The 55,980-nt window shown below is 61.7% G+C and carries 58 protein-coding genes (2 of these 58 cut by a window edge); 11 read left to right on the top strand and 47 right to left on the bottom strand.

The annotated features are described in order from the left end of the window. A protein-coding gene (mmsB, locus tag ACX3P1_RS11010; protein ID WP_459079613.1) for a 3-hydroxyisobutyrate dehydrogenase crosses the window boundary here: on the top strand, positions 1-269 show its final stretch. The gene continues 616 nt to the left of window position 1, outside the view; only the last 269 of its 885 coding nucleotides appear in the window; its start codon lies off the left edge, out of view; the stop codon is at positions 267-269. Positions 270-580: 311 nt separating this feature from the next. Here the strand turns inward: mmsB and ACX3P1_RS11005 are convergent, their stop codons facing one another. From ACX3P1_RS11005 to ACX3P1_RS10985, 5 genes are all read right to left on the bottom strand, one after another. Next, a complete protein-coding gene (locus ACX3P1_RS11005) occupies positions 581-946 on the bottom strand; it encodes a hypothetical protein (RefSeq protein WP_459079612.1) in 366 nt (121 codons plus the stop codon). 130 nt (positions 947-1,076) lie between these two features. Continuing rightward, the gene (locus tag ACX3P1_RS11000) at positions 1,077-2,456 is read right to left on the bottom strand and encodes an aspartate aminotransferase family protein (protein ID WP_459079611.1); all 1,380 of its coding nucleotides are present in this window, start codon (positions 2,454-2,456) and stop codon (positions 1,077-1,079) included. 55 nt (positions 2,457-2,511) lie between these two features. Continuing rightward, positions 2,512-2,640 (bottom strand): hypothetical protein, encoded by a 129-nt coding sequence (locus ACX3P1_RS10995; RefSeq protein WP_459079610.1) that lies wholly within the window; start codon positions 2,638-2,640, stop codon positions 2,512-2,514. A 156-nt stretch (positions 2,641-2,796) separates the two neighbouring features. After that, a complete protein-coding gene (locus tag ACX3P1_RS10990) occupies positions 2,797-3,963 on the bottom strand; it encodes an MFS transporter (protein ID WP_459079609.1) in 1,167 nt (388 codons plus the stop codon). Beyond that, positions 3,960-5,129 carry an MFS transporter gene (locus tag ACX3P1_RS10985; protein WP_459079608.1) on the bottom strand — a complete coding sequence of 390 codons (1,170 nt, stop codon included), beginning with the start codon at positions 5,127-5,129 and terminating at the stop codon, positions 3,960-3,962. The genes ACX3P1_RS10990 and ACX3P1_RS10985 overlap by 4 nt, the downstream gene beginning before the upstream one ends. Before the next feature lie 378 nt (positions 5,130-5,507). Between ACX3P1_RS10985 and ACX3P1_RS10980 the strand changes: the two genes are divergently transcribed. The 5 genes from ACX3P1_RS10980 to ACX3P1_RS10960 all read left to right on the top strand — a co-directional run bounded on the left by ACX3P1_RS10980 (position 5,508) and on the right by ACX3P1_RS10960 (position 12,993). Next, positions 5,508-6,509: an ABC transporter substrate-binding protein gene (locus ACX3P1_RS10980; RefSeq protein ID WP_459079607.1), complete on the top strand. Its 1,002-nt coding sequence runs from the start codon at positions 5,508-5,510 to the stop codon at positions 6,507-6,509. Positions 6,510-6,702: 193 nt separating this feature from the next. Beyond that, on the top strand, positions 6,703-7,590 hold the full coding sequence (locus ACX3P1_RS10975; RefSeq protein ID WP_459079606.1) for an ABC transporter permease: 888 nt from the start codon (positions 6,703-6,705) through the stop codon (positions 7,588-7,590). After that, on the top strand, positions 7,583-8,650 hold the full coding sequence (locus ACX3P1_RS10970; protein WP_459079605.1) for a quaternary amine ABC transporter ATP-binding protein: 1,068 nt from the start codon (positions 7,583-7,585) through the stop codon (positions 8,648-8,650). Before ACX3P1_RS10975 ends, ACX3P1_RS10970 begins: the two co-directional genes overlap by 8 nt. 122 nt (positions 8,651-8,772) lie before the next feature. Further along, positions 8,773-10,347, top strand: a complete 1,575-nt coding sequence (locus ACX3P1_RS10965; protein ID WP_459079604.1) for a trimethylamine methyltransferase family protein — start codon at positions 8,773-8,775, stop codon at positions 10,345-10,347. 75 nt (positions 10,348-10,422) lie between these two features. After that, positions 10,423-12,993, top strand: coding sequence for a GcvT family protein (locus ACX3P1_RS10960; RefSeq protein WP_459079603.1), 2,571 nt, complete (start codon positions 10,423-10,425; stop codon positions 12,991-12,993). 151 nt (positions 12,994-13,144) lie between these two features. Here the strand turns inward: ACX3P1_RS10960 and ACX3P1_RS10955 are convergent, their stop codons facing one another. Next, positions 13,145-13,963, bottom strand: coding sequence for a phosphate/phosphite/phosphonate ABC transporter substrate-binding protein (locus tag ACX3P1_RS10955; protein WP_459079602.1), 819 nt, complete (start codon positions 13,961-13,963; stop codon positions 13,145-13,147). Positions 13,964-14,035: 72 nt separating this feature from the next. Continuing rightward, entirely contained in the window at positions 14,036-15,049 is a 1,014-nt protein-coding gene (locus ACX3P1_RS10950; protein ID WP_459079601.1) for a fatty acid desaturase, read from the bottom strand. Between the two features lie 221 nt (positions 15,050-15,270). Between ACX3P1_RS10950 and ACX3P1_RS10945 the strand changes: the two genes are divergently transcribed. Continuing rightward, a complete protein-coding gene (locus ACX3P1_RS10945) occupies positions 15,271-16,119 on the top strand; it encodes a helix-turn-helix domain-containing protein (protein ID WP_459079600.1) in 849 nt (282 codons plus the stop codon). Positions 16,120-16,213: 94 nt separating this feature from the next. Continuing rightward, the gene (bmt, locus tag ACX3P1_RS10940) at positions 16,214-17,227 is read left to right on the top strand and encodes a betaine--homocysteine S-methyltransferase (protein ID WP_459079599.1); all 1,014 of its coding nucleotides are present in this window, start codon (positions 16,214-16,216) and stop codon (positions 17,225-17,227) included. 3 nt (positions 17,228-17,230) lie between these two features. Here bmt and ACX3P1_RS10935 read toward each other — a convergent pair whose 3' ends face one another. From ACX3P1_RS10935 to rpsL, 38 genes are all read right to left on the bottom strand, one after another. Further along, complete coding sequence (locus ACX3P1_RS10935; RefSeq protein ID WP_459079598.1) at positions 17,231-17,524, bottom strand: hypothetical protein; 294 nt, start codon at positions 17,522-17,524, stop codon at positions 17,231-17,233. Between the two features lie 135 nt (positions 17,525-17,659). Then, positions 17,660-19,693 carry a vWA domain-containing protein gene (locus ACX3P1_RS10930; RefSeq protein WP_459079597.1) on the bottom strand — a complete coding sequence of 678 codons (2,034 nt, stop codon included), beginning with the start codon at positions 19,691-19,693 and terminating at the stop codon, positions 17,660-17,662. 2 nt (positions 19,694-19,695) lie between these two features. Then, complete coding sequence (locus ACX3P1_RS10925) at positions 19,696-20,256, bottom strand: RNA polymerase sigma factor (RefSeq protein WP_459079649.1); 561 nt, start codon at positions 20,254-20,256, stop codon at positions 19,696-19,698. A gap of 81 nt (positions 20,257-20,337) precedes the next feature. Then, complete coding sequence (locus ACX3P1_RS10920) at positions 20,338-21,648, bottom strand: replication-associated recombination protein A (RefSeq protein WP_459079596.1); 1,311 nt, start codon at positions 21,646-21,648, stop codon at positions 20,338-20,340. 9 nt (positions 21,649-21,657) lie between these two features. Then, positions 21,658-23,139 carry a DegQ family serine endoprotease gene (locus ACX3P1_RS10915; RefSeq protein WP_459079595.1) on the bottom strand — a complete coding sequence of 494 codons (1,482 nt, stop codon included), beginning with the start codon at positions 23,137-23,139 and terminating at the stop codon, positions 21,658-21,660. Positions 23,140-23,313: 174 nt separating this feature from the next. Then, positions 23,314-24,750, bottom strand: a complete 1,437-nt coding sequence (gene phoA, locus ACX3P1_RS10910) for an alkaline phosphatase (RefSeq protein ID WP_459079594.1) — start codon at positions 24,748-24,750, stop codon at positions 23,314-23,316. Positions 24,751-24,888: 138 nt separating this feature from the next. Next, the gene (locus tag ACX3P1_RS10905; RefSeq protein WP_459079593.1) at positions 24,889-25,563 is read right to left on the bottom strand and encodes an ankyrin repeat domain-containing protein; all 675 of its coding nucleotides are present in this window, start codon (positions 25,561-25,563) and stop codon (positions 24,889-24,891) included. Between the two features lie 95 nt (positions 25,564-25,658). Further along, complete coding sequence (rplQ, locus tag ACX3P1_RS10900; RefSeq protein ID WP_459079592.1) at positions 25,659-26,084, bottom strand: 50S ribosomal protein L17; 426 nt, start codon at positions 26,082-26,084, stop codon at positions 25,659-25,661. 104 nt (positions 26,085-26,188) lie between these two features. Beyond that, on the bottom strand, positions 26,189-27,199 hold the full coding sequence (locus ACX3P1_RS10895) for a DNA-directed RNA polymerase subunit alpha (protein ID WP_459079591.1): 1,011 nt from the start codon (positions 27,197-27,199) through the stop codon (positions 26,189-26,191). A 102-nt stretch (positions 27,200-27,301) separates the two neighbouring features. Next, on the bottom strand, positions 27,302-27,691 hold the full coding sequence (rpsK, locus tag ACX3P1_RS10890) for a 30S ribosomal protein S11 (protein WP_056108931.1): 390 nt from the start codon (positions 27,689-27,691) through the stop codon (positions 27,302-27,304). Positions 27,692-27,818: 127 nt separating this feature from the next. Further along, on the bottom strand, positions 27,819-28,187 hold the full coding sequence (gene rpsM / locus ACX3P1_RS10885) for a 30S ribosomal protein S13 (protein ID WP_459079590.1): 369 nt from the start codon (positions 28,185-28,187) through the stop codon (positions 27,819-27,821). Positions 28,188-28,392: 205 nt separating this feature from the next. Continuing rightward, the gene (locus ACX3P1_RS10880; RefSeq protein WP_459079589.1) at positions 28,393-28,986 is read right to left on the bottom strand and encodes an adenylate kinase; all 594 of its coding nucleotides are present in this window, start codon (positions 28,984-28,986) and stop codon (positions 28,393-28,395) included. Continuing rightward, positions 28,983-30,323: a preprotein translocase subunit SecY gene (secY, locus tag ACX3P1_RS10875; RefSeq protein WP_459079588.1), complete on the bottom strand. Its 1,341-nt coding sequence runs from the start codon at positions 30,321-30,323 to the stop codon at positions 28,983-28,985. The genes ACX3P1_RS10880 and secY overlap by 4 nt, the downstream gene beginning before the upstream one ends. Before the next feature lie 126 nt (positions 30,324-30,449). Continuing rightward, positions 30,450-30,923, bottom strand: coding sequence for a 50S ribosomal protein L15 (rplO, locus tag ACX3P1_RS10870; RefSeq protein ID WP_459079587.1), 474 nt, complete (start codon positions 30,921-30,923; stop codon positions 30,450-30,452). 22 nt (positions 30,924-30,945) lie between these two features. After that, a complete protein-coding gene (gene rpmD, locus ACX3P1_RS10865; protein ID WP_459079586.1) occupies positions 30,946-31,143 on the bottom strand; it encodes a 50S ribosomal protein L30 in 198 nt (65 codons plus the stop codon). A 22-nt stretch (positions 31,144-31,165) separates the two neighbouring features. Next, positions 31,166-31,729 carry a 30S ribosomal protein S5 gene (gene rpsE / locus ACX3P1_RS10860; protein WP_459079585.1) on the bottom strand — a complete coding sequence of 188 codons (564 nt, stop codon included), beginning with the start codon at positions 31,727-31,729 and terminating at the stop codon, positions 31,166-31,168. A 154-nt stretch (positions 31,730-31,883) separates the two neighbouring features. After that, complete coding sequence (gene rplR, locus ACX3P1_RS10855) at positions 31,884-32,243, bottom strand: 50S ribosomal protein L18 (RefSeq protein ID WP_459079584.1); 360 nt, start codon at positions 32,241-32,243, stop codon at positions 31,884-31,886. Positions 32,244-32,398: 155 nt separating this feature from the next. Beyond that, positions 32,399-32,932 carry a 50S ribosomal protein L6 gene (gene rplF, locus ACX3P1_RS10850; RefSeq protein ID WP_459079583.1) on the bottom strand — a complete coding sequence of 178 codons (534 nt, stop codon included), beginning with the start codon at positions 32,930-32,932 and terminating at the stop codon, positions 32,399-32,401. A gap of 91 nt (positions 32,933-33,023) precedes the next feature. Continuing rightward, a complete protein-coding gene (gene rpsH / locus ACX3P1_RS10845) occupies positions 33,024-33,422 on the bottom strand; it encodes a 30S ribosomal protein S8 (RefSeq protein ID WP_459079582.1) in 399 nt (132 codons plus the stop codon). Between the two features lie 12 nt (positions 33,423-33,434). Beyond that, a complete protein-coding gene (gene rpsN / locus ACX3P1_RS10840; protein ID WP_459079581.1) occupies positions 33,435-33,740 on the bottom strand; it encodes a 30S ribosomal protein S14 in 306 nt (101 codons plus the stop codon). A 27-nt stretch (positions 33,741-33,767) separates the two neighbouring features. Further along, the gene (gene rplE / locus ACX3P1_RS10835; RefSeq protein ID WP_459079580.1) at positions 33,768-34,346 is read right to left on the bottom strand and encodes a 50S ribosomal protein L5; all 579 of its coding nucleotides are present in this window, start codon (positions 34,344-34,346) and stop codon (positions 33,768-33,770) included. Then, positions 34,339-34,653, bottom strand: coding sequence for a 50S ribosomal protein L24 (gene rplX, locus ACX3P1_RS10830; RefSeq protein ID WP_459079579.1), 315 nt, complete (start codon positions 34,651-34,653; stop codon positions 34,339-34,341). Before rplX ends, rplE begins: the two co-directional genes overlap by 8 nt. A 12-nt stretch (positions 34,654-34,665) precedes the next feature. Next, the gene (gene rplN / locus ACX3P1_RS10825; protein WP_006205457.1) at positions 34,666-35,034 is read right to left on the bottom strand and encodes a 50S ribosomal protein L14; all 369 of its coding nucleotides are present in this window, start codon (positions 35,032-35,034) and stop codon (positions 34,666-34,668) included. A gap of 75 nt (positions 35,035-35,109) precedes the next feature. Beyond that, entirely contained in the window at positions 35,110-35,349 is a 240-nt protein-coding gene (rpsQ, locus tag ACX3P1_RS10820; protein WP_378221994.1) for a 30S ribosomal protein S17, read from the bottom strand. An 11-nt stretch (positions 35,350-35,360) separates the two neighbouring features. Then, positions 35,361-35,561, bottom strand: a complete 201-nt coding sequence (rpmC, locus tag ACX3P1_RS10815; RefSeq protein WP_459079578.1) for a 50S ribosomal protein L29 — start codon at positions 35,559-35,561, stop codon at positions 35,361-35,363. Between the two features lie 11 nt (positions 35,562-35,572). Next, positions 35,573-35,986 (bottom strand): 50S ribosomal protein L16, encoded by a 414-nt coding sequence (gene rplP / locus ACX3P1_RS10810; protein ID WP_459079577.1) that lies wholly within the window; start codon positions 35,984-35,986, stop codon positions 35,573-35,575. A 29-nt stretch (positions 35,987-36,015) separates the two neighbouring features. Continuing rightward, a complete protein-coding gene (gene rpsC / locus ACX3P1_RS10805; protein WP_459079576.1) occupies positions 36,016-36,744 on the bottom strand; it encodes a 30S ribosomal protein S3 in 729 nt (242 codons plus the stop codon). Further along, on the bottom strand, positions 36,744-37,133 hold the full coding sequence (gene rplV, locus ACX3P1_RS10800; RefSeq protein WP_459079575.1) for a 50S ribosomal protein L22: 390 nt from the start codon (positions 37,131-37,133) through the stop codon (positions 36,744-36,746). The genes rpsC and rplV overlap by 1 nt, the downstream gene beginning before the upstream one ends. A gap of 2 nt (positions 37,134-37,135) precedes the next feature. Continuing rightward, positions 37,136-37,414: a 30S ribosomal protein S19 gene (gene rpsS, locus ACX3P1_RS10795; protein WP_459079574.1), complete on the bottom strand. Its 279-nt coding sequence runs from the start codon at positions 37,412-37,414 to the stop codon at positions 37,136-37,138. Between the two features lie 16 nt (positions 37,415-37,430). Then, positions 37,431-38,264 (bottom strand): 50S ribosomal protein L2, encoded by an 834-nt coding sequence (rplB, locus tag ACX3P1_RS10790; RefSeq protein WP_459079573.1) that lies wholly within the window; start codon positions 38,262-38,264, stop codon positions 37,431-37,433. Positions 38,265-38,287: 23 nt separating this feature from the next. Further along, a complete protein-coding gene (locus ACX3P1_RS10785; protein ID WP_459079572.1) occupies positions 38,288-38,581 on the bottom strand; it encodes a 50S ribosomal protein L23 in 294 nt (97 codons plus the stop codon). Then, a complete protein-coding gene (rplD, locus tag ACX3P1_RS10780; protein WP_459079571.1) occupies positions 38,578-39,198 on the bottom strand; it encodes a 50S ribosomal protein L4 in 621 nt (206 codons plus the stop codon). Before rplD ends, ACX3P1_RS10785 begins: the two co-directional genes overlap by 4 nt. Further along, positions 39,198-39,914 carry a 50S ribosomal protein L3 gene (gene rplC, locus ACX3P1_RS10775; RefSeq protein WP_459079570.1) on the bottom strand — a complete coding sequence of 239 codons (717 nt, stop codon included), beginning with the start codon at positions 39,912-39,914 and terminating at the stop codon, positions 39,198-39,200. Before rplC ends, rplD begins: the two co-directional genes overlap by 1 nt. Before the next feature lie 118 nt (positions 39,915-40,032). After that, positions 40,033-40,341 (bottom strand): 30S ribosomal protein S10, encoded by a 309-nt coding sequence (gene rpsJ / locus ACX3P1_RS10770; protein ID WP_006205468.1) that lies wholly within the window; start codon positions 40,339-40,341, stop codon positions 40,033-40,035. 73 nt (positions 40,342-40,414) lie between these two features. Then, positions 40,415-41,590 carry an elongation factor Tu gene (gene tuf / locus ACX3P1_RS10765; RefSeq protein ID WP_459079556.1) on the bottom strand — a complete coding sequence of 392 codons (1,176 nt, stop codon included), beginning with the start codon at positions 41,588-41,590 and terminating at the stop codon, positions 40,415-40,417. A 66-nt stretch (positions 41,591-41,656) separates the two neighbouring features. Further along, on the bottom strand, positions 41,657-43,747 hold the full coding sequence (gene fusA, locus ACX3P1_RS10760; RefSeq protein WP_459079569.1) for an elongation factor G: 2,091 nt from the start codon (positions 43,745-43,747) through the stop codon (positions 41,657-41,659). Between the two features lie 31 nt (positions 43,748-43,778). Next, positions 43,779-44,249, bottom strand: coding sequence for a 30S ribosomal protein S7 (rpsG, locus tag ACX3P1_RS10755; RefSeq protein ID WP_459079568.1), 471 nt, complete (start codon positions 44,247-44,249; stop codon positions 43,779-43,781). 13 nt (positions 44,250-44,262) lie between these two features. Then, positions 44,263-44,634: a 30S ribosomal protein S12 gene (gene rpsL, locus ACX3P1_RS10750; protein WP_378225821.1), complete on the bottom strand. Its 372-nt coding sequence runs from the start codon at positions 44,632-44,634 to the stop codon at positions 44,263-44,265. Between the two features lie 451 nt (positions 44,635-45,085). Here rpsL and ACX3P1_RS10745 point away from each other — a divergent pair, with 451 nt between their 5' ends. The 3 genes from ACX3P1_RS10745 to ACX3P1_RS10735 are packed head-to-tail and all read left to right on the top strand — an operon-like array spanning position 45,086 to position 47,442. Next, positions 45,086-45,382, top strand: coding sequence for a transcriptional regulator (locus ACX3P1_RS10745; protein WP_459079567.1), 297 nt, complete (start codon positions 45,086-45,088; stop codon positions 45,380-45,382). 18 nt (positions 45,383-45,400) lie between these two features. Beyond that, the gene (locus tag ACX3P1_RS10740; protein WP_459079566.1) at positions 45,401-46,513 is read left to right on the top strand and encodes a PLP-dependent cysteine synthase family protein; all 1,113 of its coding nucleotides are present in this window, start codon (positions 45,401-45,403) and stop codon (positions 46,511-46,513) included. A 5-nt stretch (positions 46,514-46,518) separates the two neighbouring features. Next, positions 46,519-47,442 carry a Gfo/Idh/MocA family protein gene (locus ACX3P1_RS10735; RefSeq protein ID WP_459079648.1) on the top strand — a complete coding sequence of 308 codons (924 nt, stop codon included), beginning with the start codon at positions 46,519-46,521 and terminating at the stop codon, positions 47,440-47,442. 99 nt (positions 47,443-47,541) lie between these two features. Here the strand turns inward: ACX3P1_RS10735 and rpoC are convergent, their stop codons facing one another. Together rpoC and rpoB are read right to left on the bottom strand one after the other, a co-directional pair. Continuing rightward, positions 47,542-51,738, bottom strand: a complete 4,197-nt coding sequence (gene rpoC / locus ACX3P1_RS10730; RefSeq protein WP_459079565.1) for a DNA-directed RNA polymerase subunit beta' — start codon at positions 51,736-51,738, stop codon at positions 47,542-47,544. Positions 51,739-51,924: 186 nt separating this feature from the next. Continuing rightward, positions 51,925-55,980 carry the 3' portion of a DNA-directed RNA polymerase subunit beta gene (gene rpoB, locus ACX3P1_RS10725; RefSeq protein WP_459079564.1) on the bottom strand. It continues 81 nt past the right edge of the window, so 4,056 of the gene's 4,137 nt are visible here — the last part of the coding sequence; its start codon lies off the right edge, out of view; the stop codon is at positions 51,925-51,927.

Raw genomic sequence — 55,980 nt, 5'->3', positions numbered from 1 at the left:
CGTCAGGTCAATGCTGGTCGCTGACGACCTATTGTCCGGTTCCCGGTCCGGTTCCCGCCTCGCCCGCCAACCACGATTACAAGCCGGGCTTCGCCGCAAGCCTGATGCTGAAGGATCTGAAGCTGAGCCAGGAGGCAGCCCAGGGCGCGGGCGCGGTGACCCCGATGGGCGCGGAAGCCGCCCAGCTTTATGCGCTGTTCAACGCACAAGGCCACGGCGGAGCGGACTTTTCCGGCATCATCAACTTCCTGCGCGGACGTGCCGGATAGCGCACGAATCTATCTTCGCTTTTTATGCCCTATCCGGCGAAAAAGATTACAAATTTAGGTTTGATTAAGCTCTCGATAACCACGCGGTAACGATGTGCCTGTAGAACGGATGGCAAGGCGGACATACAGCACCGCCCACCGCTCCGGATCAGGTTCTGCGTACCGGAGCAGTTAAGTTTCGCAATGTTCGAGTAGCGAAACGCCATGCGTATCTGGCAAAGCCGCGTACCCTTCCGGGACGCGGTTTTTGCGTTCAGGTGCTCTCTATTTCAGCATGATCTGACCCGAAAACCGGTGCCCACTTTTCGGGATCATGCCTTGGCAGATAATCTGCGAAAATTGGCCTTTACCGTGCGGCCCGCTGGCCGCAGCGCCGCTTCGATCGAGCGCTCGACCGCGACGCCGTTCAGCACAGAGGGCGTGCGACCGGACATGACTTCTGGCCAGAACGCCGCCATCGAACCGACCATCGACATCTGCGCGGCAAAAATGCCGTCCACCGTCGCCAGCGCCTTTTCCGAAACGGCGCGGCCCGTCTCGCCTTGCCATGGCGTTTGCCGGCTGGCCTCTTCGGCCATGATCGGCAGCCGCATCATGGCGACCATCGGCGCCAGCATGAACGCGCTGCCCGTCGACGCGGCGCGCTGCACCGCGATGGAACTGCGTGACTTTCTCATGAAATTCGCTCTTTCAAAATGGCGGGACTCACAGACCCGCCACCAATAAGTTATGGCTGCGTCTTTAGTTCCGCAACCTGATCGGGGGCTCCGCAACCAGATCAGGGTTCCGCAACCGGATCGGGCAAATTCAGCCCCGGCGCAAATCCGCTTCGGCAAGGTCGAGCGCCCTGGCGATGCGGTCACACGCCATGTCGATGATGGCGCGGGTCCAGATCAGCGGCGGCGAAAGGATCATCGTATCGCCGGTCGCGCGCATCATCATGCCTTGCGCGATGGCGTGGTCGCGCACGGCGACGGCAGCACTACCGACTGGCTCAAACCGCTGCTTGGTCGCCTTGTCCTTGACGATCTCGATCGCTCCCATCAGCCCGAACGAGCGCACCTGGCCGACCAGTCCATGGCCGCCGATGCGCTCCTGCAAGGTTTTGGCGAAATACGGACCCGTATCCGTCCTGACCCGCTCGACCAGCCCTTCCCGCTCGATGATTTCGAGGTTCTTCAGCGCCACCGCACACGCCACCGGATGCCCCGAATAAGTATAGCCGTGGTTGAATTCACCACCTTTTTCAACCAGCGTGGCGGCGATCCGATCGCCGACCAGCAGGGCCGACAAGGGCTGGTAGCCGGAGGTCAGCGCCTTGGCCGTCGAGATGGTGTCCGGCTCGATGCCGAACGACTGCGCCGCGAACCATTCGCCGGTGCGGCCATAACCGGTGATGACTTCGTCCAGCATCAACAGCACATCATATTGGCGGCAGATGCGCTGCACCTCGGGCCAGTAGCTCATCGGCGGGATCTTGACCCCGCCCGCCCCCATGATCGGCTCGCCGATGAAGGCCGCGACCTTGTCCGCGCCCGCTTCGAGGATGGCGTCTTCGACCGCTTTCGCCGCGCGCAGGCCAAAATCGTGATCGCTTTCGCCCGGCAACGCCAGTTCGTAGGCGTAGGGCATCATCACATGTACGATGTTCGGCACCGCCCCGCCAAGTTGCTGATGCATGCCCTCCATGCCGCCCAGCGAAGTGCCGGCCACCGTCGAGCCATGATAGGCGTTGTGGCGCGAGATGATGCGGTTTTTCTCTGGCTTGCCTTCAAGCGCCCAGAAATGGCGCACCAGCCGAAGCGCCGTGTCGTTGGCTTCCGAGCCGGAAGAGCCGAAAAATACATGGTTGATGGATTTCGGCGCCAGTTCCGCCAGCTTCTTGGCCAGAAGCACAGGCGAAGGCGTCGAGCATTTGAAGAAGGAATTGTAGTAGGGCAACTCCTTCATCTGCGCATAGGCGGCGTCCGCCAACTCCTCGCGGCCATAGCCGACATTCACGCACCACAGCCCGGCCATGCCGTCGAGAAGCTCAGCCCCTTCCGAATCGTAGATATACGGCCCCTCGGCGCGTGTGATGATACGCGACCCGGCCTCGCGCAATTCCTTGTGGTCGGTGAAGGGATGGAGATGATGCGCGGCATCGATCTGCTGCAACTGCTTCAGCGAATAATTCTGATATGTCATGGAGTTAACCTCTCCTCTTGACTCAAATTGGCAATTCCTTGCCGTGAAGGATCAGTCAGAGGAACACGGGCGGCGAATAGCCGATGCGAGCGCACAGCCGCAGGAGTTCGGCGCGAAGCGTTCGCGGCGACGGCGTCGATGCGTAGTGGCTTTTCGGCCGTGCGTTGAGCCGCATGATCAACATGTCGTACCCTACCGCATCATTTCCGAAAACCGGAAACGATTATTTAAAGCATGTCTCCCGAAAGTGGGAACCGGTTTCGAGGTAAAGACATGCAAGAAAACAAAGACCTAAAGCTCGGCAAGCGAATCTGAAAGATCGCGACGTGCTTTAGAGCGGTCATCCGCGTTGGCGGACAAACGAACGGAACGTCGAAAAGACGATTAGAATGGCGCTCAGCACGGCGATCAGGACCGGCAGCCCGACAGGCCCCACCATCTGCATGACGAAACCGGCGGTCGGCGGCCCGATCATGCCGCCGACGCCCCACATCAGGCCGAAGGCGGCGTTGCCGGCAACCAGCGCCGATCCGGAAAAGCGGTTGCCCATCTCGACCAGCGCCATTGTATAGACGCCGTAGCCCACCCCGCCCATGACCAGCAGCAACGGTCCTTGCAGCGGCGTCGTGATGATGAACGGCAACAGCAGCGCTCCCATGAGGTTGGTAAGCGCACAGGCCACGATCATTTTGCGCCCGCCGACGCGCTCGGCCATCAGGCCAAGCGGAATCTGCACCACGATATTGCCGATCGACATGACGCCGATCAGCGTCGCCAGCGTCGCCTCCGGCAGGTGGTAGCCCGCGCCGAACACCGGCAGAAGCGAGTAGATGCTCTGCTGGTTCGCGGAAGAAACCACCACGGCCAGCAGCAAGGTGGGCGCGACCATCCAGAAATGCAGGATGCCGCCATGGCGGACACCGTCGTCAAAGCTGTTCAACCTGCTTGTGGTGAGAAACAAGATGAACGCACAGCCTAGAAAGCCGAAAATGCCGACAAGCAGCGGCGGCCACCCGTCCGTGCCAAGCAGCGCCAGCGACAGCGGCCCGGTGGCATAACCGGCCCCGGTGATGGCGTTGAACACGCCCAGTATGCGACCCCGTCGCGCCGCCGGCGCCAGCGCGATCAGCCATACTTCACCCAGGATATAGAGCGGGTTGACGGCAAGCCCGATGAGAAAGCGTGCCGGATACCAGGCCAGCCAGTTCTGGGTCAGCCCGACGAACAGGAACAGCAAGGCCGCCGAAGCAGCACTTCCAACCGCCAGCCCGCGCGCCCCCAGGAGCCGCACCAGCGCCGGTACGAACAGCGACGAGCACATCAGGCCCAGCGGCGTCATCGCGGCCGAAAGGCCGATGGCGCTGGCCGAAATACCCTGCTTCTGCATCAGGAAGGTGAACAGCGGATTGCTCAGCCCCTGCGCCACGCCGAACACGGTAACGCTGGCGATAACGCCGAAAAGCGCGCCGACAGGCATTCTCGCTTCCGGGGCTGCCTCGGCGGTCATCTGCCAGCCTTGTGGCGCCAGAGCGCGACGCCGGTAGCGCCGGCCAGCACAAAACAGACGATGCCAAGCGTCAGCGGCAGGCCCTGTGCGCCGAACGACCCCATGGCGGTCCCGCCAAGCGGCGGCATGATAATGCCGCCCACCCCCCAGACCATCGCGAAAGCTGCGTTTCCAGCCATCATCGTCTTGCCGGTGAAACGCTCGCCCAACTCGACGATCGACATCGTGTAGACGCCGTAGGAAACCGAACCCCAGACGAACAAGAGAGGCCAGATCAATGGCGTCTGGATCAGCAGGGGCAGCGCGACGCAGCCAAGCACGGTCAGGCAAATACAGACGAACCGCACCGGGCGTGCGGAAAAACGTTCCGCCAGAAGACCGAGCGGCACCTGCATGGCGATGTTGCCTGCGATCAGCACGGTCAGCAGCGCCGACATATCGAACGCCGGGATGTCGTAATAGGCTCCGTATACGGGCAGCAGCGCCAGCACCGCCTGCTCGAACCCGGCGGCGATGACGACCGTGAACACCAGCAGTTTGGCAAGCGGTATGAACTGCCAGACCGAGACATTGTCGCCGCTCATATCCGCCCTGGGGAGCCGCCCAAGCACGGACGCCAAGCATGCGCCGCAGGCAATGAAGGCGCAAATGCCGACGAGGAAAGGCGGCCAGCCTTGCGTGCCCACGGCAAGCAGGCACAGCGGGCCGGCCGCAAACCCCATGGAAATGACCGTGGCATAGATGCCCATCACCCTTCCGCGCCGGGCCGGCGGGGCGAGCGCGATCACCCACGTCTCGCTGAGCACATAGAGCGGGTTGGTCACCACCCCGATCATGAAGCGCAGCAGGAACCATGGGTAGACATTGTAGGTCCAGCCGATCAGCAGCAGCGTCAGCCCAGACAGGGCCGCGCAGGTCAGTGCGGTGCGGCCCGCGCCGAAGCGGCGCGCAAGCATCGGTACCATGGGCGCGGAAACGATGAAGCCGATCGGCGTCATCGCCGCCGACAGGCCGATCATCCCCGGCGAAACGCCCTGGCGCTGCAGGATGAAGGAAAGCAGCGGATAGGTCAGGCCCTGTGCGATCGCAAACACCGAAACGGTCGCGATGACGCCCGCGATCGCCGCCCAATCCGTCAGGTGCTCGCTGGAACTGGCCTGCGCCATACGCCTACCGTCGTCAATCGCTGGAGAAATCTCGAGAAACGCCCTGCTATCGGCTCGCGGGCATGAAAGGAAGTGCCGCCCAGCCGAATCCGCTTGCGCCACGCGCGATTGGATCGTTTCGTGGATATGCGCCCCAAAACGAAGCCCGCACGGCGGCGTAAAGGACCTCACGCGTGCCGGTGCGGCAAGATTGATGCTGCAAGAATTGACATAGTCGCAAAAAAACAAGCTTGTGTCGCTGTCAGGCACCATCTCGACTGCCCGGCCCTATTGGCTGGTAATGTTCTTGCATTTCAATTGGAAGCACACGTTTGGCGCCCTGGACGGCTCGTCCGGGCCAAACGAAAACGATCAACGAACTCCGGGAGGAAAATCTCTATGAAGAAGCTATTGGCTTCAACCGCACTGGCTGCCGCTCTTATCGGCTTTGCAGGCGCTGCGACGGCCGCCGAATGCGGCGACGTGACGATTTCCAACATGAACTGGCAGTCGGCCGAAGTCCTGGCCAGCATCGACAAGATCGTGCTCAACGCCGGCTATGGCTGCAATGCCGAGTTGGTCGTTGGCGACACCGTGCCGACGCTGACCTCGATGATCGAGAAGGGCCAGCCCGACGTGGCGCCCGAAGGCTGGGTCGACCTGGTACCGGACGTCGTGCAGAAGGGCATCGCCGACAAGAAGCTGGTATCGACCGTCGAAGCGCTTTCCGACGGCGCGGTTCAGGGCTGGTGGATTCCCAAATATCTGGCCGACGCGCATCCCGACATCAAGACGATTGCCGACGCGCTAAAACATCCCGAACTGTTCCCCGCCCCGGAAGACGCCTCCAAGGGCGCCGTCTATAACGGCCCGCAGGGTTGGGGCGGCACGGTCGTGACCGGCCAGCTTTTCAAGGCCTATGAAGGCGAGAAGGCCGGCTTCACGCTGGTCGACACCGGCTCGGCGGCAGGGCTCGACGGCTCGATCGCCAAGGCTTACGAGCGCAAGGAGGGCTGGATGGGCTATTACTGGGCGCCAACCGCCATCCTCGGCAAATACGAGATGGTCAAGCTCGAATACGGCGTGCCGTATGACGCAGCCGAATGGAAGCGCTGCAACACGGTCGCCGATTGCGCCGATCCCAAGCAGAACGAATGGCCCAAGGACCACGTGCAGACACTGGTGACGACCGCCTTTGCCGACCGTGCCGGTCCGGCGATGGATTATTTCGCCAAGCGCTCCTGGTCGAATGAGACGGTGAACAAGCTGCTTTCCTGGATGACCGACAACCAGGCGACCGGCGAGGAAGGCGCAAAGTACTTCCTGAAGAACAACCCGGATATCTGGGCTTCGTGGGTCCCGGCCGACGTCGCCGAAAAGGTCAAGAAGGCCGTCGAATAAGGCTTTCCAATTTGGAATTCGCGAAGCGGCGGGCCACCCGCCGCTTCCCTTGTTTGGCTCATAAGACGAGCCGAAATGTGCACTATCACCAAACCCTGCGCGTTTGCATGCGGTTGCCGGATAGCTCTAAAGTGCTGTTCGACGAGCATGCATTCGCGTGCGGATGGCTGGGCAGATAGATAGGCGGCAGGCAATGGACTGGCTCATAACCTTCCCACATTTGAACGACGATCTTCTGCGAACGCTGAAGAAGAGCATCGACGAAGGTTTTCGCATGTTCACGCGCGCCTATGGCGACGCCATCGAATCGTTCTTCGATCCGCTCCAGTATTTTCTCATCCACTCCGAACGGTTCATGACCAATACGCCCTGGCCCATCATCCTGGCGCTGGTGGCGGTGCTGGCCTGGCTCGGCAGCCGCAGCATCAAGATCGTCATCGGCTCGCTTCTGGCGCTGTTCGTGATCGGCCTGTTCGACATGTGGGACGACACCATGAAGACCATTTCCATGATCTTCGTCTGTACCGTCATCGCCATCGTCGTCGGCATCCCCATCGGCATCCTGATGGCGCGCTCCGACCGCGTGCAAAGCCTGATCAACCCCATTCTCGACGTCATGCAGACCATGCCGAGCTTCGTCTATCTGATCCCTGTCGTCATGCTGCTCGGCATCGGCAAGGTGCCGGGGCTGATCGCCGTCGTCATCTACGCCATCCCGCCGATGATCCGCCTGACCAATCTCGGCATAAGACTGGTCGACAAGGACGTGCTGGAAGCCGCCGACGCCTTCGGCGCGTCCAGTTGGCAGAAGCTGAAGGGCGTGCAGATGCCGCTGGCGCTGCCCACCATCATGGCCGGCATCAACCAGACCATCATGATGGCGCTGGCCATGGTCGTCATCGCCTCGATGATCGGCGTCCAGGGCCTCGGCCAGCCGGTGCTGAAGGCCATCAACAACCAGTACTTCACGCTCGGCATGTTCAACGGGCTGGCCATCGTCGGCATCGCCATCATTTTCGACCGCGTCAGCCAGGCCTATGGCAAGCGTCTCCAACGGCATCTCGAGGTGGTTCATGGTTGATAGCGCAGCACCCGCCTCCGGCATCGAGATCCGCTCGCTCTACAAGGTGTTCGGCACGAACGCGGCGCATGCCGTGGACCTGGTCAAGCAGGGCATGAGCAAGGCCGAACTGAACCAGAAGCATGGCAATGTGCTCGGCCTCAAGGACATCAACCTGCAGATGCCGGGTGGCTGCATCCAGGTCATCATGGGCTTGTCCGGCTCCGGCAAGTCGACGCTGATCCGCCACATCAACCGCCTGATCGATCCGACCGCCGGCGAAGTGCTGGTCGGCGGCACCGATGTGGTCAAGATGAACGAGCACGATTTGCGCGAATTCCGCCGCAAGAACACGGCGATGGTATTCCAGAAATTCGCGCTGCTGCCGCACCGCACCGTCCTGGACAACACCGTCTATGGCCTGCAGATTCGCGGTGCCCCGCGCAAGCAGCAGGTGGACGAGGCGATGCGCTGGATCAACCGCGTCGGCCTCGCCGGCTTCGAGAACCGCTATCCCAACCAGCTTTCCGGCGGCATGCAGCAGCGCGTCGGGCTGGCGCGCGCGCTGACCAACGACGCGCCCATCCTGTTGATGGACGAAGCGTTTTCCGCGCTTGATCCGTTGATCCGAACCGACATGCAAGGCGTGCTGCTCGACCTCCAGAAAGAGATCAAGAAGACCGTCGTCTTCATCACCCACGATCTGGACGAGGCGCTGCGGCTCGGCGACCGCATCGCCATTTTGCGCGACGGCGAAGTCATCCAGCAAGGCACCGGGCAGGAGATCGTGCTGCATCCGGCCGACCCCTATATCGAGAAATTCGTCAGGGAAGTGAACCGCGCCCGCGTCGTCCTCGCCTCCTCCGTCATGACGCCGCTGGCCGGCTCGGGAACCGTCGAAGGCCTGCAGATCGCGGCCGAAGCAACGCTCGAGGACGCGCTTCGCGAAATGGTGCAGGCCGACGTTCGTACCGCCCAGGTGCTTGGCGCCGACGGCAAGCCGGCCGGGGCGCTGACGATGCACGCGCTGGCAACGGCCATGGTGACGCCAAGCACGATCGACGAACTGGCCGAGGCATAACCCGCCTCTTCTTCGCCGCATGCCAATGTCGTTTCCCTCGCTCTAGTGGTCGCCGCCTCCGCAATGGCGGCACGATCCCCGGTCCATTATGACGGATAAAATACCGCATTCCGAGGATCATCATGACAACCGCACCGCTTGCCGCCGACACCACCGCACCTGACCATCCGCGCCGTGGTGGCCGCGCCGGAAAGCGCGCCTCCGGCTCCGCGACCTTCGAGCAACCGCCGTTTCGCCATCTGCGCAATCCGCTCAAGCCGACGAACCTGGTTTCCGAGGACGAGCTGGAATCAATCCACCTCGCCTCGCTGCGCGTCCTGAAGGAAATCGGCGTCGACGTCCTGCATGACGAGGCGCGCCGGATCATGAAAGCGCATGGCGCGGATGTGCGCGAAGGCTCGGAGCGCGTTCGCTTCGACAGCGACCTGATCCTCGAACTGATCTCGCACTGTCCATCCGAATTCACCATCCATGCCCGCAATCCGGCGCACAATGTGCGTTTCGGCGGCGACAACGTCATGTTCCTGATGATGGCGTCGGCTCCGAACAGCTCGGACACGGATCGCGGCCGGCGCTCCGGCAATCAGGCCGATTACCGCAATTTCCTGAAGCTGGCGCAGATGCACAACATCCTGCATGGCACCGGCGGCTATCCGGTCGAACCGACCGATATCCATCCCAGCGTGCGCCATCTGGAGTGCATTCGCGACCTCGCCGTGCTGACCGACAAGATGTTCCACATCTATTCGCTCGGGCGGGAACGCAATGTGGACGGCATCGAGATCGCGCGCATCGCGCGCGGCATTTCCAGCGAGCAATTACAGGAAGAGCCGTCGGTATTCACCATCATCAACACCAACTCCCCGCTCAGGCTCGATGTTCCGATGATGGAGGGCATCATCCAGATGTCGAGCATGGGCCAGGTGGTGGTCGTCACCCCCTTTACCCTGTCGGGCGCCATGGCTCCCGTGACGGTGGCCGGCGCACTGGTCCAGCAGAACGCCGAGGCACTGGCCGGCATCTCCTTCGCCCAGATGGTGAAGGCGGGCGCACCGGTCGGTTATGGCGGCTTTACCTCGAACGTCGACATGAAATCGGGCGCGCCGGCGTTCGGAACGCCCGAATACATGAAGGCGCAGCTTGTCGGCGGCCAGTTGGCGCGGCGCTACCAGATCCCCTACCGCACCTCCAACGTCTGCGCCGCCAACTCGGTAGATGCGCAGGCAGCCTATGAAAGCGTGTTTTCGCTGTGGGGCGCCATGCAGGGCGGCGGCAACATGCTCATGCACGGCGCCGGCTGGCTCGAAGGCGGACTGCGCTGCTCCTATGAAAAGACCATCCTCGACATCGACCTGTTGCAGATGGTGGCCGAATTCTTGACGCCGCTCGATCTGTCGGAAGAGGCGCTGGCCATCGACGCCATCCGCGATGTCGGCCCGGGCGGGCATTTCTTCGGCACCCAGCACACGCAGGACCGCTACAAGAACGCCTTCTATTCGCCGATCATCTCCGACTGGCGCAATTTCGAAAGCTGGGCGGAAGCCGGCTCGCCCACCGCCGTCGATCGCGCCAACCGCGTCTGGAAGGAGCGGCTTGCCATGTACGAGCAGCCAGCCATGGACCCGGCCATCCGCGAAGAACTCGACGCCTTCGTCGAAAAGCGCAAGGCCGAAGGCGGCGCTCCGACGGATTTTTGACCTCCGACCCTCTGGTCCCAAACCAGAGGGTCAATCCCAACTTGATTCACTTTCTAGATCGAAAGCCTCAACACGATGAAATCTCACGTTAAAGCGGTTGTTATCGGCGGCGGTGTCGTCGGCTGTTCGGTTCTCTACCATCTGGCCAAGGCGGGCTGGACCGACATCATGCTGATCGAGCGTTCGGAACTCACTTCCGGCTCGTCCTGGCACGCGGCCGGCGGCTTCCACACACTGAACGGCGATCCCAACGTCGCCAAGCTGCAGGCCTATACGGTGCAGCTCTACAAGGAACTGGAGGAGGTTTCCGGCCAGTCCTGCTCGCTGCACCTGACCGGCGGCGTCATGCTGGCCGACACGCCCGAGCGCATGGACTTTCTGCGGCTGGCTCACGCCAAGGGCCGCTATCTCGGCATGGATACCGAACTTATCACGCCTTCCGAAGCCAAGGCTATGTTCCCGCTGATGGACGAAAAGCACTTCGTCGGCGCCATGTGGGACCCGGTCGAAGGCCATCTCGATCCGTCCGGCACCACCATCGCCTATTCCAAGGCGGCGAAGAAGCTGGGTGCGGAAATCGTGCTGCGCAATCCGGTCAAGGAACTGACGCAGGAGCCGGACGGCACCTGGAACGTCATCACCGAACAAGGCACGGTGAAGGCCGAGCATGTCGTCAATTGCGGCGGCCTGTGGGCGCGCGAGATCGGCCGCATGGTCGGCGTCGAACTGCCGGTCCTGGCCATGGAGCACATGTACCTGCTGACCGAGCCGATGCCGGAGGTCGAAGAGTTCAACAAATCGACCGGCCGCGAAATGGTCGGCGTGCTCGATTTCAAGGGCGAGATCTACACCCGCCAGGAGCGCAACGGCATCCTGCTCGGCACCTATGAGAAGGCCTGCAAGCCGTGGTCGCCGGTCAACACGCCGTGGGATTTCGGCCATGAATTGCTGGCCCCCGACCTCGACCGCATCGCGCCGTCGCTGGAACTGGGCTTCAAGCATTTTCCGGGCATCGCCAATGCCGGCATCAAGCAGGTCATCAACGGCCCCTTCACCTTCGCGCCGGACGGCAACCCGCTGGTCGGGCCGGTGCAGGGCCTGACCAATTTTTGGGTAGCGTGCGGCGTCATGGCCGGTTTCAGCCAAGGTGGCGGCGTCGGGCTGGCGCTGTCGAACTGGATGGTCAATGGCGATCCCGGCTTCGACGTCTGGGGCATGGACGTGGCGCGCTGGGGCGAATGGGCCAGCCTTCGCTACACCAACGCCAAGGTGCGCGAAAACTATTCGCGGCGCTTCTCGATCCGCTTCCCCAACGAGGAACTGCCCGCCGCACGACCGGCGCAGACGACGCCGCTCTACGACACCATGCTCGCCAACAACGCCGTCATGGGCGATTCGTGGGGCCTGGAAACCCCGCTCTGGTTCGCGCCGAAGGGCACCGAACCGAAGGATGTCGTTTCCTTCCGCCGCTCCAACGATTTCGGCCCGATCGGTGAAGAAGTCCGCGCCACGCGTAAAAGCGTCGGCGTCACCGAGATCGCCAACTTCGCCAAATATGAAGTCACTGGAGCGGGTTCGGAGGATTTCCTGAATCGTTTGATGACCAACCGCATGCCGAAAAAAGGCCGGCTGGTGCTGACGCCGATGCTCAACGAGTTCGGCAAACTCATCGGCGACTTCACCATCGCCAAGGCAGCCGAAGACCGCTTCATGATCTGGGGCTCGTCGGCCGCCGCGAAATACCACATGCGCTGGTTCGAAAAGCAGTTGCCGAAGGACGGCTCGGTGCGGCTGCACCGCTTCGACCAGACGCTGGTCGGCCTTTCCATCGCCGGCCCGAATGCCCAGGCGCTGCTGCAAAAGCTGGTCGATGTCGATGTTTCGACCAAGAACTTCCGCTTCATGGACTTCCGCGAGATGGCCGTCGGCGGCGCGCCGGCGATCGTCAACCGCATCACCTATAGCGGCGATCTCGGCTACGAAATCTGGATGGCCCCCGCCTATGAGCGGCTCGTGTACAAGGCGATCAAGGAGGCAGGCGAGGAATTCGGCCTGGTCGATTTCGGTATGCGCGCGCTGCTGTCCATGCGGCTGGAAAAGAATTTCCCGACCTGGTTCCGCGAGCTTCGCCCGATCTACGGGCCGTTCGAAGGCGCGATGGATCGCTTCACCAGGATGGAGAAGAACGATTTTATTGGCCGCGAGGCGGCCGCAAAAGAGCAGGCCGAAGGGCCGAAGCTGCGCCGCGTTTCCTTCATCGTCGATGCGCTCGACGCCGACGTGATGGGCGACGAACCGATCTGGGCGAAGGTTTCGACCGACTACGGCACCGTCGAAAAGCCGCATGGCTACGGCGCACCGCGCTTCGATGCCACCGGCAAGGAAGTGCGCGGCTCGACGGCAGCGGAAGGCGCATCGGCCGTACGCGGCATCGTTGACGGCGATTGGCGCGTCGTCGGCTGGGTGACGTCCGGCGGCTATGCGCACTATGTTGAGAAGTCGATGGCGCAGGGCTATGTGCCCGCCGCTCTGTCTGCAAACGAGAGCGCGGGCTTGTTCGAGATCGAGATTTTGGGACAACGCCGCCCCGCCCGTATCAATGTCGAACCGCCCTTCGATCCGGCCGGCGAAAAGATGCGAGGTTAGGGAAAGGCCAGGCTATCCCGTGATCGTCACCCTCGGGCTTGTCCCGAGGGTCTGCGCCCGCTGGTGAAATCGGGGGCGATCACAATCGTCGACGCGGTTAGATCCTCGGGACAAGCCCGAGGACGACGGCACTTAGAATGGCAGCCGGACCTCAGTCAGCAAGCATGCCGGCAGCGGATAGCGCTTTGCGCAAACTGCCGATGGTCTCAACCGGTGTCGTGCGTGCGGTGATAAACGGCAGGCCCTTGCACCGCGCCGTCCAGCCCACGATCTGGACATACCGCGCGGCCGGATCGAAGCGTTGCGCCAGCGCCAGGCTTCGGCAATCGATGGTCGCGACATCCGCCCGGCCTTCGGCGACCGCGACGATAGACGCCCGGTGCCCGCCGCTCTCGATGCGCTCCGCAAATATGTCGAGCGTTTCGCCCATCGCTTCCAGATCGCGCGTCAGTGCAAGAATACCCGACATGGAGTCGGTGCTATTGAAGGCAAGGCGACGGCCCCTCAGAAGGGAGAGCGGCAGCACAGCTTCGCCATCGGACGGAGGCGACACGCCCGCGAGGGAAGGTTCGCCCCGCCGCATCACCACCGCGCTCGAATAGAGCGCTCCTTGCCCACCCTCAAATGCCGAGTAATCCGGCTGCCCGATTACCCGCACATGCCGTTCCAGCCCCTGCCCCAGCGGACCCCAGCAGGTTTGCGTGAACAACAGGGCAGGATGCGTCCACAGGGCATGGAAGTCGAGTTCATCCGGTGGCAGCGTTGCCGGGTCGGGCGCGAGCGGCGGGCCGGATGCATCGCGTATGCCGCCCGGGACCGGCGACATATCGGCATTGCGGCGAACAAGCTTTTCCGGCGCGTCGATGCCTCCGCGCCGCAATCCATCACGCAACCGAACCCATTGCGCGTCGGTTTCGCCCACAACTTCGGGCCAGTCATACATCGGCAAAGCTGCAAGAAATTCGCTCATGCCGCGACGTCACCGCTTTTCGATTGAAATGACAAGGTCCGGGCGCCCCTCACCAGCCGGAAACCCGCAAAATCATTCTTTCGGCGGCTCCGCGGGTATGGGCGCGGTGCCCAGTCCGTTCAGTTGGTGGGCCTCGCGCATGCGCGGCTGGAACGCCCTGCCCGGCTCCGGCGAACGGCGCAGCGCAGGATGCACCACCGGCTCCTTCGCGCGGAACGCGTAGGCTTTCACCAGCGCCATATAATTCGGATAGACATACCCGTTATTGGCCTTGAGCCAATACTCACGGCGGTCGCGAAACAGTTTCGGCAAACCGTACCATGGCACGGTCGGGCTGTTGTGGTGCACGAAGTGCAAATTGTTGTTGAGAAACAGCAGAGAAAGAGGCGAGCGCTCGACAATGATCGTCCGCCCTTCCGGTCGTTCCGACCACTGATGCTCGGCAAAGGTGCGGATGGCGATCAGCGAGTTGCCGAGCCAGACGGGCACCAGAATGTAGAGCCATAGCGGCATCTGAAAGACCATTGTCACGACCGGCAGCACAATGGCGAGGCCGATCCCATGCAGCAGCCATGCCTTGCGGATAGCTTTGTCGCCCGCCAGCATCTGCCGGCAATCGTCGATGACGAAGCCGATGACCGCAAGCCATGGCCCCAGCACGAAACGCCCCGCCATGGTGTTGTTGATCTTCAGCAGGAGCTTCATCGCCGCAGGCATTCCGTCGTGATGCCACAGCGCCTGATAATAGCTTTCAGGGTCGTCGAGCGGGTCGGTCAGGCGCTCGTCGCAATGGTGGCGCAGATGCAGGGTCTTGAACCGGCGGAACGGCCAGACCAGTCCGATCGGCAGGAACACGAATGCCTCATTGACCAGCGCATTGCGGGTCGGATGGCCATGCAGCACTTCGTGAACGAGCGACGATTGCAAGGCCACCATCACCGTCAGGATGACAAGCGAAAGCAGTGGCCATTCAGGCCATATCAGCAGGCCGGCCACCAGCCACATGCCATAGCAGAATATCGCAAGAAGCACCGTCGGCCATTCGATAGCCCGTGTCCTTCTGCGGCTCTCGCCGATATTTCTCATCGTATCAACTGCCCCAACGCCGGAAACGGTCCGACTTCCTGACAGCATTGTGTCAGGATGGTTCGGCGGTAACAATGCGATAATGCGCACATAATGGTGACATTGCGCATCTTAGACAGCAAATGTTATGCATAGTGAACATATGTTGAGATTCATTTATGGCCCGAAGGCCCATCCGCCCCAGTGGGCGCAAATTTATCCTCACTCCATGAGGCATGAAAATGGACAAGCGCGACCTGTCGACCCTGTTCCGCACGCGGCTGAAAATGCTGCTGACGCGCTCGGACCTGAACCAATCGGCATTTGCGGCAGCAGCCGGCATCGACCGCTCGGCACTGTCGCAACTTCTGTCCGGCGCCTCCACCCGCCTGCCGCGCGCCGAAACGCTGCTCAACATCGCGGCCGAATTCAAGGTCTCGCTTGATTGGCTGCTCGGCCTCAGCCACGACGAGGGCGTCACCGGTGAAATCCGCGAAAGCCTGGAGATCGAGGAGGCTTCAGGCAGCTTCAACCGGACCCTGCTGGCCCGCTGGCACGCGGAGGCGCTTGGCACCAAAATCCGCTACGTGCCCGCCGGCATCCCGGACCTGCTGCGCACCGAGGCGCTGGTCGACTACGAATCCGGCATCGCCAATCGTAGCCGCGAGGCGCAGATCGGCGAAACGCAGTACCGCATCGACTATAACCGGCGGCCAGAAACCGACATGGAAGTCTGCATGCCGCGCCACACACTGGAAATCTTCGCGCGTGGGCTGGGCGTCTGGAGCGGCTTTCCGGAGGCTGATCGCCGCGAGCAGCTTCGCCATATGGCGACCCTGCTGGACGAACTCTACCCGACCTTCCGCCTGTTTCTATATGATGGAAGGCAGCGCTACTCGATCCCCTATACGATCTTCGGCCCGTACCGCGCCGCCATCTATGTCGGCGACATGTATCTCGTCTTGAACGCCACGGCCCCGATCCAGACCCTGACCCGTCATTTCGACAATCTGATCCGCGCCGCCGACATCAATGCCCATGAAGCGGCTGCCTTCGCCCTCGGGCTTGCCGACACCCGTTTTGACGAATGAAAACATCGGCCAGCGCCAAGGCTGGATATTGACGAGATATAAAGACTTCCTTATATCATTATCTCAAGGAAATTTTCCCAAAGGGATATCCGTCATGACCAACCCGATCGACGCACTACTGGCTGAGAAGGGCGTGCTTCTGGCTGACGGCGCCACCGGCACCAACCTGTTCGCCATGGGGCTGCAGGCCGGCGAAGCGCCCGAACTGCTCAACGAAAGCGCGCCAGACACCATCACCAGCCTGCATCAGGGTTTTGTCGATGCCGGCGCGGACATCATCCTCACCAATTCCTTTGGCGGCACCCGGCACCGGCTGAAGCTTCACAACGCGCAAGGCCGCGTCCATGCGTTGAACAAGCGCGCCGCCGAAATCGCGCGCGCCGTTGCCGACAAGGCCGGCCGCAAGGTCATTGTCGCGGGTTCCGTCGGCCCGACGGGCGAACTGCTCGTGCCGCTCGGCGCGATGACCTATGACGAGGCCGTGGAAGCCTTCGCCGAGCAGATCGAGGGCCTGAAGGAAGGTGGTGCGGAAGTCGCCTGGATCGAGACCATGTCGGCTCCCGACGAAATCCGCGCGGCAGCCGAAGCCGCCATTCGCGTCGGCCTGCCCTACACCTATACCGGCTCGTTCGATACTGCCGGGCGCACCATGATGGGTCTGCTGCCCAAGGACATCCATGGCGTCGTTGACGGTCTCGCGGCACCCATCGGCGTCGGGGCCAATTGCGGCGTCGGCGCGTCGGACATTCTCGCCTCGCTGCTCGACATGACCGAGGCGAAGCCGGAAGCGACCGTGATCGTCAAGGGCAATTGCGGCATCCCCGAATTCCGGGGATCGGAAATCTTCTATTCCGGAACGCCGGAACTGATGTCCGATTATGTGCGGCTGGCGGTGGATAGCGGCGCGAAAATCATCGGCGGCTGCTGCGGCACGTCGTTCGAGCATCTGGCCGCCATGCGCAAGGCCCTCGACACGCATACAAGGCAAAGCCGCCCGACCGTCGAAACGATCGTCGAGCGCATCGGACCGCTGCGCAACAAGGCGGCACAGGCAAATACGGTGGAAACGGCGGAAGGGCGTCGGGCGCGGCGGCGCGAGCGCGCCTGAACCCTATTCGCCGTTTTCGGCGTAGCTCGATAGAACCGATTTGAAGTCGGTGCTGGTGGCGTCGGGCTGCATGGTCACCAGAGCGCCCGAGGTGCCCGGGTCGAAGATTTGCGCCAGCATCGTGCCGAAACGGTCATTCTTTAACGCCGACAGCGCGGTGCTCCTGGCTGCCTCGACATCGCCAGCATGGCGCTTGGCCTCGCTCGGCTTCGCATCACTCGCCAAAGCGTGGCTCCTGCCACCTGCCAGGGGAGCCACCTTGTCGACAATTTCAGGCAACGAACCGTAGATGTTCAATTTGGCTCCCTCAAACGCTTGCACAGGCCCAGATAGAATCGGAAGCGTTGAGAAGCCGTACCCTCGGCCCGTCGCTTTTTATCGATCCGTTGAAAAAGCCGGCAAGGTAAGATCCTTGCCGGTCCATCTCGTTTTCTACCGGGGTTCTCCAAGCGCCGAGGCAAGGCGCACGAGAGAAAGGAATTCGGACCTGTAGCCGAACGGATCGGCCCCCCGGGCGGCAGAGGCGATCTCCATGATCCTGTCGTAACCGAACTTCGCCGTCGCATCCTCGTCGCGCAGTTTTTGGCCGAAGGCAGCGACCGCAACCGAGAAACGCTGGTCGGCGCTCGCCTCATCGAAGGATTTCACCTCGTTGGCCGGCGTCACCGGCGTCGTGATCAGCTTGGAAAAATCCCCGTTCGGCAGCTTGTAGCGGATTTTGACGAAGGCATATTCATCCGCATTGGCGACGCCGCCATTGTCGACCGCCGCCTGGCCGTAGCGCAAACTGTCGATCTGCTCGCCGCCGCTGCCCTTCGGCGTGATTTCGTAGATCGCCGTCACCGAATGACCGGAGCCGATTTCGCCGGCATCGACGCGGTCATTGTTGAAATCCTCGCGGTTGAGCGCGCGCGTCTCATAGCCGATCAGCCGATACTCCGACACTTTTTGCGGGTTGAACTCGACCTGGATCTTCACGTCCTTGGCGATGGTGAACAGCGTCGAGGAAGCATCCTGCACCAGCACCTTCTCGGCCTCGGCCAGCGTGTCGATATAGGCGGCGGTGCCGTTGCCGTTCTGGGCGATGGTCTGCATCATCTTGTCGTTGAGGTTGCCGCGTCCGAAGCCGAACACCGACAGGAAAACGCCGCTCTTGCGCTCCTGCTCGATCAACCGCTTCAGATCGTCATCGTCGCTCTGGCCGACATTGAAATCGCCGTCGGTCGCCAGCATCACCCGGTTGACGCCATCCTTGACGAAGGATTTTTCAGCGAGCCGATAGGCCTCGCGAATACCCGCCTCGCCGGCGGTCGAGCCGCCCGGCTTCAGCGTGTCGATGGCGCGTAAAATCTTGTCCTTGTCCGAAGCCCTGGTCGGCTCCAGAACGACGCCCGCATCGCCGGCATAGGTGACGATCGATACGGTATCGTCCGCCTTCAGCCTGTTGACCAGCAGCCGGAAGGCCGATTGCAGCAGCGGCAGCTTGTCGGGCGCATTCATCGATCCGGACACATCGATCAAAAAGACCAGATTTGCCTTCGGCTGCGTTGCCGGCAGCACATCGTAGCCCTTGATGGCGACATGCAGCAGCTTGCTGTGCTGGTTCCATGGCGTCGGCATGACGCTGACCGTCGAATTGAACGGCGTCGCCGCACTGTCCGGCCCCTTCCAGTCATAAGGGAAATAATTGATCATTTCCTCGACGCGCACCGTGTCGGCCTGCGGCAGCAGCCCTTCCTTGAGCGAGCGGCGCACGAAGGAATAAGACGCCGTATCGACGTCGATCGAGAAGGTCGATACCGGGTTTTCAAGCGCCGAGCGCACCGGGTTGGTCTTGAAATCCTCGATGCGATCGCGGTTTTCCACTTGTGGCATCTGCACATCCGCCGGTGCGGGCATGGGCGCAAAGGACGGCTGGGCCATCAGCGTTTGGCCGACAACGCCACGGTTGCGTACCAAACCCGCCACGCCTTCGTTGGCCATCGGCGCGGGCTGTACGGCCTGTGCCGGCTCGTCCTGCCGCAGCGTGTCAGCAGAAGCCTTGGCCTCCGTATTGGCTTGGGCCTGGACAGCCGGCAAATCGTGGCTCGCTTCGGTTTCCGCAACCGCCTGCTTTACCGGTGCAACCGCAGCGGGCTTGTCGGCGAGCGGTTCGGTGACGACTTCCTTGCCGCCGAAATTGAAGGGCGATCCGTCCATCAGGTAAAAGGTAGCGTAGCCTGCAATGGGCAAGGCCAGGAGCCCTGCGATGGCAGGCGCGGCGATCAGTTTCTTCTGCATTGTCTCTCTCCAGAGCTTTTGTGCTCGCTGGATGAGACGCGGCCCGGCAGGCGATCCTTTGGGTGGCGCAGAAAAATTGTCGTCATAAGCGGCCATTGCCGCCCGAAGCGCACGCGCCTTGGCCTTCCCTGCCGGGGCGGGAACTGCGCTGGCGCGCAAGCCGTTCAATTCATTGTCGTCGACCATGGTCACACTTCCCCGGCCTGCCGCATCAGCACCTTCAGCCGTTTCTTCGCTTCATGGATGTGCCAGGAAACCGTTGTCTCAGAGATCGCCATCGCCTCTGCCGCGACCGCATGCGAAACGCCTTCGCCATAAACCAGCGTCACCGCATCGCGCTGCTTGTCGGGAAGCTGGCGCACCGCCGCCCACAAGGCTTCCGCAGGGTCGTCATGCTCTTCCGGCCCCTCCCCGGAAATCAGCGCCTGCACGCCGTAAGCGGAGGTCTTGGCCGTTTCGCGGGCGGTCTTGCGCGCATGATCGCGCGCCGCGTTCAGTGTCACGGCATAGAGCCACGTCGTGAACGCACCGCCGCCGCGATAATCCCGCACGGCCTTGCCAAGCCTGGCACAGACGTCCTGCGCGATGTCCTCGGCATCGGCCTTCTTCCCGCACCAGCGATAGGCCGCGCGATAAACAAAGCCATAGTGCCTCTCGACCAGCGTGCCGAAAGCCTCCCTGTCTCCGCCCTTCGCGCGCCCGACCAATTCGCTGTCGGAGGCTTCGCTTTCGTCAAGCATCATCGCCATCATTTGCCTGTATGACGAAAGCTATCGGAGATTCCTTGGGGTCATGCGATAAATTTTTCGCGCGGGGTGCCTCCGTAGAAACTACCGTTCCCGCTCCTTGCGAAGCTTTGCCCAATAATCGAGCCGCTTGCGGATATCGCGCTCGAAGCCGCGCTCCGGCGGATCGTAGAAATTGCGCCGGCCCATCTTCTCGGGAAAATAATCTTGGCCGGAAAAGGCCTCCGGCTCGTCGTGGTCGTAGCGATAGCCGGAGCCGTAGTCCTCTTCCTTCATCAGCTTGGTCGGCGCGTTGAGGATATGCTTGGGCGGCAACAGTGAGCCATATTCCTTGGCGGCGCGGGTGGCGGCCTTGAACGCCTTATAGACAGCGTTGGATTTCGGCGCGGTCGCCAGATAGACGCAAGCCTGCGCGAAGGCCAGTTCGCCCTCCGGCGAGCCAAGGTAATCGTAGGCGTCCTTGGCGGCGTTGGCGATCACCAGCGCCTGCGGGTCGGCAAGGCCGATATCCTCGACCGCCATCCGCACCAGCCGCCGTCCGAGATAAAGCGGATCTTCGCCAGCGTCGAACATACGGGCGAGATAGTAGAGCGCTGCATCCGGGTCGGAACCGCGCACCGATTTATGCAGCGCCGAAATCAGATTGTAATGGCCGTCCTGGCCCTTGTCGTAGATCGGCGCGCGACGCTGGACAATGCGCTGCAAACCCTCGGCATCGAACACTTCCCCCGGCTTCGCCGCCCGCCACACTTCCTCGGCCAGTGTCAGCGAGGCGCGGCCGTCGCCATCGGCCATGCGCAGCAGCACCGCCCTCGCCTCGTCATCGAGCGGCAGCGGACGCCCTTCCGCCTCCTCGGCCCGCACCAGAAGCTTGGCGATGCTGTCCTCGCCCAGCGAATGGAACACCAGTACGCGCGCGCGCGACAGCAGCGCCGCGTTCAGTTCGAAGGACGGGTTTTCCGTGGTCGCGCCAACCAGAACCACCGTGCCGTCTTCCATCACGGGCAGGAAGCCGTCCTGCTGGGCACGGTTGAAGCGATGGATTTCGTCGACGAAAAGCAGCGTCTGGCGGCCGTTGGTGCGGCGCAGGCGCGCTGCCTCGAAAACTTTCTTGAGATCGGCGACGCCGGAAAAGACCGCCGAAATCTGCTCGAAGGCCAGGCTGGTTTCGCCGGCAAGCAAGCGCGCCACGGTGGTCTTGCCGGTGCCCGGCGGTCCCCAGAAAATCATCGAGCCGAGCGAACCCGACGCAATCATGCGCGTAAGCGCGCCGTCTTCTCCGGTCAGGTGCTCCTGGCCTACGACTTCGCCGAGGTCTTTCGGGCGTAGACGGTCGGCCAGGGGCCGGCCGGCTGGCCCCATTTCCGGTTTATCGGCGCTGAACAGATCGGCCATGAATTCTCGTCAATACCGCAACACCTGCCGCAATGTCCGCCCACCGCGCTCGACGGTAAAGCGCCACCAGCGCGTGCTCTGCGCCGCAGCCTGCTCCAAAGTCTTGGCGCTGTCGATGGTGGCGCCGTTCACCTCCCGCACGATATCGCCGACCCGGAAGCCGAAATCGGCGGCGGGCGAACCGGCACTGACGCTGACCACCGTAACGCCCGTGAGGTCGGTACGCATCCCCAGGCGCTGCGCAAGCCGGGGCGACAATTCCGATACCTGAGCACCGGAAAACGGGCTGCGGCCGCGAAGCGTGACGGCAACCGAATTGGCACCCTCTGGCGCGCGTTCAAGAACGACCTCGAGCGTTTCCTGCTGGCCCTTGCTCAGCACGTCGAACGCAGCCTTTGCGCCGATCGACTGCGTGGCCAGCCTGTATCCCAGCGCATCGACGCTCTCCAGCGCCGTCCCGTTCATTTTCAAGACGACATCGCCCGGCTTGAGGCCGGCCTTGGCGGCTGGCCCGCCATCCGTGACCGACGAAACCAGCGCGCCCGCCGGCGCCTCCATGCCCAGAGATTCGGCGATCTGCGGCGTCACCGGCTCGAATTGCGCGCCCAGATAGGGCCGTTCGAAGAAGTCGCGCCCGGCCTCCGCCGCGTCGGCGAAGGCGCGCACCATGTTCGAAGGGATGGCGAACCCGATGCCGATGGAACCGCCGCTGCGCGAATAGATGGCTGTGTTTATGCCGACCAGCTGGCCGGCCATGTTGATGAGCGCGCCGCCGGAATTACCGGGATTGATCGCCGCATCGGTCTGGATGAAAAAGCCGGAATCCGAAACCCCGATGTGGCTGCGCGCCAGGGCCGAGACGATGCCGCTGGTGGTTGTCTGGCCGACGCCGAACGGGTTGCCGATGGCGAGCACCAGGTCGCCGACCTCCAGCACGTCGGAATCGCCGATGGCGATAACCGGGAATGGCTTGTCGCTGTCGATCTTGAGCACGGCCAGGTCCAGGGTTTCGTCCTTCAGCAACACCTTGCTGTTGAATTCGCGCCCATCGGCGGTCGCGACCTTCACCTCGTCCGCATCCTTGATGACGTGGAAATTGGTGACGACGATGCCCGACGGATCAACCAGCACGCCCGAACCGAGCGAGGACTGCGCGCGCGGCTGCGAGCGCCCGAAGAATTGCTCGAAAAACGGATCTCCCGCGAACGGCGAGACGACCTTGGCCGTCTGCGAAGCGTAAACGTTGACCACGGCCGGCGCGGTCTGTTTGACCAGCGGCGCGAAGGACAACTGGATTTCATCGCGGCCGAACGGCACTCGCCGGTCCGGCCCGGCAGTCGGGTTCTCGCCTTCGACGCCATGCAGCAGATCGGTCAGCACGTCGGCAAGCCCCGGACCCTTGTCGTCCGCATGGGCCGGCCTTGTCGTCGGCGCCGAAACAAAGCCCAGCAAGGCGCAGAGCGCAAACAGCGATAGCCGCTTAAAGTGCATTCACGAATCCTCCGAACCATTCGCGCGCCATTGTCGTTACGATTGTGCAAAATGAAAGGCCATAAAGCTAAAAAGCCCCCAGCCTTACGGCCGGAGGCTCTTTCAGTGGCTGAATGCCCGAACAGACGACCGGCGATCGGGAAAAGGCCCGCCGATGCGCCCGAGGCGCGTTGCTCAGTTGGCCAGCTTCAGCGCATCGCGGATCGTGAAGAACATGTCCGTCTGATCGGTCAGGCCGGCAAAATTAGCGGCATGGGGACCGAAAGCGGCAACCCGCAGCTGCGCGCCGGTATGTTCCTGCGAATCGCCTTCCGAATTGCCGTAGCTCACCGACATCACCGCGCCGTCCTTCGTGGTCAGCGCCTGCGACAGACCGGGAGCCTTTGTGTCGTTGGGGATGATCTGGCTGGAATGCGCATGATCTGCGGTCACGATCACCAGCGTCTTGCCGTCGGCCTTGGCGAATTCCAGGGCAACCTGCACGGCCTCGTCGAGGTCGACCGTCTCGCCGATCTGGCCGCAGGGGTTGGCATCGTGGTCCTGCTTATCGATGGAAGCGCCCTCGACCTGAAGGAAGAAGCCCTTTTCGTTGCCCTTGAGCAGGTCGATGGCCTTGCTGGTCATCGCGGCAAGCGTCGGGATCGAAGCAGTGCGCTCGGCGTTCGGCGCGCAGGTAACCGGCGCTTGATCGATGTTGGCATGATGGCTGGCTTTCGGCCCCTTCCACCGCACCGGCATATTGCCCTCGGTAAACAGGCCCAGCAACGGCGCGTCCTGATTGGCGGCGGTTACGGCATTCAACTCATCCAGATTGGCGACGAGCACGAAACCGCGCTCCTTGGCCTGATCGAGCAGGGTCTTGTCCTTCCAGTCGCCGGCCTTGGCCACCTCCCCGAAGGATTTTGAACCGCCGCCCAGCACGACATCGGCGCGCGTATTCAACAGTTGTTCCGAAATCGAGCCGGCACCGCCGTTTTCCAATGCGTTCGACGCGCATTTCTCGCTGGTCGCTTCCGGGCCGTAGCATTTGCGGCCTGTGACATGGGCAAACAGAACTGCCGGCGTGGCATCCTGTATCTCAGAGGTCGAGACGTCGCCCGTACCGATGCCCGCGGCCTTTGCCAGTTCGATCAGCGTCGGGTGCGGCTTTTCGTGAATGTCGACGCCGATGGCACCGTTATAGGTCTTCACGCCACTGCTCCACGCGGTACCGGAGGCGGCGGAATCGGTCACGTAGTCCGGCTTGCCGGTTTTCTTGTCGAGGGCATAGTGCGTGTACTGGCCGGTGATCGGCAGCGCGTCGATGCCCTTGAAGAAGCCGCCCGCACCCTCGGCATAGTTGCGAGCGATGGTGATCTCGGAATCGCCCATGCCGTCACCGATCAGCAGGATGACATTCTTTACTTCGCCGTCATTGATGTAGCTCTGCAAGGAAGCGGTGGCGTCGCCGGTCATGCGCCGCGCGCCGCCCGGCTCGCTCAGGTCTCCCTGCGCGGAGCGCGTCAGGTAAGCGTCGAGCGCAGAAGCGTCCTGCGAATAGCCGGCACCGGCGGCAAGCAGGGTTGCGGCGGCAACGCTCGCCATCAGCGAGTAGCGCGAAAAATGGGTCATAAGGTCAGTTCCTTCAAAATGTCTCGGATAGCCCGCGACAGTTTTGTTGGACGCGCATGACCTGCGCATGACGGTAGCATTGCGCGTCCATGACGATCGACGGGCTGCTTTCCTATTCGGGCGCGCCCCGGAGAAGCGTCAGTTCCGGCGGCCGGTCTCGATCCGCGCGACCATTTCGGCAAAGCCCATGGCGCGCGCATGATCCAGCGCCGTCTTGCCTTGCCTGTCGGCAATGTCCTTGGCACCCGCATCCACCAGCAATCCGACGATCTCCTGATGCACCGGCCCGCCATCGCCCAGGATCACGGCCTCCAATAGCGCCGTCCAGCCAAGATCGTTGACGTGGTCAATGTCGATATCGCTCGCCAGAAGAATGCAAACCGTGGACGGATGGCCGTGATGCGCAGCCGGTATCAGCGCCGTGCCGCCATAGCGGTTGGTATCGCCGAGATTGGCCTTGCCGGTGGCGAGGATCAGCTTGAGGATAGCGTCGCGCCCCTCGGCCCCGGCATAGAGAAAGGGCGTGTCCCGGATCTCATCCTTCGCGTTAACGTCGGCTCCTGCTTTGATCAGCAACCCGGCCAGATCGACGGCACCGGCGTGTGTCGCCAGCAGCAGCGCGGTACGGCCCTGCCCATCGCGGGCTTCCAGATCCGCCCCGCCATCGATGGCGGCCCGGAGTTGGGCAATATCATTCGTACGAACGGCCTCAAGCAGCATGGCCTGCCTCCCTGTCGTTTGAGCTGAAACGGCCGACGCCGCCATCAACAGGCTTGCCATGAACGCAAACAGATAAAGGACGCGGGCGCGCATGGATCGATCTCCTGCTTCATCCCTATCTACGCAGTCGTCGCGCAACAAAAAAGGGGCCACGAAGGCCCCTTGATCTGTTTCAAGAAAGGAGAAGCTTATGCAGCCGCTTCCTCGTTGCCTTCCGCCTCGACGCGGGCGCGGTCGACGGCACCCTTGGCCGACGCATCGCGGTCGACGAACTCGATCACCGCCATGGCGGCATTGTCGCCCTTGCGGAAGCCCGCCTTCATGATCCGCAGATAGCCGCCGTTGCGGGTGGCATAGCGCGGGGCAATGGTGTCGAACAGGCGCTTGACGACGCCTTCATTGCCGATCTGCGCGATCACCTGACGGCGGGCATGCAGGTCGCCGCGCTTGCCCAGCGTAACGAGCTTCTCGACGATCGGACGCAGATCCTTCGCCTTCGGCAGGGTGGTTACGATCTGCTCGTGCTCGATCAGCGACACGGCAAGGTTCGCGAACATCGACTTGCGGTGGCTGATACTGCGGGAGAAACGGCGGCCTTTGAAACCGTGGCGCATGGCTCTTTTCCTTCTTTAGCTGTTCAAGAGGCCACGGCCTCTGATGGTTTTCCGCATGACCGTCGGGCCTGGCGGCTGACGCCGCAGGCCCTCGGAATTCATGCTCAATATTGGTCTTCGTAACGCTTGGCGAGGTCTTCGATGTTTTCCGGCGGCCAGTCCGGCACTTCCATGCCGAGGTGCAGGCCCATCGCGGCCAGGACTTCCTTGATCTCGTTCAGCGACTTGCGGCCGAAGTTCGGGGTGCGCAGCATCTCTGCTTCCGTCTTCTGGATCAGGTCGCCGATATAGACGATGTTGTCGTTCTTCAGGCAGTTGGCCGAGCGCACCGAAAGCTCCAGTTCGTCGACCTTCTTGAGCAGCGCCGGATTGAAGGCAAGCTCGGTAACCTGCTCTTCGGCGACCGCCTTCTGCGGCTCGTCGAAATTGACGAACAGGCCAAGCTGGTCCTGCAGGATGCGGGCGGCGAAAGCCACCGCATCTTCACCGGAGATCGAACCGTTGGTGTCGATCGTCATGGTCAGCTTGTCATAGTCGAGAACCTGGCCCTCGCGGGTGTTCTCGACCTTGTAGGACACCTTGCGAACCGGCGAATAGAGCGAATCGACCGGGATAAGGCCGATCGGCGCGTCTTCGGCGCGGTTGCGGTCTGCCGGCACATAGCCCTTGCCGGTGTCGACGGTGAATTCCATGCGGATTTCAGCGCCCTCGTCCAGCGTGCAGATGACATGCTCGGGATTGAGGATTTCGACGTCGCCGACAGTCTGGATGTCGCCAGCCAGAACAGCGCCCGGACCCTGCTTGCGCACGACCATGCGCTTGGGGCCGTCGCCTTCCATCTTGATGGCGATTTCCTTGATGTTGAGCACGATGTCGGTCACGTCCTCGCGCACGCCGGCGATGGACGAGAATTCATGCAGCACACCGTCGATCTGCACGGCGGTAACGGCGGCACCGCGCAGCGAAGACAAGAGCACGCGACGCAGCGCGTTGCCGAGCGTCAGGCCAAAGCCCCGCTCAAGCGGCTCGGCGACCAGCGTGGTCAGCGTCTTCTTCTTCGACGAGAACTCGATCTTGTTTGGCTTGATCAGTTCCTGCCAATTTTTCTGGATCATTTTTTCTTCCCTCGTTAGCCTGTCACCATCCAATCGTGACGGGCGACCTGGAAACCACAGACGAGCGCCCCATGGCGCTCATCTGGCAATTCTTGCAATCGGTTAGACGCGGCGCTTCTTGCGCGGGCGGCAACCATTGTGCGGGATCGGCGTAACGTCGCGGATCGACGTGATGGTGAAGCCGGCGGCCTGCAAAGCGCGAAGCGCCGATTCACGGCCCGAACCGGGTCCGCAGACCTCGACTTCGAGCATGCGCATGCCGTGTTCCTGTGCCTTCTTGGCAACGTCTTCAGCAGCCATCTGGGCGGCGAACGGGGTCGACTTGCGCGAGCCCTTGAAGCCCTGAGCGCCGGCCGACGACCAGGCAATGGTATTGCCCTGCGCATCGGTGACGGTGATCATCGTGTTGTTGAAGGTCGAATTGACGTGGGCAACGCCCGTGGAAATATTCTTACGTTCGCGACGGCGAACGCGACCGGCTTCCTTGGCCATGATAGTCCTTTCAGTTGATCTCTACACCGCCGTAATGCCAGCGGCTCCACCTACAAAGCGAATGGCGAATAGTGTGTAGCGAATAGGGAAAATCCTATTCGCTATTCGCTATTCCCTACTCGCTCAATTACTTCTTCTTGCCCTGGATTGCCTTAGCCGGGCCCTTGCGGGTGCGCGCATTGGTATGCGTGCGCTGGCCGCGAACCGGCAGCGAGCGGCGATGGCGCAGACCGCGGTAGCAGCCAAGATCCATGAGGCGCTTGATGTTCATCGAAACTTCGCGGCGGAGGTCGCCTTCGACCTGGTAGTCGCGGTCGATGGCTTCACGAATCTGCAGCACTTCCGCGTCGGTCAGCTGGTTCACGCGGCGGTCCGCCGGAATGCCGACCTTGTCGACGATTTCCTGGGCAAACTTCTTGCCGATGCCGTGAATGTATTGAAGCGAGATGACCACGCGCTTGTTGGTCGGAATGTTGACGCCGGCTATACGAGCCATATCTTTTCCTTCTCCATTTGGGCCGGCCTACCTGCAAAAACGAAGGCTAGACCGGCATACAAAGTTGCCCGCGTCCGGTGGAGGCCGGCCCTTGCGGGAGTTTCCGTGTTCAAAACGCAGCCATCGTTCAAAAAGAACGAACGAGCCTCATGCTGAAGGGAGACGCGCCGCCATACTCCGCAAGCGGCACGGTGTCAACCTTTCATCAGGCATTTGCGGTGGAGGCGACCAGTTTCTCGATTTCGGCGGTAACGGCATCCATATCGGCCATCCCGTCAATCGTGTGCAACTCGCCGGTGCCGGCATAGTATTTCGAGAGCGGCGCGGTCTTCTCCCGATATTCGTTCAAGCGCGTCTTGAACGAATCGGGATTGTCGTCCGCCCTCACCTGCCCGCCTGCTGCGAGCGTGTCGGCGACGCGCTTTTCCATACGCTTGACCAAGGCGTTCTCGTCGACCTTGAGTTCGATCACGGCGTCGAGTTCCAGGCCCTTCTGGGCCAGGATGCGCGTCAGCGCCTCAGCCTGTGGAACCGTGCGTGGAAATCCGTCGAGGATGAAGCCGCGCCCAGCGTCTGGCTCGACGATGCGGTCGGAAACGATCTGGTTGACGATCTCATCCGAAACGAGGCCGCCTGCATCCATGATCGCCTTGGCGCGTTTGCCGACCTCGGTGCCTGCCTTGACCGCGGCGCGCAGCATGTCGCCCGTCGATAGCTGCGGAATACCGTGCTTCTCGACCAGTCTATGTGCCTGCGTTCCCTTGCCCGCTCCCGGCGGTCCAAGCAATATCAGCCTCATCTGCCCTTCTTTCCCCCGCGTAGTTTGGACTTCTTGATCAAGCCCTCATACTGGTGAGCCACCAGGTGGCCCTGGATCTGCGCCACAGTGTCGAGCGTAACACTAACGACGATCAGAAGCGAAGTCCCGCCAAGGTAGAAGGGGATGCCGGTGGCCGCAATCAGATATTCCGGCAGCAGGCAGACTGCGACAAGATAGACGGCGCCGACAGCGGTGACGCGGGTCAGCACATAGTCGATATATTCCGCGGTCCGCTCGCCGGGGCGATAGCCCGGAATGAAGCCGGAATGCTTCTTGAGCTGATCGGCCGTTTCCTTCGGATTGAAGACGATGGCCGTGTAGAAGAACGCGAAAAACGCAACCATGCCGCCATAGAAGATCATGTAGAGCGGCTGGCCGTGGGCAAGCGTCGCCAGGATCGTTTGCGCCCATGTCGGCATATTGGCGCTGTTGGAGAAGCCCGCCAGCGTGGCCGGCAGCAACAGCAGCGACGACGCGAAGATCGGCGGAATGACGCCCGACGTGTTCAGTTTCAGCGGCAGATGCGAGGTATCGCCCTGGAACATACGGTTGCCGACCTGCCGCTTCGGATACTGGATCAGCAGGCGGCGCTGGGCGCGCTCGAAGAAGACGATCAGCGCGACGACGACGATGGCAAGCACCATGATCGCAAGGATCAGCCCGGTGGAAAGCGCGCCGGTGCGGCTCAGTTCCAGCGTTCCGCCGATGGCCCGCGGCATGCCGGCGACGATGCCGGCAAAGATGATGAGCGACACGCCGTTGCCGATGCCGCGCGCGGTGATCTGCTCGCCGAGCCACATCAGGAACATGGTGCCGCCGGTCAGGCTGATGACCGCCGAAATCTCGAAGAACGGCCCGGGATTGGTCACGATGTTAGCGCCGCTCGATAGCCCCACCGCGATGCCGTAGGACTGCACGAGCGCCAAAAGCACCGTGCCATAGCGCGTGTACTGGTTGATGATCTTGCGGCCCTGCTCGCCTTCCTTCTTCAAGGCTTCGAGCGACGGGATGACCGACGTCATGAGCTGCATGATGATGGAAGCGGAAATGTAGGGCATGACGCCAAGGGCAAAGATCGCCATGCGCTCGACAGCGCCGCCGGCGAACATGTTGAACATGCCCAGCACGCCCTTCGACTGCGACGAGAACGCCTGCGCGAATGCTTCCGGATTGATGCCCGGCAGCGGGATATAGGTGCCCAGCCGATAGACGAAGAGCGCACCCAGCGTAAACCAGATGCGCTTCTTCAAATCCGTGGCCTTGGAAAAGGCCGAAAAATTCAGATTGGAGGCTAGTTGTTCTGCAGCCGAAGCCATGCCCGATTTCTCCGCTTGGTCACGCCCAATGACCCGCAGATCAGGCGGCGCATATCACCGAAGCCACGAGATAGGCTTCGAGTGCCAAAGATGCAAGCGGCCGCATCGACGCGGCCGCCAGGATCGCTACTCGGCAGATGCCTTTTCCGGCAGCTTGACCGTTCCGCCAGCCTTTTCGATCTTCTCGATCGCTGCCTTGGAGGCACCGGCCACGTCGAAGGAAAGCTTGGCCTTGAGATCGCCGTCCGAAAGCACCCGCACGCCGTCCTTGACGCGGCGAATCACGCCAGCCTTGACCAGCGCCTCGGCGGTGATGGTCTCCTTGGCGTCCAGCTTCTTGGCGTCGAGCGCGATCTGGATGCGCTCGAGCGACACCGTCGCATAGCTCTTGGCGAAGATGTTCTTGAAGCCGCGCTTCGGCAGGCGCCGATAAAGCGGCATCTGGCCGCCCTCGAAGCCGTTGATGGCAACGCCCGAGCGCGAGCTCTGGCCCTTGACACCGCGTCCGCCGGTCTTGCCCGTGCCGGAACCGATGCCCCGGCCGACGCGCTTCTTGGCATGCGTCGCGCCGTCTTTGTCACGCAGATCGTTGAGTTTCATCGTCGTTCTCCTGCGCGCCGGATCAAGCCTCGTCCACGACGCGGACGAGGTGCTGAACGGCTGCGATCATGCCGCGCACGGAAGGGGTGTCTTCCAGCGTACGCTGCTTGTGCATCTTGTTGAGGCCGAGGCCGATCAGCGTCGCGCGCTGCTCTTTCGGGCGGCGAATCGGCGAACCGATCTGCTCAACGGTTATGGTCTTTACTGCTTGCTTGGCCATGTTCCTGGTCCCTCAGCGCCGACTATTCTTCGGCCGCAACGGCAGCGCCGCGGCGAGCCTGAAGCGTCGAATACTTGATGCCGCGAGCGGAAGCCACATCCTTCGGATGCATCTGGCTCTTCAGCGCGTCGAACGTGGCGCGAATCATGTTGTACGGGTTCGACGAACCCATCGACTTGGCGACCACGTCATGCACGCCGAGCGTCTCGAAAACAGCGCGCATCGGGCCACCGGCGATGATGCCGGTACCGACCTTGGCCGAGCGCAACAGGACGCGTCCGGCGCCATGGCGGCCTTCGACGTCGTGGTGCAGCGTGCGGCCCGAGCGCAGCGGCACGAAAATCATGTCGCGCTTGGCCGATTCGGTTGCCTTGCGGATCGCTTCCGGCACTTCGCGCGCCTTGCCGTGACCAAAGCCGACGCGGCCCTTCTGGTCGCCGACGACGACGAGGGCTGCAAAGCCGAAACGCCGGCCGCCCTTGACGACCTTGGCGACGCGGTTGATGTGTACGAGCTTGTCGACGATACCATCGTCGCGCTCTTCGCGATCGCGGCCGCGGCCGCCATCCCTACGTTCCTGTGCCATATCCTAGTTCCTTATTCTTTTCCGGAAGCACGGGTTGCTAAAGTGCCGGCGCCTCTCATGGAGGTCGCCGGCGGCGAAATCAAAAGCCTTCTGAACGAACCGGGCCCAAAAGTCAGCAAATTAATTTCTGCCGACATTCGGGCCGTGAATCGTCTTAGAAGCTCAGGCCACCTTCGCGGGCGGCTTCGGCAAGCGCCTTGACGCGGCCATGATAGATGTAGGCGCCGCGATCGAACACGACTTCCTTGACGCCGGCCTTGCCAGCGCGCTCTGCAATCAGCTTGCCGATGGCGGCAGCGGCAGCGGTATCGGCGCCGGTGGTCTTGCCGGCCTTGAAATCCTTCTCCAGCGTCGAGGCCGCGGCAAGTGTGTTGCCATTGGCATCGTCGATGATCTGGACATAGATATTCTTGGACGTGCGGTGCACGGACAGGCGCGGACGGCCGTTCGCGACCTTCTTGATCTGACGACGAACGCGCGAAGCGCGGCGCTGGATGGATTCCTTGGATGCCATGATTTGGTCCTGCCTTCATAATCCGGGGTTTGCCGTGTGCGGTAGACAAAACTCCCGCGACAAACTCCCGTGGCGTTAAACTCTCAAGGTCGTAGGGGAATATGGCGGTAGCGCCATCCTTTGCCCTACTGCCCCTACTCCCATATTGCCTTGAATTACTTCTTCTTGCCTTCCTTGCGCACGATCTTCTCGCCGGCATAGCGAACGCCCTTGCCCTTGTAGGGCTCCGGCTCGCGATACTCGCGGATCTCGGCGGCAACCTGGCCAACCTGCTGCTTGTCGATGCCCGAAATCGTAATTTCCGTCGGCTTGCCGACAACAATCGTGATTCCTTCGGGCGTCTGGTACACAACCTCATGGCTGAAGCCAAGCGAAAGCTGCAAATCCCTGCCCTGCATGGCAGCGCGGTAGCCGACGCCGGTGATCTCGAGCTTCTTTTCGAAGCCATCCTTCACGCCCATCAGGATATTGACGATCTGCGTCCGCGACATCCCCCATTTGGAGCGCGCAGTCTTTGTCTGGTCACGCGGCTGGACGGCAATCTCGCCGTCTTCCATCTTGACCAGGACCTCGTCGTTGACGACGAACCGCAGTTCGCCCTTCGGCCCCTTTGCCGTGATGGTCTGGCCATCGACCGACGCAGTCACGCCTTGCGGCACCGAAACGGGTTTCTTACCAATACGAGACATTGTTTGTCCTCGTCACTCTTCGTGTTTCAAGTCTTGGCTAAACATGGACATGCGGAAAGCGGCTTGACGCCTTCCGCGACCATGCGCCGGGTCAGAATATCTGGCAGAGAATCTCGCCGCCGACATTCTGTTCGCGGGCTTCGTGATCGGCCATAACGCCCTTCGGCGTCGAAAGAATGGCGATACCGAGGCCGTTGGCCACATGCGGGATCGACTTGGCCGAGACATAAACGCGACGGCCAGGCTTGGAGACGCGGGCGATTTCACGCACGACCGGCACTCCGTCGAAATATTTCAGCTCGATGTTGATCTCCGACTTGCCGTTATCGAAGTCGGTCTGGCTGTAGTCGCGGATATAGCCTTCCGACTTCAGCACGTCGAGAACGCGGGCGCGCAGGCGCGAGGCCGGCGTCGACACCGTCGACTTCTTACGGCCGTAGGCGTTGCGGATGCGGGTCAGCATATCGCCGAGAGGATCGCTCAATGACATCTTATGTCCTCCTTACCAGCTCGACTTGACCAGGCCCGGGATCTGGCCGCTATTGCCGAGATCACGCAGCGCGATACGCGAAACTTTGAGCTTGCGATAATACGAGCGCGGACGCCCGGTCACTTCGCAACGGTTGCGGATACGGATCTTGGCCGAATTGCGCGGCATGGCCGAAAGCTTCAGCTGGGCGCGAAAGCGCTCTTCCATCGGCTTGGACTGGTCCATGATGATCGCCTTGAGGGCGGCACGCCGTGCGGCGTACTGATCCACGAGTTTGCGGCGGTGGTTGTTCTTCTCGACTGAGCTGGTCTTTGCCATTTCAGATTGTTCCTTTGCTCGCTGCCGTTACTGGCGGAAGGGGAAGTTGAAAGCCTTGAGCAGCGCTCTGGCTTCGTCGTCCGTCTTCGCCGTCGTACACACGATGACGTCCATGCCCCAGACTTGATCGACCTTGTCGTAGTTGATCTCCGGGAACACAATGTGTTCCTTGATGCCCATGGCATAGTTGCCACGTCCATCGAAGCTCTTCGGGTTCAGGCCGCGAAAGTCGCGAACGCGCGGCAGCGCAATGTTCACGAGGCGGTCCAGGAACTCGTACATACGCTCCTTGCGCAGCGTAACCTTGGCGCCGATCGGCATGTTCTCGCGAACCTTGAAGCCGGCGATGGAGTTGCGGGCATGGGTGACGATGGCCTTCTGACCGGCGATCATGCCAAGGTCTTCAGCCGCAATCGCAGGCTTCTTGGAGTCTGCAGTCGCTTCGCCGACGCCCATGTTCAACACGATCTTGTCGATGCGAGGAACCTGCATCTCGTTGTCGTAGTTGAACTGCTCCTGCAACGCCTTGCGGATGGTCTCGTTATAGACCTGTTTCAGACGCGGCGTGTTCTTCGCCGTGGCTTGCTTGGATTGAGCCTTAGCCATTGATGACTTCTCCCGAGCGCTTGGCAACACGCACCTTCTTGCCGTCCTTCTCGAACTTGAAACCGACGCGGGTCGGCTTGCCGTCCTTGGGGTCGGCGATCGCTAGGTTCGACAGCTGGATCGCCGCCTCTTTGGTGATGATCCCGCCCTCTTGGGACTGGGACTGTTTCTGGTGGCGGCGGATCATGTTGACGCCACGCACCAGCGCGGTGTCTTCCTTCGGCTGCACCGAAAGGACTTCGCCGGTACGGCCCTTGTCCTTGCCGGCCAGGACGACGACCTTGTCGCCTTTACGGATCTTTTGCATTGGTCGGTTTCCTTACAGCACTTCAGGCGCGAGCGAGATGATCTTCATGTGGTTCTTGGCGCGAAGCTCGCGCGGAACCGGCCCGAAGATACGCGTGCCGATCGGCTCTTTCTTGTTGTCGACGAGAACGGCTGCGTTCTTGTCGAAACGGATCACGCTGCCGTCCGGACGGCGGATGTCCTTGGCCGTGCGAACCACGACCGCCTTCATCACATCGCCCTTCTTGACGCGCCCGCGCGGAATGGCTTCCTTGATCGACACCACGATGATGTCGCCCACGGAAGCGTATTTCCGCTTCGAGCCGCCCAGCACCTTGATGCACATGACACGACGCGCGCCGGAATTATCCGCGACGTCGAGGTTTGTTTGCATCTGAATCATGACTGGCCGCCTTCTTCTCTTCTAACGGGACGGGCGATCTCGCCCTCCCCCGGTCTGTCCAAAATTCGTCTTTACTCAGGCCTGGTCGGATTCGACCACGACCCAGCGCTTGTCCTTGGAAATCGGAGCCGATTCCTGGATAAACACCTGGTCGCCGACCTTGTGTGCGTTGTTCTCGTCATGCGCCTTGTAGCGCTTCGACATACGAACGACCTTCTTCATAACGGGATGCGTGAAGCGCCGTTCGACTTTGACGACGACCGTCTTCTCGTTCTTGTCGCTGACGACGGTGCCCTGCAGAATGCGCTTTGGCATGTTCTTCGTCCTTAAGCCTTCTTGGCAGCGGATTTTTCCGCCGCGATGGTCTTGATGCGCGCGATGTCCCTGCGGACTTCCTTGACGCGCGCGGTCTTTTCAAGCTGGCCAGTGGCCTTCTGGAAGCGCAGGTTGAACTGCTCCTTCTTCAGGCTGCCCAGGTCGTCTGTAAGTTGATCCTGCGTCTTGGCGCGGATGTCGTCGGCTTTCATCGTCCTAATCCTTATTCCGCAATGCGCTGAACGAAGCGCGTCCTGACGGAGAGCTTGGCAGCGCCGAGACGCAGCGCCTCTCGCGCCACTTCTTCCGACACACCGTCGATCTCGAACATCACGCGACCCGGCTTGACGCGCGCCGCCCAATAATCGACCGCGCCCTTGCCCTTGCCCATACGGACTTCGGTCGGCTTGCCCGTCACCGGCAGATCCGGGAAAATACGGATCCACACACGACCGGCGCGCTTCATCTCACGGGTGATCGCGCGGCGGGCCGCCTCGATCTCACGCGCGGTAACGCGGTTCGGCTCCAGCGCCTTCAGTCCGAAACCACCGAAATCCAGGTTGGTGCCACCCTTGGCGGCGCCGTGGATACGGCCCTTGAACTGCTTGCGGAACTTTGTGCGCTTTGGCTGCAGCATCTTACTTACTCCAAATTCTCAACGTGCGCTCAGGCGTTCTCGCGACGACGACCGCGTTCACGATCGCCACCACCGCCACCATGGCCATGATCGCCTTCCGTTGCACGACGCTCCGAAGCCATCGGGTCATGCTCGAGGATTTCGCCCTTGAACACCCAGACCTTGACGCCGCAAATACCGTAGGCCGTGCTCGCCTCGGCCGTGCCGTAGTCGACATCGGCGCGCAGCGTATGCAGCGGCACGCGACCTTCGCGATACCACTCCATGCGAGCGATTTCGGCACCGCCGAGACGGCCCGCGCAATTGATGCGAATGCCTTCGGCGCCCAGGCGCATGGCCGACTGAACGGCCCGCTTCATGGCGCGACGGAACGCGATACGGCGCTCGAGCTGCTGCGCGATGGACTGCGCGACAAGTACGGCGTCGATTTCCGGCTTGCGCACTTCAACGATGTTGAGGTGCGTCTCGGACTTCGTCATCTCCATCAGCTTTTTGCGAAGCTTCTCGATGTCAGCGCCCTTCTTGCCGATGATCAGGCCGGGACGCGCCGCATGGATGGTGACGCGGCACTTCTTGTGCGGGCGCTCGATCACGATCTTGGAGATCGCAGCCTGCTTGAGTTCCTTCTCAAGGTAAGCGCGGATCTTGATGTCTTCGTGCAGCAGCTTGCCGTATTCGCCGGTGTTCGCGTACCAGCGCGAATCCCAGGTCCGGTTGATGCCGAGGCGCAGACCGATCGGATTGATTTTCTGACCCATTATGCGGCCTCCCCTTTTTCTTCGACTTCACGAACGACGATCGTGAGGTGCGAGAACGGCTTCTCGACGCGGCTGGCGCGGCCGCGGCCACGGGCATGAAAACGCTTCATGACGATCGACTTGCCGACATAGGCTTCCGCCACGATCAGCGCGTCGACATCGAGGTCGTGATTGTTTTCCGCGTTGGCGATCGCCGATTCCAGCGTCTTCTTGACCGTGCCGGAAATCCGCTTGGCCGAAAATTCGAGATCGTTGAGCGCCGCCGCAACCTTCTTGCCGCGGATGAGCGCGGCAACGAGGTTGAGCTTCTGCGGGCTGATACGGATCGTGCGCAATACGGCGCGCGCTTCGTTGTCAGCAAGCCTGCGCGGAGCTTTGGCCTTGCCCATGATTATTTCCTCTTCGCTTTCTTATCCGCGCCGTGACCGTAATAGGTCCGCGTCGGAGCGAACTCACCAAACTTGTGGCCGACCATGTCCTCGTTCACCGAAACGGGAACGTGCTTCTGGCCGTTATAGACACCGAAGGTGACGCCGACGAACTGCGGCAGGATGGTGGAGCGGCGGCTCCACATCTTGATCACCTCATTGCGACCGCCTTCACGAACCTTGTCCACCTTCTTGAGAAGGTAGCCGTCGATGAAGGGGCCTTTCCAAATAGAACGAGTCACTTGGCGTTACCTCTTCTTAGCTCTTGCGCTGATGACGCGAGCGCAGGATGAACTTGTCGGTCGCCTTATTGGACCGCGTCTTCTTGCCCTTGGTCGGTTTGCCCCACGGAGAAACCGGGTGACGGCCACCGGAGGTGCGGCCTTCGCCGCCGCCATGCGGGTGATCGACAGGGTTCATGGTCACGCCGCGATTGTGCGGGCGCTTACCGCGCCACACCGTACGTCCGGCCTTACCGTCATTGATGTTGCCGTGGTCGGGGTTCGAAACCGCGCCGACCGTGGCGAGGCAGGAACCGTGCACGACGCGCTGCTCGCCCGAGGAGAGCCGCAGGATCGCCATGCCCTGGTCGCGACCGACCAGCTGGCCGTAGGTGCCGGCCGAGCGCGCAACCTGGGCGCCCTTGCCCGGCTTCAACTCGATGTTGTGGACGATCGTGCCCACAGGCATCGCCGAAAGCGGCATCGCATTGCCCGGCTTCACGTCGACGGACTCGCCGGCGATGATCTTGTCGCCCGGAGCCAGACGCTGCGGGGCGATGATGTAGGACAGTTCGCCGTCGTCATACTTGATCAACGCGATGAAGGCCGACCGGTTCGGATCGTATTCAAGGCGCTCGACCGTGCCGACCACGTCGAACTTGCGGCGCTTGAAATCGACGATGCGGTACGAACGCTTGTGACCGCCGCCGATGAAGCGAGCCGTGATGCGGCCGTAATTATTGCGGCCGCCCGACTTGGTCAGGCCTTCGGTCAACCCCTTGACGGGCTTGCCCTTGTAGAGGCCCGAGCGGTCAACGATGACCAGCTGTCGGGTGCTCGGCGTTATCGGGTTGAAATGCTTTAATGCCATTATCTTATCCTCGCGGCCTTGCTCTACAGACCCGTCGCGACGTCGATCGACTGGCCATCGACCAGTGTCACAATCGCCTTCTTGACGTCGCCCTGCCGGCCGATAGTGCCGCGGAAGCGCTTGATCTTACCCTTGCGGATAAGGGTGTTCACAGCCGTCACCTTGACGCCGAACAGCGCCTCGACAGCGGCCTTGATCTCAGGCTTCGACGCCTTCTTGGCGACGTTGAAGACGACCTGGTTCTGTTCGGAAGCCATGGTCGACTTTTCAGTGATCGCGGGCGAAACGATCACGTCGTAATGACGAAGGTCGGTCATTTGAAGCGCTCCTCGAGAGCCTCGACGGCGGCCTTCGAAAGGACCAGCGTACCGCGGCGCATAATGTCGTAAACGTTGATGCCCTGGATCGGCAGCACGTCGATGTTCGGAATGTTCGTCGCCGCCAGCTTGAAGTTCTGGTCAAGCTCGGCACCGCCGATCACCAGAGCGTTGGTCAGACCCAGCGTCACGAAATTCGCGATCAGCGCCTTGGTCTTGGCCTCGCCCAGCTTCAGCTCGTCGATGATGATCAGGTTCGATGCCTTGGCCTTGGCCGAAAGCGCATGCTTCAGCCCAAGTGCGCGCACTTTCTTCGGCAGGTCGTGCTCATGGCTGCGGACAACCGGGCCATGGGCCTTGCCACCGCCGCGGAACTGCGGAGCGCGCGCCGAATGGTGACGGGCGCGGCCCGTACCCTTCTGCTTGTACATCTTGGCGCCGGTGCGCGAAACTTCGGCACGGGTCTTTGCCTTATGGGTACCCTGCTGGCGCTTGGCCAACTGCCAGCGCACGACGCGCTGCAGAATGTCCTCACGCGGGTCAAGGCCGAAGATGCCTTCGGAGAGTTCCACCTTGCCGGCATCCTTGCCGGCAAGCGTTGTGATCTTGATGTCCATTATTCCGCTCCCTCGGTGGCCGGGGCTTCACTCTTGGCCGCTCCGGCGCGGATCGCGGCGGGCTTCGGCGCATTCGCCGGCAGCGCCACCTTCATGGCGTCGCGAACCAGGATCCAGGCGCCCTTCGAACCGGGGACAGCACCACGGATCAGGATCAGGCCACGGTCCGCATCGGTCGAAACAACTTCGACATTCTGTGTGGTCACGCGGGTGTCGCCCATGTGGCCGGCCATATGCTTGCCCTTGAACACCTTGCCTGGGTCCTGGCGCTGGCCGGTCGAACCGTGCGAGCGGTGAGACACCGAGTTACCATGGGAAGCACGACCGCCGCCCATGTTGTGGCGCTTCATGACGCCCTGGAAACCCTTGCCGACCGTCGTGCCCGTCACATCGACCTTCTGGCCGGGAACGAAATGCTCGACGGTGATCTCGGCGCCGACATCGATCATGTTGTCGGCGGAAACGCGGAACTCCGCGACCTTCGCCTTCGGCTCGACCGAAGCCGTGGCGAAATGGCCACGCATCGCCTTCGACGTATTCTTCACCTTGGCAAGGCCAACGCCGAGCTGAACGGCGGTGTAGCCATTCTTCTCCTGCGTGCGCTGCGCAACAACCTGGCAATTCTCCATCAGGAGAACGGTAACGGGGACATGCTCGCCGGCATCGTTATAGATGCGGGTCATTCCCACCTTCTTTGCAATCACACCTGAACGCATCGGTTCATCTTCCTTCAGAGGAGCCATCGGGGCTGGCCCCTTCGGCTCATGTTCTTGTCAGGTTTCCCTGACTTTTCGGCTTGTCCTCGGGGCTATCGCCCCTCCTCAGCTCTTGTCGTCAGAGCTTGATTTCGACGTCGACGCCGGCGGCGAGATCGAGCTTCATCAAAGCATCGACCGTCTGCGGGGTCGGATCGACGATGTCGAGCAGACGCTTATGGGTGCGCATCTCGAACTGTTCGCGGCTCTTCTTGTCGACATGCGGCGACCGATTGACCGTGAACTTCTCGATCCGCGTCGGAAGCGGAATAGGGCCGCGGACGTTCGCGCCCGTACGCTTCGCGGTCGACACGATTTCGCGGGTCGAAGCGTCGAGCACCCGGTGGTCAAACGCCTTGAGGCGGATGCGGATATTCTGTCCGTTCATTTAGTCATTCCTTGTTCTGGCGCGGCGCGGACGACTTTCCGCGCCCGCGACAGAGATCGATTAAGTCTGCTGCTTATTCTTTGATGCTGGCGACGATGCCTGCACCAACCGTACGGCCGCCTTCACGGATAGCGAAGCGCAGCTTCTCTTCCATGGCGATCGGCACGATCAGTTCCACATCGACCGTGATGTTGTCGCCCGGCATCACCATCTCGGTGCCTTCCGGCAGCGACACGATACCGGTCACGTCCGTCGTGCGGAAATAGAACTGCGGACGGTAGTTGGTGAAGAATGGCGTATGACGGCCCCCCTCTTCCTTGGTCAGGATGTAGGCTTCCGCCACGAACTTCTTGTGCGGCTTCACCGAACCCGGCTTGGCCAGAACCTGGCCGCGCTCAACGCCTTCACGGTCGACGCCGCGGATCAGCGCGCCGATGTTGTCGCCGGCCTGGCCCTGGTCGAGCAGCTTGCGGAACATTTCAACGCCGGTAACCGTCGTCTTCGAGGTGTCGCGGATGCCGACGATCTCGACTTCCTCGCCAACCTTGACGATGCCGCGCTCGACGCGACCCGTCACCACCGTGCCGCGACCCGAGATCGAGAACACGTCCTCGATCGGCAGCAGGAACGGCTTGTCGATCGGACGCTCAGGCGTCGGGATGTACTCGTCCACCGCCGCCATCAGCGCGCGAACCGCGTCTTCGCCGAGTGCCTTGTCGCCGTCATTGAGCGCGACAACCGCCGAACCCTTGATGATCGGCGTGTCGTCGCCGGGGAACTCGTACTTCGACAGAAGCTCGCGAACCTCAAGTTCGACCAGTTCCAGCAATTCCGCATCGTCGACCAGGTCGACCTTGTTCAAGAACACCACCAGCGCCGGAACGCCAACCTGGCGGGCAAGCAGGATGTGCTCGCGCGTCTGCGGCATCGGGCCGTCGGCGGCCGAAACGACCAGGATCGCGCCGTCCATCTGCGCCGCACCCGTGATCATGTTCTTCACATAGTCGGCGTGGCCGGGGCAATCGACGTGGGCATAGTGACGGTTAGGCGTCTCGTACTCGACGTGCGACGTCGAGATCGTGATGCCACGGGCCTTCTCTTCCGGCGCGTTGTCGATCTGGTCGTACGCCTTGAAGTCGCCAAAATACTTCGTGATCGCTGCCGTCAGCGACGTCTTGCCGTGGTCAACGTGACCAATCGTGCCAATGTTCACATGTGGCTTGTTACGCTCGAATTTGCTCTTGGCCATGTGAGGTCTCCATTCCTAGCAGCCGATGAAGGCATTGAATTAAGTAACTGGTGCAGTTCCTTGGAACTACGCGTATTTTTTCTGGACTTCCTGAGCGACCGCAGTCGGAACCGGCTCGTAGTGGTCGAACTGCATCGTGTACTGGGCGCGGCCCTGCGACATCGAACGCAGCGTGTCCACATACTTGAACATGTTGGCCAGCGGCACCATCGCGTTGATGACGACGGCGACACCGCGGGCTTCCTGGCCCTGGATCTGGCCGCGGCGTCCGTTCAAATCGCCGATGACGTTGCCGACGTAATCCTCAGGCGTCACCACTTCGACCTTCATGACCGGCTCGAGCAACTGCACGCCAAGCTTGGGCGCTGCTTCACGGAAGCAGGCGCGGCCGGCGATTTCGAAGGCCAGGACCGAGGAGTCGACGTCGTGGAACGCACCGTCGATAAGAGTCGCCTTGACGCCGATCATCGGGAAGCCGGCAAACGGGCCGGACGTCATGACGCTGTTGATACCCTTTTCGACGCCGGGGATGTATTCCTTCGGCACCGCGCCACCGACGATCTTGGACGAGAACTGGAACTCGGTGCTCTCCGGATCCGGCTCGAACACAATCTTGACGCGGGCGAACTGGCCCGTACCGCCGGTCTGCTTCTTATGGGTGTAATCCTGTTCGTGCGTGCGGGTAATGGTTTCGCGATAAGCCACCTGCGGCGCACCGATATTCGCCTCGACCTTGAATTCGCGACGCATGCGGTCGACCAGAATGTCGAGGTGGAGCTCACCCATGCCGGCGATGATGGTCTGGCCGGATTCTTCGTCCGTCTTGACGCGGAAGGACGGGTCTTCTGCCGCGAGACGATGCAGCGCAAGGCCCATCTTCTCCTGGTCGTTCTTGGTCTTCGGCTCGATCGCGATCTGGATGACCGGATCGGGGAATTCCATACGCTCAAGAATGACCGGATGCAGCGGATCGCACAGCGTGTCGCCCGTCGTGGTGTCCTTCAGGCCGGCCAGAGCAACGATATCGCCGGCGAAAGCCTCTTCGATGTCGGCGCGCGAGTTCGCATGCATCTGCAGCATGCGGCCGATGCGCTCTTTCTTGCCCTTGACGGTGTTGTCGAGCGACGCGCCCTTGACCACCTTGCCGGAATAAATGCGCGCAAACGTCAGCGAACCGACAAATGGGTCGTTCATGATCTTGAACGCCAGCATGGAAAGCGGCTCTTCATCGCTCGATTCGCGCGTGACTTCCGCGTCCGTCTTCGGATCGACGCCCTTGATCGCGGGAACTTCGTCCGGCGCAGGCAGGAAATCAATGACGGCGTCGAGAAGCGGCTGCACGCCCTTGTTCTTGAACGCGGTACCGCAAAGAACCGGATGGAACTTCACGGCAACGGTGCCCCTGCGGATCAGTTCGCGAATCTCGTCGTTGCCGGGCATCTTGCCCTCGAGATAATTCTCAAGCGCCGTCTCGTCCATTTCAACAGCGGCTTCGATCATCTTCTCGCGATATTCTTCAGCGCGCGCCTGCATGTCCGCCGGGATATCCATGACGTCCCAGTCGGCGCCGAGATGTTCCTCGTGCCAGACCAGCGCCTTCATCTCAATGAGGTCGATGACACCCTTGAACTCGTTTTCCGCGCCGATCGGCAGCTGAACGGCAACCGGGATAGCACCCAGACGCGACTTGATCATGTCGAGGCAGCGATAGAAATCGGCGCCGATCTTGTCCATCTTGTTGCAGAAGATCATGCGCGGGACGTGATACTTCTCAGCCTGGCGCCACACGGTCTCCGTCTGCGGCTCGACGCCGGCATTCGAGTCCAGCAGCGCAATGGCGCCATCGAGGACGCGCAGCGAGCGCTCAACTTCAATGGTGAAGTCGACGTGGCCGGGCGTGTCGATGATGTTGTAGCGGTACTGCTTGCCGTTGCGGCCCTTCCAGGAAGTGGTCGTGGCAGCCGACGTAATCGTGATGCCGCGCTCCTGCTCCTGCTCCATCCAGTCCATGGTCGAGGCGCCATCGTGCGTCTCGCCCATCTTGTGGTTCTTGCCCGTATAATAAAGAATCCGCTCGGTCGTCGTGGTCTTACCGGCGTCGATATGCGCCATGATGCCGAAGTTACGGTATTCGTGGATGTGAAATTCGCGGGCCATTGGAATAGCTCTCTCGTCTTTGTTCGCGCTTTTACCAGCGATAATGCGCGAAAGCGCGGTTGGCTTCCGCCATCTTGTGGGTGTCTTCACGCTTCTTGACAGCGGTGCCGCGGTTATTGGCCGCGTCCATCAACTCGCCGGAAAGACGGTCGACCATCGTGGTCTCGTTGCGCTTGCGCGCTGCCGTGATCAACCAGCGGATGGCAAGCGCCTGACGGCGCTCGGGGCGCACGTCGACCGGAACCTGATAGGTCGCACCACCAACACGGCGCGAGCGCACTTCCACATGCGGCGCGACATTGTCGAGCGCCTGATGGAACACCGTGACGGGCTCCTGCTTGGTCTTTTCCTGAACCTGATCGAGTGCGCCATAGACGATGGTCTCGGCGATCGACTTCTTGCCGTCATACATGACGGCGTTCATGAACTTGGTAACGATCAGATCGCCGAACTTGGGGTCCGGGTTGATCTCACGCTTTTCTGCACTGTGGCGACGGGACATTTTTTTCTCAGCCTCACTTAGGACGCTTGGCGCCGTATTTCGAACGACGCTGCTTGCGGTTCTTCACGCCCTGCGTATCGAGAACGCCGCGAATGATGTGGTAGCGCACACCGGGAAGATCCTTGACGCGACCGCCACGGATCATGACCACCGAGTGCTCCTGAAGGTTGTGCCCCTCACCCGGGATATAGCCAATCACTTCGAAGCCATTGGTCAGGCGAATCTTGGCGACCTTGCGCAGCGCCGAGTTCGGCTTCTTCGGCGTCGTCGTATAAACGCGCGTGCAGACGCCCCGCTTTTGCGGGTTCTGCTGCATGGCCGGGACCTTGTTGCGCACGGCCGGCGCCTGGCGCGGCTTGCGGATCAGCTGGTTGACGGTAGGCATTAAACCCTCTTGTCTCTCAATTCCGTGTCTCGAACCCAGTCAGGGGTGCTCAAAGACCGGCTTCCATACGCAAATTCGGGGCACAAACCATGAAACATGGTCTTGCCCGAACAAGTGGCAGAGGAAGCGGAAACCGCTTCATGCAAGCCGGAAATATCTTTTCGCTCGTAAAGTGAACCCTGTTTGAGGCGAACTCCAAAGCGTGTCGCTTCGGAAGAGCAGGCCTCACATCGGTTCTGACTGGGCGGCTTCTACCCGCAACACCGCATATCGTCAAGCCCGAAGCATTAATTATTGCGTCGGCGCAACGCAGCGGCGGGTCCAGGCCGAGCGTCGGAAATTATCTTTCGCTCATTTGGAGCCAAGTGAAAGAATGTGACCGCTTTTTATCTGTCTCCAGCGCCCGCTTCATGCGAAAAGCCCCAAAGCCAGGCAGTAGAGAGCGAATCTCGTGAGTGAACCGGTCAACGACAACGAAACCGAACGGTCGGTCATCCTGATTACAGGGCGCGTCCGCAGGCGCAAGGGCGGCAAGGCCGAAGGCGTGCACATCATGCTGGTCGCGCCAGACGACGATTCGGCTGTGCGCAGGGCGCTCGAATCGCTGGCTGCCGAAGGGTACGCCGAGGTCGAACTCGACCAGATCGGTGATATGGAAGGCGAGCCGGACGAAGAGCCGCATTTGTCGGCCTGGCAGGGCGCGCTCGAGGGCGATGTGTCGATCGTGACCTTCGACGAGCCTTTGTGAAAAGGGGGAGAATAAGCAATGTCGGAAAGAAAGCCGGGTAAGCCGGCATCTCGCGATTGGGTGGATGGCGCGGTCGCGGCGATCGAGGCCGATCAGCGGCGTTCGGCCGACACCCATTTGTGGAAGCTCGACATCCCCGCTTTGCCGGGCATAGACCTGTACCTCAAGGATGAGTCGACCCACCCGACAGGCAGCCTGAAGCACCGGCTGGCGCGCTCGCTCTTTCTCTATGCGCTGTGCAACGGCCACATAAGGCAAGGCGCGCCGGTCATCGAAGCCTCGTCCGGCTCGACCGCCGTTTCGGAGGCCTATTTCGCACGCATGATCAGCGTTCCCTTTTACGCGGTAATGCCGCGCACCACCTCGGCTGAAAAGATCGCAGCCATCGAGCACTATGGCGGCAATTGCCACTTCATCGACGACGGTCGCCGCATCTATGCGGAATCGGCGGAATTGGCCGAGCGACTGGGCGGCCACTTCATGGACCAGTTCACCTATGCCGAGCGCGCCACCGACTGGCGCGGCAACAACAACATCGCCGAATCGATCTTCGACCAGATGCGCGAAGAGCGCCATCCGATACCCAGTTGGGTGGTGATGAGCGCCGGCACCGGCGGCACCACCGCCACGATTGGCCGCTACATCCGCTACAAGCGCCACGCCACGCGGCTATCCGTGGCCGATGTCGAGCATTCCGCCTTTTTCGAAGGCTTTTCGACGCGCGATTCGGCATGCCTGTGCGAAAAACCCTCGCGAATCGAGGGCATAGGCCGCCCCCGCGTCGAGCCGTCCTTCGTGCCGGGCGTCATCGATCACATGGTGCTGGTGCCCGACGCCCTGTCCATCGCCGCCATGCGCGTCCTGTCGAGGCGCATCGGCCGGCAGGTCGGCGGCTCGACCGGGACAAACTTCGCCGCCATGTGCTTCCATGCCGCGCGTATGGCAAAAGCCGGCGAGGAAGGCTCGCTGATTACCTTGATCTGCGATTCCGGCGAGCGCTACGCCAACACCTATTACTGCGATGACTGGCTGCGCGAAAAGGACCTTGATCCAGCACCCTTCGAACCGCTAATGGAAGCTTTCCTCGCCGGCGGAAATCTGGACATAAAACTGGAGGAAAGCCGCGGATGACGCCAATGCACCCCATACGCATAGGCGTCGTCGGCGTCGGCAAGATCGTGCGCGACCAGCATTTGCCAGCACTTACGGCCAGCCCGGATTTCCGCCTCGTTGCCGCCGCCAGCCGGCAGGGCAAGGTCGACGGTATTCCGAATTTCCCTGCCATCGAGACGATGCTGGCCGAAATGCCTGACCTGGAAGCGGTTTCGCTCTGCATGCCGCCGCAATTCCGTTACGACGCGGCGCGCACAGCGCTTGCCGCAAGAAAGCACGTCTTCCTTGAGAAGCCGCCCGGCGCCACGGTCAGCGAGGTCGAGGACCTCAAGGCGCTCGCGGCGGAAAACGGCGTCTCGCTTTTCGCAAGCTGGCATTCCCGCTATGCGCCGGCGGTGGAAGCCGCCCGCGCCTTCCTCGCCTCCACCCGGATACGATCCGCGACGATCAACTGGAAGGAGGACGTGCGGCGCTGGCACCCGAACCAGGAATGGATATGGCAGGCCGGCGGCCTTGGCATATTCGATCCCGGCATCAACGCGCTTTCCATCGCCACCTATATCTTTCCCGCGATGTTCGTCACCGCCGCCATGCTGGAATTCCCCGAAAACCGGGATGCCCCGATTGCGGCCAAAATCGCCTTCCGGTCGGCTGGCGGGTTTGCACTGGGCGCCGATTTCGACTGGCGCCAGACCGGCCCGCAAAGCTGGGATATCCAGGCCGAAACCGATGCAGGCTCAATGGTCCTGTCGGGTGGCGGATCGAAGCTTGCCGTCGATGGGCGCACAGTCCACGAAGAGCCCGAAGCCGAATATCCGATGCTCTACAGGCGCTTTGCCGAACTCGTCCGGGGCGGCACATCCGACGTGGACCTCGCGCCGCTCCGGCATGTCGCCGACGCTTTCATGCTGGGTAAGCGCGAAGTGGTCGAAGCTTTTCACGACTGACCCATTTCATGACTGACCCAAGCAACACTCGGGTCGATAGTAACAAAAAAAGCCGCCAGGTCGCCCCAGCGGCTTTTTCTTTTAAGGAGATTCCGCCGCTTACTGCGCGGCGGTAATCATTTCGGTCAGCATCGGCTCGGCGGTTTCAACGCCCGACGCCTTGCGGCGCTCGTCGATGATGAGTTCGTCGCGCGACGTGGCGATGCGACGGATAGCGCTCATCTGGCCGCCCGTACCGGCCGGGATAAGCCGACCGACGATGACGTTTTCCTTCAGACCCTGCAGCATGTCGGTCTTGCCGGCAACTGCTGCTTCCGTCAGCACCCTTGTCGTCTCCTGGAAGGAGGCGGCCGAGATGAAGGACGGCGTCTGCAGCGAAGCCTTGGTGATGCCGAGCAGCACAGGCATGCCTTCGGCGGGCTTCTTGCCCTCCTCGAGCAGGCGATCGTTGATCTCGTCCAGTTCGATCACGTCGACATGGTCGCCCGGGATGTAGGTCGAGTCGCCCTGCACGGTGATTTCCACCTTCTGCAGCATCTGGCGCACGATCACCTCGATGTGCTTGTCGTTGATCTGCACGCCCTGCAGACGATAGACTTCCTGGATTTCATTGACGAGGTAAGACGCAAGCGCCTCCACGCCCTTGATGGCCAGAATGTCGTGCGGCGCGGGGTTGCCGTCGAGGATGTAGTCGCCCTTCTCGATGACGTCGCCGTCCTGGAGATGGAACGGCTTGCCCTTCGGGATCAGGTACTCGACAGGCTCCATCGTCGAGTCATGGGGCTCGATGATGATGCGGCGCTTGTTCTTGTAGTCGCGCCCGAAGCGGATCGTGCCGTCGATCTCGGCGATGATGGCGTGATCCTTCGGACGGCGAGCCTCGAACAATTCGGCAACACGCGGCAGACCGCCGGTGATGTCCTTGGTCTTGGCGCTTTCCATCGGGATACGGGCCAGAACGTCGCCCGGCCGCACCATCGCGCCCGGCTCGACCGAGAGAATGGCCTCGACCGAGAGCAGGAAGCGCGCGTCGCCGCCCTTCGACAGCTTGCCGACCTTGCCCTTGGAGTCCAGCACGATCATCGCCGGCTTGAGGTCCGCACCGCGTGGCGTCGAACGCCAGTCGATAACCTCGCGCTTGGTGATGCCGGTGGATTCGTCGGCCGTTTCCTGCACGGAAATGCCGTCGACCAGATCCTCGAACTGCACCAAGCCCTCGATTTCGGTGAGGATCGGGCGTGTGTACGGGTCCCACTCGGCCAGACGCTGGCCGCGCTTCACCTTGTCGCCATCGTCCACGAAGATGCGCGAACCATAGGTCAGGCGGTGCGAGGCGCGTTCCTTGCCGGCCTCGTCGAAGATCAGAACCGCCATGTTACGGCCCATGACCATCTGCTGGCCGTCCGAGTTGCGCACCACGTTGCGGTTGCGAATCTCGACCTTGCCCTCATAGGAGGCTTCCAGGAACGAGCTGTCCACGACCTGCGCCGTGCCGCCCATGTGGAAGGTACGCATGGTGAGCTGCGTTCCCGGCTCGCCGATCGACTGCGCCGCGATGACGCCGACCGCTTCACCCTGGTTGACCGGGGTGCCGCGGGCAAGGTCGCGTCCGTAGCAGACCGCGCAAACGCCGATCCTGACCTCGCAGGTCAGCGCCGAGCGGATACGCACCGACTGCACGCCCGCCGTCTCGATCTTCTCCACGTCGCGCTCGTCCATCAGCGTTCCGGCCTTGACCAGAAGCTCGCCCGACACCGGATGGTTGATGTCGTCGAGCGACGTGCGGCCCAGAACCCGCTGGCCGACCGAAGCGACCACCTGGCCGGCATCGACGATCGGCTGCATGGTGAGGCCCTTGTCGGTGCCGCAGTCGACCGAATTGACGATGCAGTCCTGCGCCACGTCGACAAGACGACGCGTCAGATAGCCCGAGTTCGCCGTCTTCAAGGCGGTGTCGGCCAGACCCTTGCGGGCGCCGTGGGTCGAGTTGAAGTACTCGAGCACGGTCAGGCCTTCCTTGAAGTTCGAGATGATCGGCGTCTCGATGATCTCGCCCGACGGCTTGGCCATCAGGCCGCGCATGCCGGCAAGCTGGCGCATCTGCGTGGGCGAGCCACGCGCACCGGAGTGCGACATCATGTAGATCGAGTTCATCTGCCTTTGACGGCCGTTATCCTCGAACTTGACCGCCTTGATGCCGGCCATCATTTCGTCGGCGACCTTTTCCGAGCACTTGGCCCAGGCGTCGACGACCTTGTTGTACTTCTCGCCCTGGGTGATCAGGCCGTCATTGTACTGCTGCTCGTATTCCTTGGCGAGCGTCTCCGTATCGGTAACCAGCTTCACCTTGGTGTCCGGGATCACCATGTCGTCCTTGCCGAACGAAATGCCGGCGCGGCAGGCATGGGCGAAACCGAGCGCCATGATGCGGTCGCAGAAAATGACCGTCTCCTTCTGACCGCAATGGCGGTAGACGGTGTCGATCATCTTGGAGATGTTCTTCTTGGTCATCTCCTGGTTGGCCGTGTCGTAAGGCACGTTGACGTTCTTCGGCAGCAATTCGCCGATGATCATGCGGCCGGGTGTCGTCTCGTGGATCTTCGACGTGACGTTGCCTTCGGCGTCCACCGAGCGGAAACGGCCCTTGATCTTGGAGTGCAGCGTCACCGCCTTGGTTTCGAGCGCGTGCTGGAGTTCGCCCATATCGGCAAACGCCATCCCCTCGCCCGGCTCGTTCTGGTTGACGATCGACAGATAGTACAGGCCAAGCACCATGTCCTGCGAAGGCACGATGATCGGCGCGCCGGAAGCGGGATGCAGGATGTTGTTGGTCGACATCATCAGCACGCGGGCTTCAAGCTGCGCTTCCAGCGACAGCGGCACGTGGACCGCCATCTGATCGCCGTCGAAGTCGGCGTTGAAGGCCGTGCAGACCAGCGGGTGAAGCTGGATCGCCTTGCCTTCGATCAGGATCGGCTCGAATGCCTGGATGCCGAGGCGGTGCAGCGTCGGCGCGCGGTTCAGCAGCACCGGATGCTCGCGGATGACCTCGTCGAGGATATCCCAAACTTCCGGACGCTCTTTTTCGACCAGCTTCTTGGCCTGCTTGACGGTCGAGGAGTAACCCTTGGCGTCGAGACGGGCGTAGATGAACGGCTTGAACAGTTCGAGCGCCATCTTCTTCGGCAGGCCGCACTGATGCAGCTTCAGCTCCGGGCCGGTCACGATGACCGAACGGCCGGAATAGTCGACGCGCTTGCCGAGCAGGTTCTGGCGGAACCGGCCCTGCTTGCCCTTGAGCATGTCGGACAGCGACTTCAGCGGACGCTTGTTGGCGCCGGTGATGACGCGGCCGCGACGACCATTGTCGAACAACGCATCGACGGCTTCCTGCAGCATGCGCTTTTCATTGCGCACGATGATGCCGGGCGCGCGAAGCTCGATCAGGCGCTTCAGGCGGTTATTGCGGTTGATGACGCGGCGATAGAGATCGTTCAGGTCGGACGTCGCGAAACGGCCGCCATCCAGCGGAACCAGCGGACGCAGGTCCGGCGGAATGACCGGCACGACCTTCATGATCATCCATTCCGGGCGATTGCCGGATTCCATGAAGTTTTCGACGACCTTGAGCCGCTTGAGGAACTTCTTCTGCTTCAGTTCCGACGTGGTGGTCGCCAGTTCCGAACGCAGGTCGCCAGCGATCCGCTCCAGGTCCATGCCGGCCAGAAGGTCATGAATGGCTTCCGCGCCGATCATGGCGGTAAAACTATCCTCGCCATACTCGTCGACGGCGATCATGTACTCTTCTTCGGAAAGAAGCTGGTTTTCCTTAAGCGCCGTCAGGCCGGGCTCGGTGACGATGTAGTTCTCGAAGTAGAGAACGCGCTCGATATCCTTGAGCGTCATGTCGAGCAGCGTGCCGATGCGCGAAGGCAGCGACTTCAGGAACCAGATGTGGGCGACGGGCGCGGCCAGTTCGATATGGCCCATGCGCTCGCGCCGGACGCGCGACAGCGTGACTTCGACGCCACACTTCTCGCAGATGACGCCCTTGTACTTCATGCGCTTGTACTTGCCGCATAGGCACTCGTAGTCCTTGATCGGCCCGAAGATGCGCGCGCAGAAAAGACCGTCGCGTTCCGGCTTGAAGGTACGATAATTGATCGTCTCCGGCTTCTTGATCTCGCCGAAGGACCAGGAAAGAATCTTCTCAGGGCTGGCCAGCGAAATCCGAATGGAATCGAACACCTGCGCAGGCGCCTGGGGATTGAAGAGATTCATGACCTCTTGGTTCATGCCGTTCTCCTTTTAGGGGTTGGGAGAACCCCTTTTTCGAACAATAGCGGGCCAGATTGCCCATTTCGTGACCCGGTCCAGCACCGCCGCATGTGGCCCTGGCATCACGGAAATCAACTGCCTTCCGGCAGCCGCAAAACAGTCCGGCGCATCGCGGAAGCCTCTCCCGCGATGCGCCTTGTTTCCTTATTCGGCCGCGTCGGGCAGCCGAACCGGGTTGTCGTCGAGCTTGGTGTTCTCAAGCTCCACATTGAGGCCGAGAGAGCGCATTTCCTTGACGAGAACGTTGAAGCTCTCCGGAATGCCTGCCTCGAACGTATCGTCGCCTCTGACGATCGCCTCGTAGACCTTGGTACGGCCCGCCACGTCGTCCGACTTCACTGTCAGCATTTCCTGCAGCGTGTAGGCGGCGCCATAGGCTTCGAGCGCCCAGACCTCCATCTCGCCGAAGCGCTGGCCACCGAACTGCGCCTTGCCACCCAGCGGCTGCTGGGTAACGAGCGAGTACGGACCGATCGAACGCGCGTGGATCTTGTCGTCCACGAGATGGTGAAGCTTGAGCATATAGATGTAGCCCATCGTCACCTTGCGGTCGAACGGCTCGCCTGTGCGTCCGTCGTAGAGCTGCGACTGGCCGCTGGTATGAAGACCGGCCTGTTCCAGCATGATGTTGATATCGGCTTCGTGGGCACCGTCGAACACCGGGGTCGCGATGGAAACGCCGCGCCGCATCTGCTCGCCAAGGCGAACGATGGACTCGTCGTCGTACTCGCGGACCGGCTCGTTGCGGTCGTTGTCCGGCATGAAGCTCTCGAGCGTATTACGCAGCGGCTTGATATCGCCCGCCGTTTTATACGCGTCGATCAGATCACCGATCTTCTTGCCCATGCCCGAACATGCCCAGCCCAGATGCGTCTCCAGGATCTGGCCGACATTCATGCGCGACGGCACGCCCAACGGATTGAGCACGATATCGGCATGCGTGCCGTCCTCAAGGAACGGCATGTCCTCGACAGGCAGGATCCGCGACACGACACCCTTGTTGCCATGCCGTCCGGCCATCTTGTCGCCGGGCTGCATCTTGCGCTTCACTGCCACGAAGACCTTGACCATCTTCATGACCCCGGGGGGCATCTCGTCGCCACGCTGGACCTTCTCGACCTTGTCCATGAAGCGCTGCTCGAGCGCCTTCTTGGAATCGTCGTACTGGCCACGCAAAGCCTCGAGTTCGCTCTGGAGCTTTTCATCCGCCACCGCAAACTGCCACCACTGCGAACGCGGATAGTCGTCCAGCGTATCCTTGGCGAGCGTCGATCCCTTCTTGAAGCCCTTCGGCCCGGCAATCGCTTCCTTGCCGATCAACACGTCGGAAAGGCGCGCATAGACGTTACGGTCGAGGATGGCCTGCTCGTCGTCGCGGTCCTTGGCGAGACGTTCGATCTCCTCGCGCTCGATCGCCATGGCGCGCTCGTCCTTCTCCACACCGTGGCGATTGAAGACGCGCACCTCGACGATGGTGCCGTAGGTCCCGGGCGGCATGCGCATGGAGGTGTCACGCACATCGGAAGCCTTTTCGCCAAAGATGGCGCGCAGGAGCTTCTCCTCCGGCGTCATCGGGCTTTCGCCCTTCGGCGTGATCTTGCCGACCAGGATGTCGCCCGGCTGCACTTCCGCGCCGATATAGACGATGCCGGCCTCGTCGAGGTTCTTCAGCGCTTCTTCCGAGACGTTCGGAATATCGCGCGTGATTTCCTCCGGCCCAAGCTTGGTATCGCGCGCCATGACCTCGAACTCCTCGATGTGGATCGAGGTGAAGACGTCATCCGACACGATCTTCTCGGACAGAAGGATGGAGTCCTCGTAGTTGTAGCCGTTCCACGGCATGAACGCGACGAGCACGTTGCGGCCGAGCGCCAGGTCGCCAAGTTCGGTCGACGGACCGTCGGCGATGATGTCGCCCTTGTTGACGAGGTCGCCCATGCGAACCAGCGGACGCTGGTTGATGCAGGTCGACTGGTTGGAGCGCTGGAACTTCATCAGCCGGTAGATATCGACGCCGGACTTGCCGGGATCGAGGTCTTCCGTCGCGCGGATAACGATACGCGTCGCGTCCACCTGGTCGACGATACCGCCGCGACGCGCGCCGATGGCAGCACCGGAGTCACGGGCGACGATCGGCTCCATGCCGGTCCCGACAAACGGCGCTTCGGCGCGTACCAGCGGCACGGCCTGACGCTGCATGTTCGAGCCCATGAGAGCGCGGTTGGCGTCGTCGTTTTCCAGGAACGGGATCAGCGCTGCTGCGACCGACACCATCTGTTTCGGCGAAACGTCCATCAGGTCGACGTTTTCGCGCGGCGCCATCATCACTTCACCCGCGCTGCGGCAAATGACGAATTCGTCGACGAAATGACCGTCCTTGTCGAGTTCGGCGTTGGCCTGCGCGACGTGGTGTTTTGCTTCCTCCATAGCGGAGAGATAAACCACATCGTTGGTCAGCTTGCCGTCCACGATCTTGCGATACGGGCTTTCGATGAAGCCGTATTTGTTGACGCGGGCAAAGGTCGCAAGCGAGTTGATCAGGCCGATATTCGGGCCTTCCGGCGTCTCGATCGGACAGATGCGGCCGTAATGCGTCGGGTGCACGTCGCGCACCTCGAAGCCGGCGCGCTCGCGGGTCAGACCACCGGGTCCAAGCGCCGAAAGACGACGCTTGTGGGTGATTTCCGACAGCGGGTTGGTCTGGTCCATGAACTGCGACAGCTGCGAGGAGCCGAAGAACTCGCGCACGGCGGCAGCCGCCGGCTTGGCGTTGATCAGGTCCTGCGGCATCACCGTGTCGATTTCGATCGAGGACATGCGTTCCTTGATCGCGCGCTCCATGCGAAGCAGGCCGACGCGGTACTGGTTTTCCATCAGCTCGCCGACAGAACGCACGCGGCGGTTGCCGAGATTGTCGATGTCGTCGATCTCGCCCTTGCCGTCGCGCAATTCGACCAGCGTCTTGACCACGGCAAGAATGTCTTCCTTGCGCAGCACGCGCACGGTGTCCTCGGCGTCGAGTTCGAGACGCATGTTCATCTTGACGCGGCCGACGGCCGACAAATCGTAGCGCTCGCTATCGAAGAACAGCGAATTGAACATCGCCTCGGCGGTGTCCATGGTCGGCGGCTCGCCGGGGCGCATGACGCGGTAGATATCGAACAGCGCGTCCTGACGGCTCTCGTTTTTGTCGACGGCAAGCGTGTTGCGGATATAGGCGCCGACATTGACGTGGTCGATGTCGAGGATCTGGATTTCCTTTTCGCCGGTCTCCAGCAGCACCTTCAACGTCTTCTCGTCGATCTCGTCGCCGGCCTCGAGGAAAATCTCGCCGGTTCCGTAGTTGACGATATCCTCGGCCAGATAGTTGCCGATCAGATCCTCGTCGGTCGCCTTGATCGCCTTGAGACCCTTTTCGCCAAGCTGCTTGGCCTGACGCGCGGTGATCTTCTTGCCGGCCTCGACCACGACTTCGCCCGTATCGGCATCGACCAGGTCGCCGACAGCCTTGAGGCCACGGAAACGCTCGACGTTGAACGGAATGCGCCAATGGTCCTTGGCGCGCTTGTAGGTGATCTTGGTGTAGAAGGTGGACAGGATTTCTTCCGAATCCATGCCGAGCGCCATCAGCAGCGACGTCGCTGGAATCTTGCGGCGGCGGTCGATGCGGGCATGCACGACGTCCTTGGAATCAAACTCGATGTCGAGCCACGAACCGCGATAGGGAATGACGCGCGCAGCAAACAGAAGCTTGCCCGACGAGTGCGACTTGCCCTTGTCGTGGTCGAAGAAGACGCCCGGCGAACGATGCATCTGCGAAACAATGACGCGCTCGGTGCCGTTGACGATGAAGGTACCGTTCAAGGTCATGAGCGGCATGTCGCCCATGTAAACGTCCTGTTCCTTGATGTCCTTGATGGACTTCGCGCCGGTATCCTCGTCGATATCGAACACGATCAGGCGCAGCGTCACCTTGAGGGGTGCTGCATAGGTCAGGTCGCGCTGACGGCATTCGTCAACGTCGAACTTGGGAGCCTCGAACTCGTATTTCACGAACTCCAGCATGGAGGAGCCGGAGAAATCCTGGATCGGGAAGACCGACTTGAAGACGGCCTGCAAGCCCTCGTCGCCACGCCCGCCTTCCGGCTCGTCCACCATCAGGAACTGGTCATAGGACGCCTTCTGAACCTCGATGAGGTT

The organism is Mesorhizobium sp. A623, from assembly GCF_054489405.1.
Note: the sequence above shows the minus strand (reverse complement) of the source record. Positions and strands in the feature narration are given on the sequence as shown.

What these genes read in the sequence shown, in the direction of transcription:
- ACX3P1_RS10970 (WP_459079605.1), top strand. Translation starts at nt 7,583, where the DNA reads ATGGTTGATAGCGCAGCACCCGCCTCCGGCATCGAGATCCGCTCGCTC.
- ACX3P1_RS10735 (WP_459079648.1), top strand. Translation starts at nt 46,519, where the DNA reads ATGCACCCCATACGCATAGGCGTCGTCGGCGTCGGCAAGATCGTGCGC.
- rpsK (WP_056108931.1), bottom strand. Translation starts at nt 27,691, where the DNA reads ATGGCCAAGGAAGCCGGTCGCGTTCGCCGTCGCGAACGTAAGAATATT.
- rpsC (WP_459079576.1), bottom strand. Translation starts at nt 36,744, where the DNA reads ATGGGTCAGAAAATCAATCCGATCGGTCTGCGCCTCGGCATCAACCGG.
- rpsM (WP_459079590.1), bottom strand. Translation starts at nt 28,187, where the DNA reads ATGGCTCGTATAGCCGGCGTCAACATTCCGACCAACAAGCGCGTGGTC.
- tuf (WP_459079556.1), bottom strand. Translation starts at nt 41,590, where the DNA reads ATGGCCAAGAGCAAATTCGAGCGTAACAAGCCACATGTGAACATTGGC.
- ACX3P1_RS10920 (WP_459079596.1), bottom strand. Translation starts at nt 21,648, where the DNA reads ATGGCCGATCTGTTCAGCGCCGATAAACCGGAAATGGGGCCAGCCGGC.
- ACX3P1_RS10915 (WP_459079595.1), bottom strand. Translation starts at nt 23,139, where the DNA reads ATGCACTTTAAGCGGCTATCGCTGTTTGCGCTCTGCGCCTTGCTGGGC.
- ACX3P1_RS10950 (WP_459079601.1), bottom strand. Translation starts at nt 15,049, where the DNA reads ATGAGAAATATCGGCGAGAGCCGCAGAAGGACACGGGCTATCGAATGG.
- bmt (WP_459079599.1), top strand. Translation starts at nt 16,214, where the DNA reads ATGACCAACCCGATCGACGCACTACTGGCTGAGAAGGGCGTGCTTCTG.
- phoA (WP_459079594.1), bottom strand. Translation starts at nt 24,750, where the DNA reads ATGACCCATTTTTCGCGCTACTCGCTGATGGCGAGCGTTGCCGCCGCA.
- rpsL (WP_378225821.1), bottom strand. Translation starts at nt 44,634, where the DNA reads ATGCCTACCGTCAACCAGCTGATCCGCAAGCCGCGCCAGGCGCCGGCC.
- rplR (WP_459079584.1), bottom strand. Translation starts at nt 32,243, where the DNA reads ATGGCATCCAAGGAATCCATCCAGCGCCGCGCTTCGCGCGTTCGTCGT.
- ACX3P1_RS10880 (WP_459079589.1), bottom strand. Translation starts at nt 28,986, where the DNA reads ATGAGGCTGATATTGCTTGGACCGCCGGGAGCGGGCAAGGGAACGCAG.
- ACX3P1_RS10955 (WP_459079602.1), bottom strand. Translation starts at nt 13,963, where the DNA reads ATGAGCGAATTTCTTGCAGCTTTGCCGATGTATGACTGGCCCGAAGTT.
- ACX3P1_RS10930 (WP_459079597.1), bottom strand. Translation starts at nt 19,693, where the DNA reads ATGGTCGACGACAATGAATTGAACGGCTTGCGCGCCAGCGCAGTTCCC.
- rplF (WP_459079583.1), bottom strand. Translation starts at nt 32,932, where the DNA reads ATGTCTCGTATTGGTAAGAAACCCGTTTCGGTGCCGCAAGGCGTGACT.
- rpsG (WP_459079568.1), bottom strand. Translation starts at nt 44,249, where the DNA reads ATGTCCCGTCGCCACAGTGCAGAAAAGCGTGAGATCAACCCGGACCCC.
- rplQ (WP_459079592.1), bottom strand. Translation starts at nt 26,084, where the DNA reads ATGCGCCACGGTTTCAAAGGCCGCCGTTTCTCCCGCAGTATCAGCCAC.
- ACX3P1_RS11005 (WP_459079612.1), bottom strand. Translation starts at nt 946, where the DNA reads ATGAGAAAGTCACGCAGTTCCATCGCGGTGCAGCGCGCCGCGTCGACG.
- ACX3P1_RS10905 (WP_459079593.1), bottom strand. Translation starts at nt 25,563, where the DNA reads ATGCGCGCCCGCGTCCTTTATCTGTTTGCGTTCATGGCAAGCCTGTTG.
- rplE (WP_459079580.1), bottom strand. Translation starts at nt 34,346, where the DNA reads ATGGCTAAGGCTCAATCCAAGCAAGCCACGGCGAAGAACACGCCGCGT.
- rpsQ (WP_378221994.1), bottom strand. Translation starts at nt 35,349, where the DNA reads ATGCCAAAGCGCATTCTGCAGGGCACCGTCGTCAGCGACAAGAACGAG.
- secY (WP_459079588.1), bottom strand. Translation starts at nt 30,323, where the DNA reads ATGGCTTCGGCTGCAGAACAACTAGCCTCCAATCTGAATTTTTCGGCC.
- rplX (WP_459079579.1), bottom strand. Translation starts at nt 34,653, where the DNA reads ATGCAAAAGATCCGTAAAGGCGACAAGGTCGTCGTCCTGGCCGGCAAG.
- rpsE (WP_459079585.1), bottom strand. Translation starts at nt 31,729, where the DNA reads ATGGCACAGGAACGTAGGGATGGCGGCCGCGGCCGCGATCGCGAAGAG.
- rpsH (WP_459079582.1), bottom strand. Translation starts at nt 33,422, where the DNA reads ATGTCATTGAGCGATCCTCTCGGCGATATGCTGACCCGCATCCGCAAC.
- rplC (WP_459079570.1), bottom strand. Translation starts at nt 39,914, where the DNA reads ATGCGTTCAGGTGTGATTGCAAAGAAGGTGGGAATGACCCGCATCTAT.
- ACX3P1_RS10785 (WP_459079572.1), bottom strand. Translation starts at nt 38,581, where the DNA reads ATGACCGACCTTCGTCATTACGACGTGATCGTTTCGCCCGCGATCACT.
- ACX3P1_RS10895 (WP_459079591.1), bottom strand. Translation starts at nt 27,199, where the DNA reads ATGATCCAGAAAAATTGGCAGGAACTGATCAAGCCAAACAAGATCGAG.
- rpsN (WP_459079581.1), bottom strand. Translation starts at nt 33,740, where the DNA reads ATGGCAAAGACCAGCTCAGTCGAGAAGAACAACCACCGCCGCAAACTC.
- ACX3P1_RS10990 (WP_459079609.1), bottom strand. Translation starts at nt 3,963, where the DNA reads ATGACCGCCGAGGCAGCCCCGGAAGCGAGAATGCCTGTCGGCGCGCTT.
- rpmD (WP_459079586.1), bottom strand. Translation starts at nt 31,143, where the DNA reads ATGGCCAAGCAAGCAGTAAAGACCATAACCGTTGAGCAGATCGGTTCG.
- ACX3P1_RS10740 (WP_459079566.1), top strand. Translation starts at nt 45,401, where the DNA reads ATGTCGGAAAGAAAGCCGGGTAAGCCGGCATCTCGCGATTGGGTGGAT.
- fusA (WP_459079569.1), bottom strand. Translation starts at nt 43,747, where the DNA reads ATGGCCCGCGAATTTCACATCCACGAATACCGTAACTTCGGCATCATG.
- ACX3P1_RS10945 (WP_459079600.1), top strand. Translation starts at nt 15,271, where the DNA reads ATGGACAAGCGCGACCTGTCGACCCTGTTCCGCACGCGGCTGAAAATG.
- rpoC (WP_459079565.1), bottom strand. Translation starts at nt 51,738, where the DNA reads ATGAACCAAGAGGTCATGAATCTCTTCAATCCCCAGGCGCCTGCGCAG.
- ACX3P1_RS10965 (WP_459079604.1), top strand. Translation starts at nt 8,773, where the DNA reads ATGACAACCGCACCGCTTGCCGCCGACACCACCGCACCTGACCATCCG.
- ACX3P1_RS10975 (WP_459079606.1), top strand. Translation starts at nt 6,703, where the DNA reads ATGGACTGGCTCATAACCTTCCCACATTTGAACGACGATCTTCTGCGA.
- ACX3P1_RS10925 (WP_459079649.1), bottom strand. Translation starts at nt 20,256, where the DNA reads ATGGCGATGATGCTTGACGAAAGCGAAGCCTCCGACAGCGAATTGGTC.
- ACX3P1_RS11000 (WP_459079611.1), bottom strand. Translation starts at nt 2,456, where the DNA reads ATGACATATCAGAATTATTCGCTGAAGCAGTTGCAGCAGATCGATGCC.
- rplP (WP_459079577.1), bottom strand. Translation starts at nt 35,986, where the DNA reads ATGCTGCAGCCAAAGCGCACAAAGTTCCGCAAGCAGTTCAAGGGCCGT.
- rpmC (WP_459079578.1), bottom strand. Translation starts at nt 35,561, where the DNA reads ATGAAAGCCGACGACATCCGCGCCAAGACGCAGGATCAACTTACAGAC.
- rpsJ (WP_006205468.1), bottom strand. Translation starts at nt 40,341, where the DNA reads ATGAACGGACAGAATATCCGCATCCGCCTCAAGGCGTTTGACCACCGG.
- ACX3P1_RS10995 (WP_459079610.1), bottom strand. Translation starts at nt 2,640, where the DNA reads ATGTTGATCATGCGGCTCAACGCACGGCCGAAAAGCCACTACGCATCG.
- ACX3P1_RS10980 (WP_459079607.1), top strand. Translation starts at nt 5,508, where the DNA reads ATGAAGAAGCTATTGGCTTCAACCGCACTGGCTGCCGCTCTTATCGGC.
- rplD (WP_459079571.1), bottom strand. Translation starts at nt 39,198, where the DNA reads ATGGACATCAAGATCACAACGCTTGCCGGCAAGGATGCCGGCAAGGTG.
- ACX3P1_RS10960 (WP_459079603.1), top strand. Translation starts at nt 10,423, where the DNA reads ATGAAATCTCACGTTAAAGCGGTTGTTATCGGCGGCGGTGTCGTCGGC.
- rplO (WP_459079587.1), bottom strand. Translation starts at nt 30,923, where the DNA reads ATGAAACTCAACGATCTGCGTGACAAAGACGGCGCGACGCATGCCAAG.
- ACX3P1_RS10985 (WP_459079608.1), bottom strand. Translation starts at nt 5,129, where the DNA reads ATGGCGCAGGCCAGTTCCAGCGAGCACCTGACGGATTGGGCGGCGATC.
- rplN (WP_006205457.1), bottom strand. Translation starts at nt 35,034, where the DNA reads ATGATTCAGATGCAAACAAACCTCGACGTCGCGGATAATTCCGGCGCG.
- rplV (WP_459079575.1), bottom strand. Translation starts at nt 37,133, where the DNA reads ATGGGCAAGGCCAAAGCTCCGCGCAGGCTTGCTGACAACGAAGCGCGC.
- rplB (WP_459079573.1), bottom strand. Translation starts at nt 38,264, where the DNA reads ATGGCATTAAAGCATTTCAACCCGATAACGCCGAGCACCCGACAGCTG.